We start from the raw sequence: 57671 nt of genomic DNA, 5'->3' as shown, positions 1-57671 counted from the left end.
ATCTGCAGGTTCTGCACGGCCGCGCCGCTCGCGCCCTTGCCCAGATTGTCCAGACGCGCGATCAGCACGGCCTGGCGGTATTGCTCGTTGGCAAACACGCGCAGCTCCAGCTGGTTGGTATTGGCCAGGGTGTCGGCGGCCAGCTTGCTGTCGTCGGTGGGGGGCAGCACGCTGACCCAGTTGGCGCTGGTGTTGGTCCTGGCGTAATGGCCGGCCAGGGCTTCGTGCAGATCGGCGGCCTTGGGGGCGCCGGGCAGCAGGTCCAGATGCAGCGGCAGCTGCACCAGCATGCCCTGGGGGAAGTTGCCCACGGCGGGAATGAACACGGGGCGGCGCGTCATGCCCGTGTAGTGCAGGATTTCGGGGATGTGCTTGTGGCTCAGGCCCAGGGCGTAGGCCTCGTAGGGCGCGGCGCTGCCAGCCTCATAGGCCTCGATCATGGTGCGGCCGCCGCCCGAGTAGCCCGATACCGAAGGCAGGCTCACGGGGTAGTCGGCGGGGATCAGGCCCGCTGCCACCAGCGGGGCCAGCAGGGCGATCGCGCCCGTGGCATAGCAGCCGGGGTTGGCCACGCGGGTGGCGGTCTGGATCGCTTCGAGCTGGCCGGCGCGCAGCTCGGGGAAGCCGTAGACCCAGCCCGGCGCCGTGCGGTGGGCGGTGGAGGCGTCGATGATCTTGATGGCGCGGCCGGTATCAAAGGTGATGGAGTCCACCATGGCCACGGTGTCGCGGGCCGCATCGTCGTGCAGGCACAGGATGACCAGATCCACGCCGGCGATCAGGCTGCGTTTGGCGGCCGGGTCCTTGCGCAGTGCGGGGTCTATGCTGACCAGCTCCACACCTGCAAAATCGACCAGACGATCACGGATCTGCAGACCTGTGGTCCCAGCTTCTCCGTCGATAAAGACTTTTGCCATCGCATTGCTCTCCTGCACCGGCGCGCGCATTTCTTGGTTTCATGCCGCTGCCTGCGGCACCATTGCCGCTTTCCGCCGTCGATTGTCCTTGAATCCTGCGCCTGATGTGCGTCAGCTGTCTTTGCGGCACCCCTCCTGCAAATGGCCTAGTTGGGCCCGCGAGTATTGTCGGGCGTCAGCACTCTGCCAGCCTGCAGGATTGCCGCCGCCGTCGTGCTCCCACTTTTATATAAGACATAAGAAAGTTGCGCGAAAAAAAGTTATCGTGTAAGAACAAATTCGCCAACGATATCAATGCATTGCGGCCGCTGGCCGAGCTTGTAAAGTCCGCATGAAATTGTGGATTTTGCGCATGTACGGCTGTCGTTTTGCGCGGTGCAGCATGGTACATTCCTGCACGCCATGTCATACGAACCCGATCGCCTGACCATTCGAGTCCGTGGCAAGCGGGTATTTCCCCTCAGTTCAGAGAGACAAAGTCATGAAGATTCATGAATACCAAGGCAAGGAAATCTTGCGTCAATTTGGTGTGCCCGTTCCCCGTGGCATTCCTGCATTCACAGTTCAAGAGGCTGTTGAAGCAGCCCAGAAGCTGGGTGGACCCGTGTGGGTTGTGAAGGCCCAGATTCACGCTGGTGGCCGCGGCAAGGGCGGCGGCGTGAAGGTTGCCAAGACCATCGAGGACGTGCAGAAGCTGTCCGAGCAGATTCTGGGCATGCAGCTGGTGACTCACCAGACCGGCCCCGAAGGCCAGAAGGTTCGCCGCCTGTACATCGAAGACGGCGCCGACATCAAGAACGAGCTGTATGTGTCCCTGGTGACCGACCGCGCCACGCAGAAGGTGGCCCTGATCGCTTCGAGCGAAGGCGGCATGGACATCGAGGAAGTGGCTCACTCCACGCCCGAGAAGATCATCACCGAGATGATCGACCCCCTGACCGGCATCACCGAAGCGCAATCGCGCAAGGTGGCAGCTGCCATCGGTCTGGAAGGCAAGTCCGTGGACCAGGCCGTGGATCTGTTCGCCAAGATCTACAAGTGCTACATGGACACCGACGCGTCGCTGGTGGAAATCAACCCCCTGAACTGCGACTCCAAGGGCGACCTGATGGCTCTGGACGCCAAGTTCAACTTTGACCCCAACGCCCTGTTCCGTCACCCCGAAATCGTGGCCTTCCGCGATCTGGACGAAGAAGATGCTGCCGAAATCGAAGCTTCCAAGTTCGATCTGGCCTACATCTCCCTGGACGGCAACATCGGCTGCCTGGTGAACGGCGCCGGCCTGGCCATGGCCACCATGGACACCATCAAGCTGTTCGGCGGCGAGCCTGCCAACTTCTTGGACGTGGGCGGCGGCGCAACGGCCGAGAAGGTGACCGAAGCCTTCAAGATCATGCTCAAGAACCCCGAAGTCAAGGGCATTCTGGTCAACATCTTCGGCGGCATCATGAAGTGCGACACCATCGCCAACGGCGTGGTCACCGCCTGCAAGGCCGTGAACCTGAGCGTGCCTCTGGTCGTGCGCATGAAGGGCACCAACGAAGAGCTGGGCAAGCAAATCCTCAAGGATTCCGGTCTGCCCATCATCGCTGCCGACACCATGGCCGAAGCCGCGACCAAGATCGTTGCAGCCGTTAAGTAATACGCCCCGGAGATAAAACCATGTCGATCTTTATCAACAAAGACACCAAAGTCATTACCCAGGGCATTACTGGCAAGACCGGTCAGTTCCACACTGAAAAGTGCCAGGAATACGCGAACGGCAAGAACTGCTTCGTGGCCGGCGTGAACCCCAAGAAGGCTGGCGAAAAGATTTTCGACATCCCAATCTACGGTTCGGTCAAGGACGCAGCCAAGGAAACCGGCGCCACCGTGTCGGTGATCTACGTGCCGCCCGCAGGCGCTGCCGCCGCGATCTGGGAAGCCGTGGAAGCCGACCTGGACCTGGCCATCTGCATCACCGAAGGCATTCCCGTGCGCGACATGCTGGAAGTGCGCAACAAGATGAAGGCCAAGGAAGCCGCCGGCGGCAAGAAGACCCTGCTGCTGGGCCCCAACTGCCCCGGCCTGATCACGCCCGACGAGATCAAGATCGGCATCATGCCCGGTCACATCCACAAGAAGGGCCGCGTGGGCGTGGTGAGCCGTTCCGGCACGCTGACCTATGAAGCCGTGGCACAGCTGACCGAACTGGGCATCGGCCAGTCTTCCGCTGTGGGCATCGGTGGCGACCCCATCAACGGTCTGAAGCACATCGACGTGATGCGCGCCTTCAACGACGATCCCGACACCGACGCCGTGATCATGATCGGTGAAATCGGCGGTCCCGACGAAGCCGAAGCCGCCCAGTGGTGCAAGGCCAATATGAAGAAGCCTATCGTGGGCTTCATCGCTGGCGTGACTGCTCCTCCCGGCAAGCGCATGGGCCACGCCGGCGCGCTGATCTCCGGCGGTGCCGACACGGCCGATGCCAAGCTGGCCATCATGGAAGAGTGCGGTTTCACCATCACCCGCAATCCCTCCGAGATGGGCCGCCTGCTGCAGGGCCTGCTGAAGTAAGCCCGGAAAAGTTCCCGATGCTGCGTGAAAATTTACGCAGTATTACGAACTGGCAAAGGGGCAACTCGCCCCTACACTGCCTTCACCATAAAAGAAGAAAGCGCCGCCTAATGCGGCGCTTTCATATTCAAACAGAGTGGAGTCACAATGGAATTCCTCAATAGCGCCGATTTCTGGCTCGGCCTGGTGAAGATCATCTGGATCAACATCATCCTCTCCGGCGACAACGCCGTGGTCATCGCACTGGCCGCCCGTTCCCTGCCTCCCGCACAGCAGAAGAAGGCCGTCATGTTCGGCTCGGGCGCTGCCGTGGTGCTGCGTATCGTGCTGACCGTGGTGGCTGCCAAGCTGCTGGAGCTGTCCTTCCTGCAGATCGTGGGCGGCTGCCTGCTGCTGTGGATCGGCTATCAGCTGCTCAGCGGCGGTGACGAGGACGAAGGCGAATCCAAGGGCACGGGCTCGATGATGGCCGCCATCCGCACCATCCTGATCGCCGACCTGGTGATGAGCCTGGATAACGTGATCGCTGTGGCGGCTGCCGCCCAGGGCAATATGGTGCTGCTGATCCTGGGTCTGGCCATCTCCATCCCCCTGGTGATCTTCGGCTCCACGCTGATGATCAAGCTGATGGAACGCTTCCCCGTCATCGTCACGCTGGGCGCGGCGCTGATCGGCTGGGTGGGCGGCGAGACCATCATGAACGACAACATGCTGCACGGCTACGTGGAAGCTCAACCCTGGCTGCACTATGCGGCGGCTGCGGCCGGCGCCGTGCTGGTGGTGGGTCTGGGCAAGTTCATGCAGGCACGTGGCGCCAAGAAGGAAGTGGCTGCGGCCTAAGTCCTTGCCAAGCTCCTGGCGCAAAAGCGCACCGTGGTTTCACGGTGCGCTTTTGTTTTTATAGCTGCCAGCGCCTGCCGGCTAAGTGCTTGAGGCTGTTTGAGCCAGCGTGCAGGGGCGGAGCCGGCGGCTGCGGCAAACTACGGCCATGAGCAAGACCCAGTACTACACCGCCTCCAGCCTGGACGGCTTTCTCGCCACCGAGGACGACTCCCTGGACTGGCTCTTCCCCCTGGCCAGCCTGGACGAATCCAGCTATCCGGCTTTTATCGCCGAGGTCGGCGCCCTGGCCATGGGTTCGGCCACCTATGAGTGGATGCTGCGCAATGCCGAGGCCGTGCTCAAGGAAACCGGTGCGGCCTGGCCCTATACCCAGCCCGCCTGGGTCTTCACCAGCCGGCAGCTGCCCTCGATCGAAGGTGCCGATGTGCGCTTTGTCAGCGGCGCTGTGGGCCCGGTCTGGGCGCAGATGAAGCAGGCCGCGGCCGGCAAGAATATCTGGATCGTGGGCGGCGGCGATCTGGCCGGGCAGTTTCACGATGCGGGCCTGCTGGACGAGCTGATCGTCCAGATCGGCTCGGCCACCCTGGGCAGCGGCAAGCCCCTGTTCCCGCGCCGGGTGCTGGGTCCCAAGCTGGCGCTGCAGTCGGTGCGGCAGATGGGGCCCGGCATGGCCGAGCTGCGTTACGAGCTGCGCCAGGACTAGTCGGCCGCTTTCGCCACGGGCTTGCTGCTGGGCCACAGCACCGAGGCGATGGCCACCACCATCAGGCACACGGCGGTCCAGTCCTGCCAGTGCAGCACCTCGCCCAGCCACCAGGCTCCGGCAAACACGCCGAGCGCGGGGATCATCATCACGCTCAGGGTCGAAGCCACGGGCGGCAGGCTGCGCGCCAGGTAGAACCACACGGCCTGGGCAAAGCCCAGCACCAGAACGCCATTGAACGCGATGGCCGCCAGCGCGCTCTGGTCGGGGGCGTGCCACTGCTTGCGTTCAAAGACAAAGGCCAGCAGGGTCAGCACCAGGGTGGTGATGGCCACCATCCACAGCGACAGCGTCATCAGCGGCACGGGCGCCTCGGTGCGACGCAGCAGCTGCGTGCCCCAGGCCCAGCCCGCGGCCGCGATCAGCATGAGGATCACGCCCAGGGGCTTGCTGCCCAAGGCGCCGACCTCGTGCCAGAGCAGCAGAATCACGCCCAGAAAGGCCGCACCCACGCCGGCCCAGGCGCGCGGGCCGAGCTTGTCGCTGAAGAACAGGCTGCCGAACACGGCCGAGAAAATGGGCATGGTATAGCCCAGGATGGCCGCGCGCCCGCTGGACAGCGTGGGGATGGCGATGATGATCAGGCAGTGCCAGAGCACCATATTGAACAGCGTGAGCTTGGCCAGCTGGCCCCAGTAGCTGCGCGGCACGGTCAGCGGCAGGCCTTTGCTGGCGACAAAGATGGCCAGAATCGGCAGGCCTATCCACATGCTGACCATGCGGAAGGACAGCGGCGGGAAATGCTGCACGCCGAGTTTCATCACCGGCCAGTTCAGACCCCAGACGATGGTGAGCAGGATGAGAAGAATGAGCTGTTTGGGTGTGAAAGAAGGCATAGCCCGCAGATTCTGCCTGGGATGGCTTCCTCCTGTGCGGCTGCGCCGCTTCCCCCCGAGGGGGACGACGGCCTGTGCTGCGGGGCGGCCCTTGCTGGCCGTCCCGCGCCTGGGCCGTGCCGGTTTTTGAGGCCGGGGGGCAAAACCCGGGGGGGCAGGCTTGGCAGGTCTGAGCCACTAAAATTGCGCTTTATGACTTTTCTCGACATGCTGCGCGACGCGTCCACGCGCAATGACTCCATGCTGTGCGTGGGTCTGGACCCCGAACCCAGCCGCTTCCCCGGCGCCATGCAGGGCGATGCGTCCAAGATCTACGACTTCTGTGCAGCCATCGTCGATGCCACCCACGATCTGGTCAACAGCTTCAAGCCGCAGATCGCCTACTTCGCGGCCCATCGCGCCGAGGACCAGCTCGAAAAGCTGATGGCACATATGCGCCGCGTGGCGCCCAATGTGCCCGTGATCCTGGATGCCAAGCGCGGCGACATCGGCTCCACCGCCGAGCAGTACGCCAAGGAGGCTTTCGAGCGCTATGGCGCCGATGCCGTGACCCTGTCGCCCTTCATGGGCTTCGACTCCATCACGCCCTACCTCAAGTACGAAGGCAAGGGCGCTTTCCTGCTGTGCCGCACCTCCAACCCCGGCGGGGACGATCTGCAGGCCCAGACCCTGGCCGATGTGCCCGGCAACCCGCAGATGTTCGAACATGTGGCCAAGCTGGCCCAGGGCCCGTGGAACACCAACGGCCAGCTCGGCCTGGTGGTGGGTGCGACCCGCCCGCACGAGATCGAGCGCGTGCGCGCCGTGGCTCCCACGCTGCCCCTGCTGATTCCCGGCGTGGGCGCCCAGGGCGGCGATGCCGTGGCCACCGTGAAGGCCGCGCGCATCGGCGGCGGGCCCATCATCATCAACTCCTCGCGTGCCATTCTCTATGCGAGCCAGGGCGAGGACTTCGCCCTGGCCGCGCGCGCCGCCGCCATGGCCACGCGCGCCACGCTGCAGGCAGCAGCGAACCACTGAAGCCGGGCTCTGGCCATGCAAAGCAAGTGGCTGGAAGACTTTCTGCTCCTGGCCCAGGAGCGCAGTTTCACGCGTGCGGCGGAGCTGCGCCATGTGACCCACCCGGCCTTCGGCCGCCGTATCCGCGCACTCGAGGCCTGGGCCGGCACGGCCTTGATCGAGTCGGGCAGCGGTCCGGTGCGGCTCACGCCCGCGGGCGAGGCTTTTCGCGACACGGCCGAGCAGTTGGTACGCACCCTGGCCCAGTCGCATGACGAGCTGCAGGCCGTGGCCGGGCGTCAGGCCCATGTGATCACGCTGGCCACGGGCCGCACGCTGGCGCGCACCATCGTGGCCGACTGGCTGGCCCGCCATGTCAGCGTGCTGCAGACCGCGGAGCTGCGCGTCATCACCCGCACCCTCGATGAAACCGTGGCCATGCTGCAGCGCGGCGAGGTGAGCTTTGCCCTGCTCTACCACCATGCGGCGATTGCCGTTCGGCTCGACGGCCGGCAGTTCAACCACCTGACCGTGACGCACGACAAGCTGGTGCCCGTGGCGCGCGCCGATGCCGACGGCAAGGCCGTTTTCGACCTGGCCCAGGCCGTGCAGCCGGGAGCCAGCCCCGTGCCCTATCTGGCGTTTTCCCATAGCATGGCGCTGGGGCGGCTGGTCGAGGATCACCTGGCCAACAATCCGCTCACGCCGCGCCTGCGCCGCTGCATAGACTGCGACTCGGCCGATGCCAATTACGAATATGTGCTCAAGGGCCTGGGCGTGGCCTGGATGCCCTGGTCCATGGTGCGGCGCGATTGCCAGGCCGGCCGGCTGGCGCTGGCCGGCGACAGCAGTCTGGACGTGCATTTCGATGTGCGTCTGTACCGCCCCAAGCGCCGCCTGGGCGCCATAGCCGAGCAGTTCTGGAGCGAAATCACGCAGTCCTGATCGAGGCTGGCGCCGTAGAGCGTTGCCATGTGCTCAATCAGCACGCAATGGTGCCGTATCGGCACCAAATGTCTTTCTGGGTGTTCGCACAATCGAGCCCATACAGATTCGGAATAGTTTCATGCAAAACAAAGACATGCTCCGCCGTACCGCCATCGTCGCCGGCCTGCTGCTGGCCACCACCGCGGCCGCCCCGGCCTTCGCAGCCGACAACTACCCCAGCCGCGCCATCACCATGGTGGTCGGCTATCCCGCGGGCGGCAGCACCGACCTCGTGGGCCGCCTGGTGGCCGACGGCCTGGCCTCGCGCCTGGGCCAGCCCGTGGTGGTGGAAAACGTCGGCGGCGCCGGCGGTGCCATCGGCGCGCAGAAGGTCGCCAAGTCCCCGGCCGACGGCTACACCATCATGGTGGGCGCCAACAACGAGCTGGCCATCGCCAAGCTCATCAACAAGGCCGTGAAGTACAGCATCGACGACTTCACCTCCATCGGCCTCGTGGGCTCGCAGCCCATGGTGCTGGTGGCCTCGCACAAGGCCGGCGTGAAGAATGCGGCCGAGTTCGTGAGCCTGGTGGGCAAGAACCCCGACAAGTTCAGCTACGGCAGCTCCGGCGTGGGCACGGCGCTGCATCTGGCGGGCGAGCTGGTCAAGGAGCAGGGCAAGCTGCACATGACCCATATCCCCTACAAGGGCGTGGCGCCGCTGACCACCGATCTGGTGGGCAACAACATCGAGTTCGGCATGTTCGTGCTGTCCTCGGGCCTGCCCCAGATCAAGGCCGGCAAGGTGGTGGCCCTGGGCACGACCGAAGCCAAGCGCTCGGCCATCACGCCCGATATTCCGGCCCTGTCCGAGCTGCCCCAGTTCAAGAACGTGGACATCAACAGCTGGTTTGCGCTGATGGCTCCCAAGGGCCTGCCCGCGCCCATCGCCGCCAAGCTGAAGAAGGCTTTGGACGAGACCATGGCCTCGCCCGAGTTCCGCAAGAAGATGGAAGAAACCGGCAATGTGGTGGCCAATCCCAAGGTGGATGCAGGCAAGTACATCAATAACGAGATCGCCAAGTACAGCAAGATCGTTCAGTTCGCCAAGATCGAGAACTGATAGGGCGGCGGCCCCAGGCCGCCGTGAAAACGCGAACGGCTTGTGCCCCAGGGCGCAAGCCGTTTTCTTTTGATAGCTGCCGGCGCTTGCTGCGCGCGGGCTTGAGGCGGACCAGAGGGTACGACCTGCCGGCCTGGGGAGTCCGGCTATGGCCGCATCAGCCGCGCTGGCAACGCGCGGGCGTCAGCTCTCCCACGTTCACCTTCTGCTGCGCCAGGGCCGCATCCAGCGGCTCCCCCAGCAGCAGATTGCGCGCCAGCAGGCTGTAGCCGAAAGCGCTCTGGATGCCGTAGCCGCCCTGGGCCGCAACCCAGAAGAAGCCGGCCAGGGGCGTGGGCGAGGCATCCCAGCCTATCACCAGCTCGCCATCGGCCACGAAGGAGCGCAGGCCCGCCCAGGTGTGCGCGGGGCGGCGTATCGTGAGCGTGGTGCATTCCTCGATGCGGTAGATGCCGGTGGCGATGTCCAGCTCCTCGGGTACCACGTCGTGCGGTGCCACGGGGTCGGCATTGGCGGGCGAGCCCAGCAGCAGGCCGGCGTCGGGCTTGATGTACCAGCCCTCGTCGGCACTGATGATGGCGGGCCAGTGCGTGGTGTCCATGCCCGCAGGAGCCGCAAAGGTGAAGGCGCTGCGGCGCTTGGGCGTGAGGCCTATGGGGGCCGCGCCGGCCATGGCGGCCAGCACATCGGCCCAGGCGCCGGCGGCGTTGACGAGCACCTTGGCGCGGACGCTGCGGCCCTGGGGCAGGGCGATATGCCAGAGCTCATCGACGCGGCTCAGGCCCTCGACCTCGGCGTTGCACCACAGATCGCCACCGCGGCGGCGCAGGCCGTGGATAAAGCCCTGGTGCAGAGCGTTGACATCGATATCGCGCGCGCCCTGGTCCAGAAAGCCGTCCACCAGCACCTCGGTGTTCAGGCAGGGCACCAGGGCCTTGAGCTGCTCGCCATTCAGGCGTTCGGCCTGCGGCGAATGAATCAGGGCTTCGGCATAGGCGGCGTCGAGCAGCGCCTTCTGCTCGGCCGTGCCCACATAGAGCACGCCGCGCGGTGTGAGTATGGGCGCCTGGACAAAGCCCGAGGGCGGCGCCTCGTAGAAGGCGCGGCTGGCGCGGGTCAGCGCCTGGACCTGGGCCGGCCCATAGTGCTCCTCGAACAGCGCGGCCGAGCGGCCCGTGGTGTGATAGCCGGGCTGGGATTCGCGCTCCAGCACCAGCACCGAAGGAGGCTGGTCGCCGCCCGACTGCGCCAGCTGCCACGCCACCGACGTACCGGCCATGCCCGCACCCACGATGATGAAATCCCAGACATCTTTTTCCATATCCATCTCTCCATTCACGTCGAGCAAGCTATGGTTTATATAGCTGAATGCGTGCCATTAATCTGAATTTTCTGCCGCTTTCCCTTTGCGCTTGAGCGAGGCCTGAGCGGCTTTCTCCAGATAGGGCTTGAGGTAGCGTCCGGTCACGCTGTCCGGGTTGGCTGCCACCTGCTCGGGCGTGCCCGTGGCCACCACCTGGCCGCCGCCCGAGCCGCCCTCGGGTCCCATGTCGATCAGCCAGTCGGCGGTCTTGATCACATCCAGATTGTGCTCGATCACGACAATGGTGTTGCCCGCATCGCGCAGCTGGTGCAGCACCTTCAACAGCAGGGCGATGTCGGCAAAGTGCAGACCGGTGGTGGGCTCGTCGAGGATATAGAGCGTGCGGCCCGTGTCGCGCTTGGACAGCTCCTGCGCGAGCTTGACGCGCTGGGCCTCGCCGCCCGAGAGCGTGGTTGCGCTCTGGCCCAGGCGGATATAGCTCAGGCCCACGTCGAGCAGGGTCTGCAGCTTGCGCGCGATGCTGGGCACGTCCTTGAAGAAGGCGTGGGCGTCCTCCACCGTCATCTCCAGGATCTGCGAGATGTTGCGGCCCTTCCACAGCACCTCCAGCGTCTCGCGGTTGTAGCGCTGGGCGTGGCAGATGTCGCAGGGCACATATACGTCGGGCAGAAAATGCATTTCCACCTTGACCACGCCGTCGCCCTGGCAGGCCTCGCAGCGACCGCCGGCCACGTTGAAGCTGAAGCGCCCCGGACCATAGCCGCGTTCCTTGGCGGTATTGGTCTCGGCCATGAGTTCGCGAATCGGCGTGAACAGGCCGGTATAGGTGGCCGGGTTGCTGCGCGGCGTGCGGCCTATGGGGGACTGATCGACGTTGATGACCTTGTCGAAATAGTCCATGCCCACGATCTCGTCGTGGGGGGCGGGCTCGTCGCTGGCGCGGTAGAGCTGGCGCGCGACCTCGGCGTACAGCGTGTCGTTGACCAGGGTGCTCTTGCCCGAGCCCGAGACGCCGGTCACACAGGTGAGCAGGCCCACGGGGAAGTCCACCGTCACATTCTTCAGGTTGTGGCCGCGTGCGCCTTCCACGCGCAGCGCCTGCAGGTCGGCCGGCGCCGCATCCTCGGCGGCGCGTTTCTGTGCCGCCGTGGTGGGAAAGTGGGAGGTGCTGCTTTGGCTCTCCGGCGTCTCGTCGGCCTTGCGCAGCACGGGTTGCCAGGGCGTGCGGCGCGCGGGCACGGGAATGCTTTGCGTGCCGTTCAGATAGCGGCCCGTGGGGGAGTCGGGGTTGGCCTTGACCTCGTCGTAGGTGCCCTGGGCCATGATGCGGCCGCCATGCACGCCCGCACCCGGGCCCATGTCGATGATCTGGTCGGCCGCCCGCATCATGTCTTCATCGTGCTCGACCACGATCACGCTGTTGCCGATGTCGCGCAGATGCTCCAGCGTGCCGATCAGCTTGTCGTTGTCGCGCTGGTGCAGGCCGATGGAGGGCTCGTCCAGCACATACATCACGCCCGTCAGGCCCGAACCGATCTGGCTGGCCAGGCGGATGCGCTGGGCCTCGCCGCCCGACAGCGTGTCGGCGCTGCGGTCCAGGCTCAGATAGGACAGGCCCACATCGTTGAGGAACAGCAGGCGCGAGGCGATCTCGCGCAGGATCTTGCCGGCGATCTCGGCCTTGGCACCGGTCAGCGGCAGGTTCTGGCACCAGGCCAGGGCCTCGGCCAGCGTGGCGTGGCCGACCTCGTACAGCGCGCGGGCCCGCTCGCCTTCGCCCACGCGCACAAAGCGCGCCTCGCGGCGCAGGCGCGTGCCTTCGCATTCCGGGCATTTGCGCACGCTGCGCAGCTTGGCCAGATCGTCGCGCACCACGCTGGATTCGGTCTCGCGAAAGCGGCGCTGGATGTTGGGCAGGATGCCTTCGAACGGATGCTGCTTGATAAAGGCTTCACCCTTGCGCTCGCCGCTCTCGAAAACATAGTTGAAGGAGATGGCTTCATCGCCCGAGCCCCAGAGAATCACATGGCGGACCGGCTCGGGCAGGTCTTCGAACGGGGTTTCGCAGCTCACGCCATAGTGTCTGGCCACGCTTTCCAGCATGGAAAAGTAATAGTTGTTGCGCTTGTCCCAGCCTTTGATGGCACCGCTGGCCAGGCTCAGCGTGGGGAAGGCCACCACGCGCTCGGGGTCGAAGGCTTCGCTGTTGCCCAAGCCGTCGCAGGCCGGACAGGCCCCCATGGGCGAGTTGAAGGAAAACAGGCGCGGCTCCAGCTCGGGCAGGGAGTAATCGCACATGGGGCAGGCGAACTTGGCGCTGAACAGGTGCTCACGGCCCGTGTCCATCTCCAAGGCGATGACGCGGCCGCCGGCCTCGGCGCCGCCAGCGCGCAGGGCCGCCTCGAAGCTTTCGGCCAGGCGCTGCTTGACGTCTTCACGCACCTTGAGACGGTCTATCACCACATCGATGTTGTGGCGCTCGTTCTTTTCGAGATGGGGCAGGGACTGGGCGTCGTAGATCTGTCCGTCGACGCGAAAGCGTACATAGCCCTGGGCCTGCAGCTGCGCGAACAGTTCGGCGAATTCGCCTTTCTTCTCGCGCGCCAGCGGGCCGAGGATCATGAGCCTGGTGTCCTCGGGCAGTTGCAACACGCTGTCCACCATCTGGCTGATGGTCTGGGCCTGCAGCGGCAGATTGTGCTCGGGGCAGAACGGCGTGCCTGCGCGGGCGTACAAGAGGCGCAGATAGTCGTTGATCTCGGTCACCGTGCCCACGGTGGAGCGCGGGTTGTGGCTGGTCGCCTTCTGCTCGATGGAGATCGCTGGCGACAGGCCCTCGATCAGGTCCACATCGGGCTTGTCCAGGCGTCCCAGGAACTGGCGCGCATAGGCCGACAGGCTTTCTACATAGCGGCGCTGGCCTTCGGCGTACAAGGTGTCGAAAGCCAGGCTGGATTTGCCCGAGCCCGACAGGCCTGTGATCACCACCAGCTGGTTGCGCGGAATGTCGAGGTCTATGTTCTTGAGGTTGTGCGTGCGTGCGCCGCGGATGGCGATGCGCGTCTGCGCCAGCGAGCGGCCCAGGTAGAGGCTGTCATCGGCAGCGGTGGTCTTGCTAGCAGAGGGCGAATCGGGCTTCAGGGACACAAGCGCTCCAGGCGGGAGGAAACTCTCCATGATAGTCAGACGGGCATTGGAGTGGATAGATGGCCCGGGTTCACGGACAATCCGAGGTTCTATTTCCTCTTTCGTGCCGGACGGTGTTTTTAGTTAACGTAGGCACAAGAATTTGACTCTTGGCAGAATTTGAGCGTGAAAAAAATCCAAACATCCCCGAGTGCGGGCACGCAGGGCACAGACAGATCCTCAACCATCATGACTCCGCAGGAGCGCCGCTCCAGCGGCGCGTTGGCGCTGATTTTTGCGTTGCGCATGCTGGGCCTGTTCCTGGTCCTGCCCGTCTTCATGCTGGAGGCGCGCAAATATCCGGGCGGCGACGATCCCGCCATGATCGGCCTGGCCATGGGCCTGTACGGCCTGACCCAGGCCCTGTTCCAGTTGCCGATAGGCCTGGCCTCGGACCGTTTCGGCCGCAAGCGCGTCATCGTGGCCGGCCTGCTGGTTTTTGCGGCCGGCAGCCTGGTGGCGGCCATGGCCGGCTCGCTCACGGGCCTGATGCTGGGCCGCGGTCTGCAGGGCGCGGGCGCCGTGTCGGCCGCCGTGACCGCATTGCTGGCCGATCTGACGCGTGACAGCGTGCGCACCAAGGCCATGGCCATGGTGGGGGGCAGCATAGGGCTGATGTTTGCGCTGGCGCTGGTGCTGGCGCCGCTGCTCAATGCCTGGATGGGTCTGTCCGGCATCTTCGGCCTGACCTGCGCGCTGGCGCTGGCCGGCATTGCCGTGGTGCTGTGGGTGGTGCCGCCCGAGCCCAAGCAGCATGCGAATGCCCCCAAGGGCAAGTTCAGCGACCTGCTGGGTCAGACGGATTTGCTGCGTCTGAATTTCGGCGTCTTCATCCTGCATACGGTGCAGATGTCCATGTGGGTTGCCGTGCCCGCCATGCTGGTGCAGGCCGGCCTGGTCAAGGAGGAGCACTGGCATATCTATCTGCCCGCCGTGCTGCTGTCCTTTCTGGCCATGGGCGGTCTGTTCTCCATGGAGCGCAAAGGCCGGCTGCGTGCGGCCTTGCTGGGCGCCATCGGCCTGGTGTTCGTGGTGCAGGTCGGCCTGGGCATGCTGGCGGCCAGCGGCAGCATTCCCACCATCTGGTGCATGGCGCTGCTGATGTTTCTGTTCTTCTGCGGCTTCAACGCACTGGAAGCCACCCAGCCCAGCCTGGTCTCGCGCATGGCGCCCACGCGCTTGCGCGGTGCGGCTCTCGGGGCCTACAACACCTTGCAGTCCCTGGGCCTGTTTGCGGGCGGCGCCATCGGCGGTGCCGTAGCCAAGTGGGCGGGGGCACCGGGCTTGTTCGGCATGACGGCGGTGTTGACTCTGCTGTGGCTGGTCGTGAGCTGGCCGCTGCGTCCCGCGGGCCGTCACGGCTGAGCACAAACACGCGCGGCCACCTAGGGAAATCTCGTGCTTGGCATCGCCCGCTTGGGGCAAAATGCGCACTCCATTGGTTCGGGACCTTTCATCATTGCCCGGGCCACTTTTTGAAAAGGCAAATCTATGGCATCCGTCAACAAAGTCATCATCGTCGGCAATCTGGGTCGTGACCCCGAAATGCGCACCTTTCCCAGCGGCGACCAGGTGGCCAATGTGACCATCGCCACGACCGATCGCTGGCGCGACAAGAACTCCGGCGAGAACCGTGAGGCCACCGAGTGGCACCGTGTGGTGTTCAACGGCAAGCTGGCCGAGATCGTGGGCCAGTACCTGCGCAAGGGCAGCCAGGTCTATGTGGAGGGCAGTCTGCGTACGCGCAAGTGGACCGACCAGGCCACAGGCCAGGAGCGCTATGCCACCGAAATCCGCGCCGACACCATGCAGATGCTGGGCAGCCGCCAGGGTGGCGGCCAGCAACAAGGCGGCTATGGCGACGAAGGCTACGGCGAAAGCAGCTACGAAGCTCCGCGTCGCGCAGCGCCTGCCCCCATGCAGCAGCGCCCGGCACCGGCGGCCGCCCGTCCGGCACCGGCTCCCATGTCGCCCCCGCCCCAGCGTGCGGCTTCGGGCTTTGACGATATGGACGACGACATTCCCTTCTAGAGCCTGCTTGCAGATTTTGTGGGTAAAGGCCCGCGTTCCCTTGGGGACGCGGGCCTTTTGCATTGGCGGGCCGCAATTTCCGGTTCACGGGGCTGTGCCTGGCGGCGAATCAGTCTGATGCAGGCCTGGTAGAAAAAAACGATGGAAGGATTGGACTCCATGTATTTTGTGGAATAACATTCAGCGATTGTTTGCGTTTCATTCAGTTACGATTGAAGAATTCGAACCCAATCGCACGTAAAGTGTGAGTGTTTCCTCTCCCCATTCGTGCCGCCAAGTTGGGGCTTGGCCGTTTCCCCAGGAGCATTCCTGCATGCCGACCTTGGTCATATCAATCGACGGTGCCGTCATCAAAGAGGTGAAGCTCACCAAGGAGCGCACCACGCTGGGCCGTCGCCCGTACAACGACATCGTGATTGAAAACCTGGCCGTCAGCGGCGAGCATGCGGTGCTCACCATAGACAGCGGCATGGTTGTCATCGAAGACCTGCGCAGCACCAATGGCACTTATGTGAATGGCAATGCTATCCAGAAGCAGCCTTTGCAAAATGGGGACCTGCTGGATATCGGTCGCTACAAAATCCGCTTTCTGAACGACAGCCCGGTCGCTGCCCAGGTGCCAGCTGCACACGGGGACAAGGCCCTGGTGCATATTGCCGAAGATGTCGATAGCGGCTATTCCAAGCTCAGGAGTGCTTCTGGCTTTGGCGAAATCTCCAGCTTTGCATCGACCGTGCACGGTGTCGCCTCGGCCCTGACCGAGCGCCATGCCATGATCCGCATGCTCACCGGCAGCATGGCCGGCAAGGAAGTCTCTCTCTACAAGGTGGTCACCACCCTGGGCAAGCCCGGCGTGGCCATTGCCTCCATCACCCAGAAGCCCCATGGCTTTGTGCTGACTCAGCTTGAGGGTGACAGCTCGGCTCTCAGGCTCAACGGCCAGGTCGTGGGCCCGCTGTCCGTGCCCTTGCTCAACGGCGATACCGTGGAACTGGCCGGCAGTTCCATGCGCTTTGTCGTGCAATAAGGCGCGAGCCGCTCGCGCGACCTCAGTCGGCGGCGGATCGATTGCCTCTGACATTTTTGTCAGATTTGGCTCTGAGGCGTCAAAAATGTAAATTCTTTTGGTAGAGGTGCAAGCAATCGTGTCAGTCTTGCTGGCTTCTTTGCTGGATGCGTACTTGGCACGCTGCTTGCTTGATGAAAGTGGTATTCATCCATCAAGGGAGTTTTCATGAAGCGTTCCATTCAAAAGGGTTTCACCCTGATCGAACTGATGATCGTCGTGGCGATCATCGGTATTCTGGCTGCCGTGGCTCTGCCTGCTTATAAGGACTACACCATCAAAGCGCGTATGTCTGAAGTGGTGCTGGCTGCATCGCAGTGCCGAACGACCATCAGCGAAACCGTCCAGAGCATGAATACGACGGCCACGCTCTCAGGCTCCAATGCTTTTGGTTGTGATGCCACGACTCCGACAAAGATGGTGGCATCGATCACAACAGATTCCAATACTGGCGCTATTACAGTCGTGCCGACTCAGAATATCGGCGTATCCACTACACCCGCAGCAGGCACCGACGAAATCACGCTGACCCCCTACAAAGACAGCTCTAACGGCGCATATGCGCTGAATACAGCGACCACCGGTGGTCAAGGCACCCAAGTGTATGAATGGAAGTGCACATCCAAGGGCATCGCAAATAAGTATGCACCTGGCTCTTGCAAGTAAACTGTCAAGCGCATTAAGCGTTTGATTCAATGCAAGAAGGGGGCATAGCCCCCTTTTTCTTTGGTCTCGAGAGCCTCGAATGACTTCAGTCTCATCTTCACGACCCTTGTCCATTATCGCGTTGGCTGCACTGGTTTATGCATTGTGCTGGCTGCTGCCCAATCATCACTGGCCGTGGCCAGATTTTTATTCCGATGCATGGGCAGGCCTGTCCATGTGGGTGATTGCGGCAGTCGTACTGTGGAAAAGCAGGCAGTTCACCACGCTGGAATGGCACACGCTCGCGTTACTTGTTCTGGCATGCTGCGGCATTATCTGGGGGCAATACGCAGCAGGCTTACTCAAGGAGTTGGGGCAAGCATGGACCAGCACGCTGTATCTGCTCGGGCTGCTGATGGCTTTGCTGACAGGATCAGCTTGGGAGCGCTGGAATCCAGGGCAATGTGCTGATTTCCTGTTTCTGGCCGTGCTGGCAGGAGCCAGCGGATCTTTGATCGTGCAATTTCAGCAATGGCTTCTGATCAATCCAGGAGATATGTTCTGGTTATTCCTCCCGCCGCCGCCGAGGAGATTCCATGCCAACCTGGGGCAGCCTAATCAATTAGCCACGTTGCTGTGCCTGGGTGTGCTGGCCTGCGGGTGGCTGCGCGAGCGAGGCCGGCTCAGCGGATGGGCAGCCTGGGTATGGGCTGCGCTGCTGGCCGTTGGGCTGGCTTTGACGGAATCGCGCACAAGCTGGGTAGTCATTGCCGGCTCGCTGACTGCGCTGGTGCTGTGGCGCAAACAGCTGAAGATAGAAGGCAGGATGATTGCAGCCGCCCTGAGTTGGACGACATTCTTTCTGCTATGCACGGTGGCGCTGCCCCATGTCAATCTCTGGCTGGGCCGCACGGCGGAACTGCAGGAGCTTCGCGACATATCCACTAGCGAACTGCGGCTGATCTATTGGGCCAAGCTGTGGCAAGCGCTGGTGGCCCAGCCGTGGTTGGGATACGGATGGATGCAGACCAGTTTTGCTCAGCTCACGTCAGACCCGTATGCGATGCTGACCGGAGGTACTTTTAGGCATGCTCACAATCTATTTTTGGATTTGTGGGTTTGGCTGGGGATTCCACTAGGATTGACGGTATCCCTGATTCTGGTGATATGGGCTTTTAGGGCAGTGCTCCGCATCAGGCAGCGTGAACAGCTTTGGATGCTGCTGTTCGTCTTTGCGCTGATGGTTCACGCCATGCTGGAGTATCCGCTGTACTACGCTTACTTTCTGCTGCCGCTGGGCCTGATGCTGGGAGCACTGAATGTGACGCAGGGATTCAAGCCTGTAGCACGCATGCACTTTGGGCTGGCTGCTAGCGCACTGGCGCTAGCAGGCGCTGGGTGGATTGTTACCGCATACGACTATGTGCGCATTGAGGAGAATTTTTTTACACTTCGCTTCGAGCACGAACGGCTGGCTAAGCCAGGGGAGTACGCCGAACCACAAGTGATTGCTCTGACGCAGTTGCAGGATATGTTGTGGCTGGCCCGGGTGGATCCGTTAACCACCCATGGTGCACCTGATCTGGAACGGGCAGTGCGAATTGCCAAGCTTTTACCCAGCGTTGTGGGTATGTACAAGCTGACGGCCATGTATGCATTTGCAGGGCAGCCTCAACAGGCGGAGTACTGGGTGATAGTCATGACACGGATGAACGGCCTAAAACAAAAAACCGTGCAAGAGATACGTCGTCAATGGGAAGAGCAAGCGGCCAAGTATCCACCGATGGCAGACGTGAAATGGCCGGTATAGGTGATAGGTGCCTATGCACTTTCAAGCGCCATTCTGCTCGCACCAGTGCGACCTTGGTGCGAACCCTCAAGCCGCTATCCAGTCCCCCGACTTCCCCCCGTGCTTCTCCAGGACCCTCACTCCCTCCATCACCATCCCCTTATCCACAGCCTTGCACATATCGTAGATAGTCAATAAACCGATTTGCACCGCAGTCAGGGCTTCCATTTCCACGCCAGTTTGTCCATGCAACTCAACCGTGGCGGTGCAGAGGATGGAGCTGGATTCGGGCTGTAGTTCAAACTCCACGGCCACGCGGGTCAGGGCCAGGGGGTGGCACAGGGGAATCAGGTCGCTGGTCTTTTTGGCGGCCATGATGGCAGCGATGCGGGCCACGCCGAGCACATCGCCTTTCTTGGCCGTGCCGCTTTGAACAATGGCCAGGGTCTCGGGTTTCATGCTGATGCGGCCTTCGGCCACGGCCACGCGGTGGGTGGCGGGCTTGGCGCCGACGTCCACCATATGGGCCTGGCCCTGGGCGTCGAAGTGGGTGAGGGCGGACATAAGCTTCTCTTTCCTGCGGGCTGGCATGGCCAGGGCCCGCAAATTTGCGTTTTCAGGTTCGGGCGCCGCAGATGGGCCGGCTTGGAGCAGGCTTGGATGTTGCAGCGCAAATCAATCAGGGCATCATAGTGGGGTGTTGAACTGCTGGCAGCTCAGAGTCCTGAATGCTGGCAATGTCGTGATTGCCATGCCATTTTTGATGCAAAAACCGCCCAAAGTCCATGCGCTGAAAGCGCTAGTAGCTTCTGTTTTGATAGCTATTCAATGCGCTGCCCCCATGTTGAATCCGGCTCAGGCCGCAGGTCTGCCGACGCTGGGGGATGGCGCTTCATCGCTGACCACGGGCGAGGAGCGGCGGCTCGGGGACTCCATCGCCAAGGAGCTGTACCGCGATCCGGACTATCTCGACGATCCCGTGCTGCAGGAATATGTGGAAGGCATCTGGCTGCATCTGCAGAGCGCGGCGCGCAAGAACGGCGAGCTTTCGCCCGAACTGGAAGAGCGTTTTGCCTGGACGCTGCTGCTGGGCAAGGACCGCCAGGTGAATGCCTTTGCGCTGCCCGGCGGCTATATGGGCGTGTATCTGGGCTTGATCGGCGTGGTCAGCAGCGGGGATGAACTGGCTTCGGTCATCGCCCACGAAACCAGCCACATCACCCAGCGCCATATTGCGCGCATGCTGGCCCAGCAGGGCAAGCAGACGCCGCTGATGCTGGCTTCCATGCTGCTGGGCGCTCTGGCGGCCACGCGCAGCCCGGATGCGGCCATGGCCATCATGATGGGCGGGCCGGCGGCGATGATGCAGAACCAGCTGAATTTCTCGCGCGCCATGGAGAGCGAGGCGGATCGCATGGGCTACAGCCTGATGGCGCCGGCCGGCTTCGCGCCCCAGGGTTTTGTGAGCATGTTCGGCAAGCTGGAGCAGGCCAGCCGCTTGAATGACAACGGCAGCTGGCCCTATCTGCGCAGCCACCCGCTGACCACGCAGCGTATCGCGGACATGGATTCGCGCATGCCGCCCGGCAAGCGCGCGGCGGCGCCGGCGCCCACGCTGGAACACGTCATGATGGCGGCCCGCGCCCGCGTGATTTCCAACTCCGGCGTGGATGTGCTGCGCCAATGGGCGGTGCTGCCGCGCTCCGGCAGCTTTGCCGGCCAGCCCCAGACGGAGCAGCTGAGCCAGCTGTATGCAGCCACGCTCAGCGCCATGCAGCTGCGCGACTGGAAGACGGCGCGCGAGATGGTTCAGCGTCTGCTGACGGCAACGGCCGGCGATGCTGAGGCAAGGATTCAGGCGCAGTGGCTCAATGCCGAACTCGAATACCGGGCCGACAATCCCCAGGCCGCACTGGCGGCCCTGCCGCTGCAATCCGGCACGCCAGCGGGGCCCAGGGCCGAGCCGCGTCAGGCCGGGCCACGTCAGGCCCCGGCGCGCGATACAGGCCCCAGCCTGGCCACGGTGAATGTGGTGGAGCATGTGGGGCCGCGCCGGCCGGAGCTGCTGCTCAAGGCCGATATTCTGCTCAAGCTCGATCAGGCCGGCCCCATGGCCGGCCCTCTGCAGACCTGGGTGACCGAGCATCCGGCGGACGGCACGGCCTGGCAGACCCTGGCGCGCGTCTGGCGCAGCCAGGGCCAGGAGATGCGCGCGCTGCGTGCCGAGGCCGAGGCCCAGGTCGCGCATTACGACTATGCGGCGGCGGTGGATCGTTTCAAGGCGGCCCAAGATCTGGCCCGCAAGGCCGGGGCCAAGGCCGATTACTTCGAGGCCTCCATCATCGACACGCGACTGCGCGCGGTGGACGAGTTACTCCGGGAACAGCTGCGCGACAAGACGATCAATAAGTAGGCCCAGCACCGAGTAGATCAGCGCGCCCAGCATGGCGGCCCAGAAGCTGGTGACATGAAAGCCGCCCAGCAGGCCCGAGGCCATCCAGAACATCAGGCCGTTGACCACCAGCAGGAACAGGCCCACGGTGATGATGGTCACGGGCAGCGTCAGCACCACCAGAATGGGGCGGATGACGGTGTTGAGCAGGCCTATGACCAGCGCCGCAATCATGGCCGAGCCGAAGCTGTGCACCTGAACGCCGCTGTAGACATAGGCGACCCCGAGCAGGGCCGCAGCGCAGAGAAGCCATTTGACGAGGATTTTCATGCCTTCAGCATAGCAGCAGGCTGTGGCTATGGCTCACGGAAGCCACGCATAAAAAAGCCCTGCCCGGTTTTTGCCCGGCAGGGCTCAATATGGTGTGCGGCAGATGCTCTTAAATCGAGAGCGAATCGTCGAGCACAAAACCCAGCATCGCGGCCAGGGCGGCCATGGTGCCGGGCAGATTCCAGCGGCGGCCCATGGGCGCCGTCTGGGCGGCGGTTTGCGCGCTTTCCTGCTTGGGGCGGCGGGCGTCGATGATCTGCGCCGCGCCGTGCTCCTGCTGCAGCTCGGCCACCAGCTCGGTCAGCGGTCCCTTGGCCAGCACGGGTGTGACCTTGGCACCGGCCTGGCCCATGACGGGCAGCAGCGCCGCAAACAGCTTGTCGGCCCATTTGCCGCGCCAGTTTTCGCGGGCCCGGTGGCTGACCCACTTGCTCACCCGATGGGTCATGCGCGGTGCGCAGGCCACCAGCAGCCAGTGGGAGGGAGCCGCCTGGCTGGAACCCGCAAGTGTCTGGAGCATGGGCAGGGCGTATGCGGCGTCATCTACGTAAACAATGATGGGCTTCAAAATGGTTCCTTCGTGAGAACGAAAGTCGGGGAGTGCGGACTCCCCGGGAGTCGATGGGCCTTATTGTGAATCCTGCAGGAAGTGCCGCCGCGGCGGCATCCCTGCAGCAGCCTCAGGTTTTGGCCATCAGTGCTGGGCCGCGGGGGCGGGACGGCGGCTGGCAATGAACTTGCCCAGGGCCAGTACCAGCAGTGCACCGGCGATATGGGCGGTCCAGTACAGGGTCTGGGAAATCTCGGCCAGGCCCTGCTCGTCGGTGCTGCCCAGCTTGGGCATCCACAGCCATTGCTCGGTGTTGACGAACAGCGGGTCGGTCACCAGCATGCCGCCGGCAATCCAGCCCAGCAGCATGCCGCCGGCCACGATGATCAGGGGGAAGCGCTCCATGAGCTTGATGACCAGCTGCGAGCCCCAGACGATGATGGGGATGGAGATCAGCAGGCCCAGGGCCACCAGCAGCATCTGGTGCTCGCCCGAGCTTTGCGCGGCGCCAGCGATCGCGATCACGTTGTCCACCGACATCACCAGGTCGGCCACGATGATGGTCTTGATGGCGGCAAACAGCTTGTCGCTGCCCTGGATGTTGTCATGGCCGTCCTCGTCGGGAGCGATCAGCTTGATGCCTATCCACACCAGCAGCAGAGCACCCACGAGCTTCAGGAAGGGCAGGGCCAGCAGCGTCATGGCAAAGGCGATCAGCACGATGCGCAGCACGATGGCGCCGGCCGTGCCGTAGATGATGCCCTTGGTGCGCTGCGCGGGCGGCAGCTTGCGGCAGGCCAGCGCGATCACGACGGCGTTGTCGCCGCCCAGCAGGATGTCGATGATGATGATTTGCCCGAGCGCTATCCAGAATGGGGCGTGGGTCAGAAAGTCCAGATCCATGGTTGTTGTTTCCTCTTTGTCGAATGCCACCGGGGCGCGGGCCGCCGGCACCAAATGACCGTTGTGACGTAAGCCGAAGCGACTGTCCGGGCGAGGAAGAAAACCATGCTCGGGGAGTGCACCTTGATCGACCGTCATCGGGTCCATCAAAGGTCTTGCTCGATTGCAGCGTGACTGCAATCCGAATGGCCGGAAGCCTAGGCTTCGTATTGACGACCGATCCGCTGCCGGCACAGACATGCCGGATAAGCTACTCCCCTTCGAAGTGGTGAATTTCAACACAGCATGCGGGGGATGACAAGCCGCAAAACCTGGCTAGTTCACAGGTTTTATAGCGTTTGAGTCGGTGGGAAGGCTCTTCGATGCTTTGTCTTTTGCTATCAATAATGAAGCAACCCCGCGGGGGCAAACCCTGGGCCGGCGGCTTATGATTCGGCTCTCTCATGACTGCCATCCACATCACCGACATCGAAGCTGCGATCAACTACTGGCGAGGCCGCGCTCCGTCGCCCGATGGCGTGCTGCTGGCGCCCGAGGTGCGGGCGCTGGCCGAGGTCTATGCGCTGATGATTCACGGCCGCGAGGACGAGGTGGCCGTCGCGGGCTTTCCGCCCTATGCCATGGCGGCCTGGCTGGTCTGGTACGACACCATGCCCGACACGCCCTGCATTGCCATCTGCTCCACCAGCCAGGGCGACGAGAAATGCAAGGGCTGCGGGCGCAGCTTTGATGAGGTGCAGCTGTGGACGGCCATGGAGCCCGCCGACAAGCGCGCCGTGTGGCGGCGCATCACGGCCGAGGGGGACTCCTGGCGTTTTACCCGCTATGCCGAGCGGGCCGCGGAGCTTAAACACACCCCCTGAGGCGCTACGCGCCTTCCCCCTCTCTCGCTTCGCGGGATGGGGACGATGCCATCGCTGCGGGGCGGCCCTTGCTCGGCACCCCGCGCCAATGCCCGGTCAGGTCTGTGCCTTACTTCCAGCGCACGGGTTCCACAAATACCGTGCCCAGATTGCTGGACAGCGTCAGCTGCCCCTCCTGGATCGTGGCCTGCAGCTGCATGCTGCGCTCGGCCAGGCTGCCTAGCTGCTGGGCGATCTCGGAGTCGATATAGAGCACTTCCAGCTTGTCCTGGCGGTTGACCTTGCCTTCCAGGCCCTTCCACCAGACATGGGAGGCGTGGTGGAAGGGGTAGACCAGCACATGGTCGGACTTGTTGCAGGCCTTGGTGATGGGCTTTTCGTCGGGCTGGCCGACCTCGATCCACAGGCGCTTCTGGCCGGTGAAGTCGGTGATGTGCACGTCCGGATCATCGGGGTCGGACAGGCCCACGCCAAAGCCCAGCGTGCCGTCGCCGTTGCACAGGTCCTGCAGCTGGTGGGCGTTGAGCGCCAGGGCCACGAGGCGCACCATCATGCGCTCGTCGGTCTCGCTGGGGTGGCGCGCCAGGGTCAGGTTGTGGTCGGCGTAGTAGTTGTGGTCGATGTCGGCAATCGACAGATTGGCTTTGAAGATGGTGGACTTGATGGCCATGAGGCGCCCCGCCCGCGGGCAGGCTTTCTAGAAATTCTCAAAAACAAGAGCTGCCACCGCAGATGATCTCTGCAATTGGCAGCTCCTGAATACTGAAGCGCTTTCAGATCAAGCGCAAGCAGCTATCGTTTTAAATGCGCTTGGCCAGCTCGGCAGCCTTGCCGATGTAGGAAGCCGGCGTCATGGCCAGCAGACGGTCCTTGTCGGCCTGGGGAATTTCCAGACCGTTGATCAGGCGGTGCAGGTCTTCGGCCAGCACGGTCTTGCCGCGCGTGACTTCCTTGAGCTTTTCGTAGGCGCCCTGCACGCCATAGCGGCGCATCACGGTCTGGATGGGCTCGGCCAGCACTTCCCAGGCGTGGTTCAGGTCTTCCTGCAGGCGCTCTTCGTTGAGTTCCAGCTTGTTCAGGCCGGTCATCAGCGAGGCGTAGGCCAGCGTGGTGTAGCCGAAGGCCACGCCGATGTTGCGCAGCACGGTGGAGTCGGTCAGGTCACGCTGCCAGCGGCTGATGGGCAGCTTTTCGGCCAGATGCTTGAGCATGGCGTTGGCCATGCCCAGATTGCCTTCGCAGTTCTCGAAGTCGATGGGGTTGACCTTGTGGGGCATGGTGGACGAGCCGATCTCGCCGGCCTTCAGGCGCTGCTTGAAGAAGCCCAGGGACACATAGCCCCAGATGTCGCGCGATAGGTCGATCAGGATGGTGTTGGTGCGAGCCATGGCATCGAACAGCTCGGCCATGTAGTCATGGGGCTCGATCTGGATGGAATAGGGCTGGAAGCTGATGCCCAGACCCTTGGGCTCGGCGGACTCCACCACCTTCTGGCTGAAGGCTTCCCAGTCGAACTCGGGCCAGGCCGACAGGTGGGCGTTGTAGTTGCCCACGGCGCCGTTCATCTTGCCCAGAATCTTCACGCCGGCGATGTTGGCGGCGGCCTTTTGCAGGCGCACGACCACGTTGGCCAGTTCCTTGCCCACGGTGGTGGGGGAGGCCGTCTGGCCGTGCGTGCGGCTCAGCATGGGCACTTCGGCATAGAGGTGGGCCATTTCGCGCAGCTTGGCGATGATGCCGTTAATGGCCGGCAGCAGCACGGTGTCGCGGCCGACGCGGATCTGCAGGGCGTGGCTGGTGTTGTTGATGTCTTCGCTGGTGCAGGCAAAGTGCACGAACTCGGCGGCTTTTTGCAGCTCGGCGCGGCCGTCGAACTTGCCCTTGATCCAGTACTCCACGGCCTTCACGTCGTGGTTGGTGGTCTTCTCGATGGCCTTGATGGCGTCGGCATCGGCTTCGGAGAAGTTGGCCACCAGAGCGTGCAGATAGTCGCGCGATTCGGCGGACAGAGGCGCGAACTCGGCAAAACCGGCGTCCGACAGGGCGATGAACCAGGTCACCTCCACCTGAACACGGCGGTGCATATAGCCGTATTCGCTCATGATGGGGCGCAGGGCGGACAGCTTGGCGGCGTAGCGGCCGTCCAGCGGGGAGATGGCGGTGAGGGAGGACAGGTTCATGGTGGCGCAATTGTAGGTGCGCAGCAGCAATCGCACGCAGCGCTGGGTTGCTCGGTGGCTGTGGCAGGCACGCCTACAAGCCCTGTGCGGCGGCAGCCGTGCCGTCATTCCAGCGCATAGAATCATCGCACCGGCCCGTCGCCGGTGACTCGTGTCATGGAACCGCTGCTATGAAACTAATAGGCTCCACCACCAGCCCCTTTGTGCGCAAAGTCCGCGTCGTGCTGGCCGAAAAGAAGCTGGACTATCAATTCGTCGAAGAGAACCCCTGGGAGGAAGTACTTTCACCCGGTACTGGCAATCCTCTGGGCAAGGTGCCGCGTCTGGTGATGGACGGCACGGAGGCGATGTTCGACTCGCGCGTCATCGTCGAATATCTGGACACACTTTCGCCGGTTGGCAAGCTGATTCCGGGCACGGGCCGCGAGCGCGCCGAGGTCAAGACCTGGGAGGCCCTGGCTGACGGCATGCTGGACGCTGCGGTTCTGGTGCGGCTGGAGGCCACCTGGCCCGGGCGCAGCGCAGAGCAGCGCAGCCAGGCCTGGATGGATCGCCAGATGGGCAAGGTCCGGGCCGCGCTCAAGGTCATGTCGCAGGGATTGGGCGAGAAGCCGTTTTGCTGTGGTGGCACACATCTGACGCTGGCCGATATCAGCGTCTGCTGTGCCCTGGCCTGGCTGGATTTCCGCTTTCCCGAGATGGACTGGCGCGCCGAACACCCGAATCTGGCCGCCTTGCTGGCCAAGATCGGTGCCCGTCCCAGCTTTGCGGCGACAGAACCTCGATGACCCCCTGAGTCGCTGCGCGCCTTCCCCAAGGGGAACGACGGCCTTTGCTGCGGGGCGGCCCTGGCTGGCCGTCTCACGCGTGGGACGCGCCAGTTTTATACGCCATGCCATGAGTAGCTGGGGGCATGCGCTGCACCAACGAAAAAGGCCACCGGACGGTGGCCTTTTTGCTGGGTAATAAAAAAGTTGCGAAGCATCCCGAAACGAATTAAGAGAGGGAGGGAGGAGAAGCGCTCCGGGGGCTTTCAATGGGTGAACCCAAGGGCTTCGCAACATCAAAATCGGCTCGTGCAGGCCTCTCGAATTCCCTGCACCTGTCTATCAGATGCGACACTGTTGCAGAAGTTCCAGCCCCTGTGGGTTTCGAATTTGTAACAGTTTGAGGGCGCCCGCTTTTTGCCTGTAGGCCGATTTTGATCATTGCTGCCAGCGCCGCCGCAGGCGGCTCCGGCAGCGGCTTCAGACCGTGGAATCGGCGAATACAGCCTGCCACAGCGCCAGCACCGCATCGCGCTGCGGCTGGGCCTGTTCGGGCGGCAGCTGGCCCGAGCGCTCGTCCAGGCGCGCCACGTGCTGCAGGCGGCGCAGCTCCCGGTAGGCCGCGGCCGCCGCATGGCCCACGCCGGCGGGCAGCAGGCCCGCCTCCTCGGCGCGCTGCAGCAGCGCGATATTGCCCAGGTTGGCGATCAGCTCGGGGTGGCTGGCCGACTCGGACAGCACCAGATACTGCACGGCAAACTCCACATCCACCATGCCGCCCGGACTGTGCTTGACGTCGAACAGGCCGCTGCGCACGGGATGGGCGCTGCGCACCCGCTCGCGCATGGACTTGATCTCGGTGCGCAGCGCCGCCGCATCGCGCGGCGCGGTGATCACGGCCTCGCGCACGGCGTCGAAGCGCTCGCGCAGCTTCATGTCCGTGGGCGCTAGGCCCGGCGGCGGCGGAAAGTCGGGGCTGCCGAGCACAAAGCGCGCGCGCGTCATGGCCTGATGCTCCCAGGTCCAGGCGGTGTTGCTGCCGCGCTGCTGCTGGTAATTGGCATAGGACTCGAAGCTGGTCACCAGCAGGCCCGAGTTGCCGTTGGGCCGCAGCGCGGTGTCGATCTCGAACAGATCGCCCTCGCCGGTTTTCACGGTCAGCCAGTTGATGAGCTTGCGCACAAAGGCCGCGTAGACCTCGGGCGCGCGCTCGTCGTCGTCGTCGAACACGAAGACGATGTCCAGATCGCTGCCGTAGCCGAGCTCCTTGCCGCCCAGCTTGCCGTAGCCGATGATGCCGAAGCGCGGCGATTCGCGGTGGCGGTTCTTGAGGCGGGACCAGCACCAGCGGGCGGTGACGCGTAGCACGCTGTCGGCCAACGCGCTCAGGTCGTCGGCCACCTGCTCCACGCTGATGCGGCCCTCGATGTCGCGCGCCAGGGTGCGGAAGACTTCCGCATGGTGGGCGCGGCGCAGCAGATTGAGCAGGGTCTCGTCGTCGTCCTCGCCCGTGGACCGCAGGGCCGCCAGGCGCAGCGCCAGCTCATGCTCGAATTCCGCCGCCACGAAGCGCTCCTTCAGGATGGCGTCGCTGGCCAGCTCGTCGATCACGCCCGGGTGCTGCTGCAGATAGCGCGCCGGCCAGCGGGCCGCACCCAGCAGGTGCAGCAGCCGCTCATGGACCGCGGGGCGCTCCAGCAGCAGCGCCAGATAGCTTTCGCGGCGCAGCAGCGGCTCCAGCCATTGCAGAAAGCGCTTGGCGGCCTCCTCGGAGGCCTGGCGGCCTTCCACCCACTGGGCCGTGCGCTCCACCAGCCGGAACAGGCGGGCCCGGGCTTCATCGCGCAGGCCCGTGATGCGCGCGTTGCTGCGCCAGTCGGCCACCTGGCCGGCCAGGGTCGGCGGCAGCAGCCCGATCAGGTCTTCGATTTCCTGCGGCGTCGGCGTGCCGTTGGGCGCGGGCCGGGCCGAGCCGCAGCGGCCGTTGCCGCATTGCTGCGCATCGCCGCCCAGCAGGGTGTCGAACTCCTGGGCCACCAGTTCGCGGTGCTCGTCGAATTGGTGCAGAAAGCTGCAGGCATCGGCAAAGCCCATGGTGCGGGCGATCCACAGCAGATCGTCGTCGCGCGTGGGCAGCACATGGGTCTGCTGGTCGTCCAGATATTGGATGCGGTGCTCGACCTGGCGCAGGAACACATAGGCGCGGCTCAGGGCCTCGGCAATCTCGGCATGCATCAGATTGGCGCGTACCAGGCGCTGCAGCGCTTCCAGCGTGGGGCGGCAGCGCAGTTCGGGGAACTGGCCGCCGCGCACCACCTGCAGCAGTTGCACGATGAATTCGATCTCGCGGATGCCGCCGCGCGAGAGCTTGACGTCGTTGGCGCGCTCGGGGTGGCCGGCGCTGCGCCTGGAGGCATGCTCGCGGATCTGGCGGTGCAGGCTGCGCAGTGCGTCGAACACCGCATAGTCCAGATAGCGACGGAACACAAAGGGCAGGACCGCGCCGCGCAGCGCCTGCACATTGGGCGACTGCACGCAGTCATAGGGCGCGACCACGCGGCTCTTGAGCCAGGCAAAGCGCTCCCATTCGCGGCCATGGGTCTGCAGGTATTCCTCCAGCGAGGCCAGCGAGACCGCCGGCGGGCCCGAGTTGCCATTGGGCCGCAGGGCCAGGTCCACGCGGAAGACCAGGCCGTGCTCGGTGGTGTCGCCGATCAGGCCGAAGATGCCTTTGACGGCGCGGCCGAAGTATTCGTGGTTGGAGATCACGCCGCGGCCGTCGGCCTGGCCGGCGGTTTCGCCGTCGTGCTCATAGACGTAGATCAGGTCGATGTCGCTGGAGACATTGAGCTCGCGCGCACCCAGCTTGCCCATGCCTATGATCCACAGCTGCACCTCCTGGCCCGCGGGGCCTTGGGGGGCGCCATGGCGGGCGTCGAGTTCGGTGCGCACCTGCTTGCAGGCGCGGTCCAGGGCCAGCTCGGCGAGTTCCGTGACCGCCTTGGTGACCACGGCCAGCGGTGCTTCCTGCTCGCAGTCCAGGACGATGAGGCGTTCCATCACCAGCTGGCGCAGCACGCGCAGGGAGGCGGACAGATCGAGCTCGCGCGCCTGCAGCGTGGCCAGGGCCCGCTCCATCAGGGCCCGGTCCGGAGGGCCGGGAGGCAAGACATCGAACCAGTCTTCGTAACGGCGGTGCAGGCGCTGGACAAAGCGCGAGTACTGGGCCGGGGAAGAAGCATTCAGGGTGTTTTCTGCCATTGCTTGCTCTGGGGACTGCATACGGACCGTTAAAAATGGTGCCGAACGGGCAGGTAACCGACACGGCAACGTATGGTTACCGAAACGCGCACAGGGGTGCCGGTCATAATTCCTGCCATTGCTAGGCCACCGATGATCGAACCGAAACCACTCCCAACTCGCCAAATCCATAGGCTGGCCAGCTTGGCTCGGTGGTCACTGGGACTGGTCCTGGGCCTGTGGCTGCTGCTGGCTTCCGTGTGGGGGGTGCTCCATTTCCTGATTGTGCCGCGAATCAGTGAGTGGCGCCCCGAGCTGGAAACCCTGGCCTCACGCACCCTGGGTGTACCGGTTTCCATAGGCTCGCTGGCCGCGCGCCGCGAGGGGCTGGTGCCCACCTTCGAGCTCGGCGACGTGGTGCTGCATGACCCCGTCAGCGGCAGCGAGGCCTTGCATCTGCATAGGGTCGTGATCGCGGTTTCCGCCCATTCGCTGATGACCTTGGGCGTGGAGCAGATTTATGTGGAGGCGCCGGATCTGACCGTGCGGCGCGCTCCGGACGGCCAGGTCTTTATCGCCGGCATGGCCGTCCCGGCCAGCTCGGGCCGCAGCTCCGGCGCCGACTGGATTTTTTCCCAGCCCGAGATCGCCATACGCCACGGCAAGCTGCAGTGGGTGGACGAGATGCGCCAGGTGCCGCCCCTGCAGCTGGAGGAGGTGGATCTGGTGCTGCGCAACAAGGGCTGGGGGCATGCGCTGCGGGTGGACGTGACGCCCCCCAAGGAATGGGGGCAGCGCTTCACGGTCATGGGCAGCTTCCGCGAACCGCTGCTTTCCGTGCACGAGGGGCGTCTCGAGCGCTGGAGCGGCCAGGCCTACCTGGATTTCGCGCATATCGATCTGTCGCAGCTGGGCCAGTATCTGGGACCGCAGGAGTGGAAGCTGCAGCAAGGCAATGGCGCGGTGCGCGCCTGGCTGGAGATCGGGCGCGGTCAGCCCGTGGGCGTGGTGGCCGATGTCTCGGTCCAGGCGCTGCAGCTGCAGTGGCAGGACCAGCCCAAGCCGCTGCAGCTGCAGGCCCTGCATGGCCGGCTCAGCGCCAGAAGCCAGAATGGCTACCATTTTGCGGTTCAGGGCCTGAGCTTTACGGCCAGCGACGGCCTGAGCTGGCCGCGCGGGGATTTCAGCCTCAACTATGTGCCTACCGGAGCCCCGGGCCAGGGCAATCAGGGCGAGCATGGGGAGCTGCTGGCCGACGGCATTGATCTGGCCATAGCCGCCCAGCTGCTGCAGCGGCTGCCGGTGCCGGAGTCGGTACAGAGCCGGCTGCAGGCGCTGCAGCCCGGCGGCCAGCTGCGCCAGCTCAAGCTGTCATGGCGCGGCCCGGCGCAGCAGCCCGCGCAGTTCAAGGCCTCGGGCGTGCTGGAGCAGCTGAGCCTGCGCTCCCAGCCCTCCGCCCAAGGGCCGCACAGCATAGGCATGCCGGGCTTCAGCGGCCTGAGCGGCAGCTTCACGCTGGACCAGGACAGCGGCGAGGCCAATCTGACCAAGGCGCCGGGCGTGGCCAGCGCGGTACTGAGCTTTCCCGGCGTGTTTGAAGATCCGGATATCGCGCTGGACCAGCTGGAAGCCGGCTTGCGCTGGCAGCTGCAGGGCCAGAGCATCAAGGTACAGCTGCCCAAGCTGCGCTTTGCCAATGAGGACACGGCCGGCCAGGCCCATGCCACATGGCAGACCGGCGCCGGCAGCGAGGCCCAGCCGCGCTTTCCCGGCATTCTGGACCTGCAGGGCCAGCTCAGCCGTGCCAACGGCGCCCGCATTTACCGCTATCTGCCCCAGGACCTGGGCAGCGATGCGCTGCGCTATGTGCGCGAGGCCATCACCTCGGGCCAGGCCAGCGCGGTGAACTTTCGCGTCAAGGGCGAGCTCGACCATGTGCCGTTCGAAAAGCCGGGCCGCGGGGATTTCCACATCAGCGCCCAGGTTCACGACGTGAACTACCAGTTCGTGCCCGGCTATCTGCTTGGCCCCGGCGAAAAGCCCTGGCCGCCCCTGACCCGGCTCGCGGGGGAGCTGGTGTTTGACCGCAACTCCATGACGGTGCGCAAGGCCAAGGGTTTCCTGGGCCATACGGCCATCGTGGTGGACGAGGCCCAGGCCGGCGTGTCCGACTGGAACCAGACCGAGGTGGAGGTCACGGCCAAGGCCCACGGCGCTCTCGCCGAGATGCTGAATGTGGTGCAAGCCTCGGCCCTGTCGGGGTTGACGGCTCATGTTCTGGATAACAGCCGGGCCACCGGCAACGCCGGGCTACACCTCAAGCTGCACCTGCCCACCATGCATATGGAGCGCAGCAAGGTGCAGGGCGAGCTGAGTCTGGCCGGCAACATGCTGCAGCTCATGCCCGAGGTGCCGACATTGAGCCAGCTGCGCGGCAGCGTGCAGTTTTCCGAGACCGGCTTTCAGCTCTCGGGCGTGCAGGCCCAGGCCCTGGGCGGCGAGGTGCGCCTTGAGGGCGGGATGAAGCCCGGCGGCGAGCCCGTGCAGATCCGTGCCGAGGGGCTGGCCACGGCCCAGGGCCTGCGGGATTCCAAGGAGCTGGGCGAGCTTGCGGGCCTGGCCCGGCAGCTGCAGGGCCAGGCGCGTTACGGCTTGCAGATCAAGGTGCGTCACAGCGTGCCAGAGATCAGCCTGCAGTCCGATCTGGTCGGCATGGCCGTGCAGCTGCCGGCGCCTCTGGGCAAGGCCGCGGACATGCCCCTGCTGCTGCGCGTCAACCGCCTGGTGCCGGCCGTGCCCAAGCCGCTGACCGATCAGATCAGCCTGCAGTGGGGCAGCAACGGTGCGGCCTTGCTGGAGCGCGATATCAGCGGCGAGCAGGCCCGCGTCAGGCGCGGCAGCGTGGAGTGGCTGGCCGGAGGCAAGGCCGAGGCCAGCCTGCCGTCCTCGGGGCTGCAGGCCCGGGTGCAGCTGCCGGTGCTGGACCTGGATGCCTGGAGCGGCCTGCGGCCCGAGAAGGCCGGCGGCGCTGCCGTGCGTGCGGAAGAGGAGTCCTGGCGCCAGTTTCTGCCCCAGCAGCTGGCGCTGAAGGCACAGGAGGTCAAGCTCCACGGCCGCTCGCTGCACGATGTCTCCCTGCAGCTCAGCCATGCCGACCGGGCCTGGACCAGCCAGATCCAGGCCAAGGAGCTGGCCGGCCGCATCGAGTACCGGGAAGCCTCGGCGCAGGAGCCGGGCGGACTGGTCATTGCCAAGCTCTCGCGTCTGGCGGTACCCGAGGGCGAGGACGAGGCTCTGGACGCTGCGGCCGCGCAGCAAAGCGCGGTGAGCGAGCTGCCCTCGCTGCAGATCAGCGTGGATGATTTCCAGCTTGGCAAGCGTTCCCTGGGCAGCGTGGATGTGCAGGCGCGCAATCACTGGCTGGCGGCCGGTGCGGGGCAGAGCGAATGGCAGCTGTCGCGCTTCAACATCAGTACGCCGGAGGCGGTGCTGACCGCTCAGGGCCACTGGAGCATGCGTTCCAGCGACAAAAAGCACCCGGGCCAGACCCAGCTGCAGTTCCAGCTCAATCTGCGCGACGTGGGCAAGCTGCTCAACCGCTTCGACATGCCGGGCGTGGTGGCCAACGGCCAGGGGGCCATGCAGGGCGAGGTCAGCTGGACCGGATCGCCCGTGGCACCGGACTTCAAGACCCTGTCGGGCGCCGTGCACCTGGATGTGCAGAAGGGCCAGTTCCTCAAGGCCGATCCGGGCCTGGCCAAGCTGCTGGGGGTGCTGAGCCTTCAGGCCTTGCCGCGGCGGCTGACGCTGGATTTCCGCGATGTGTTTCGCAACGGCTTCTCGTTTGACTTCATGCGTGGCGATGTCAACATCCAGCGTGGCATCGCCAGGACCAACAATATGCAGATGAAGGGCGTGAACGCCGCGGTGCTGATGGAGGGTTCGGCCGATATCGACCAGGAGACCCAGGATCTGCATGTGGTGGTGGTGCCGGAAATCAACGCGCTGTCGGCTTCGCTGGTGGCCACGGCCATCAACCCGTTGGTCGGCCTGAGCAGCTTTCTGGCCCAGATGGTGTTGCGCGGACCGCTGATAGCGGCCACCACCAAGGAGTTCCACATCCACGGCAGCTGGGAGGATCCGCAGGTCACGGAGCTGCCGCGGCGCAGCGTTCCCAAGGCCGGCGCCGAGGATGCGGGCAAGCCCGGCACAGCAAAGGAGACACCATGAAAATTGCCGCCCTGCAAATGGTCTCGGGCCAGGAGGTCGCCGCCAATCTGGCCCAGGCCCGCAGCCTGATGGCGCAGGCCGCCGCGCTGGGGGCCGAGCTCGTGGTGCTGCCCGAGTATTTCTGCGCCATGGGCGCCAGGGACACGGACAAGCTGGCTTATCGGGAGATCTTTGGCCAGGGGCCGATCCAAGACTTCATGGCCAGGGCCGCCGAAGAGCTGCAGCTGTGGGTGGTGGCCGGCACCCTGCCGCTGGCGGCCGATGACGCCCAGCATGTGTTCAACAGCAGCCTGGTGTATTCGCCGCAGGGCGAGTGCGTGGCCCGCTACGACAAGATCCACCTGTTCCAGTTCGAGAACGGCCGCGAGCACTATGCCGAGGCCGCCGTGGTGCAGGCGGGAAGCCGGCCCGTGGTCTGCGATATACAGGCCCGCAACGGCGACAGCTGGCGCCTGGGCCTGAGCGTCTGCTACGACCTGCGCTTTCCCGAGCTGTACCGCACCCTGAGCGCGCAGGGCGCGGATCTGCTGCTGGTGCCCAGCGCCTTCACCTACACCACGGGCCAGGCGCACTGGGAGGTGCTGCTGCGCGCCCGCGCGATCGAGAATCTGGCCTATGTGCTGGCGCCGGGCCAGGGCGGAGTGCACGAAAACGGCCGTCGGACCTGGGGCCACAGCCTGTTGATAGACCCCTGGGGCGAGCCGCAGGCGCTGCAGTCCGGTGGGCCCGGTGTGGTGCTGGGAAACCTCAGCCGTGAACGGGTGCAGCAAGTGCGGCAACAATTGCCGGCTCTCACTCATCGCGTGCTGTGACCGATTCGACCGCCTCCCCCGCCGAACTTCCCGAAGATCATCTCGCCCGTTGGCCCTGGCGGCGCTGGCGCCTGGCCTGGCGCCGCTGGTCGTTGTGGACCGTGCTGGTGGCGTTGGTGGTCAGCATGCTGGTCACCATGGTGTGGCTGGCCGGGCGCTATGAAGCCACCCAGGTGCAGGAAAAGCTGGAGCGCGATACGGCCGACGCCGTGGGCGACATCCGCGCCGCGCTGAACCGCAATCTGCAGGATCTGCTGGCGCTGAACGCGCATAGCGAGGACCGCGGCGCCTGGCGCGAACATGCGGACGAGCTGCTGCAGCAGCGCCGGGAGCTGATGCGCATCGAATGGCGCCGCACGGATATGCGCATGCTGGCCCATGCCGAGACGCCGTACCGTACCCTGCGCTGGGAGGACGAGGCGTCGGAGCTGCATTCCGGAGAGGTCCTGACCTGCACCCAGGCGCGCCGCGTCAACGGGCCCTCCTATTCGCCCAGCCGCTTCCAGCTGCTGGGCGAGGGCCTGGGCATGGAAACCATGCAGGTCTGCATGCCGCTGACGGAAAACGGCCATGTGGTCGGCTATGTGCTGGGCACGTACAGCCTGCAGGGCATTCTGCTCAGCCAGGTCGGCAAGTCCTTGCCGCGCACCCAGGAGGTTTCGTTCACCGAGCCCGATGGCACTCGCCTGGCCCTGGTCGGCGCGGCCTGGCGCGGCTCGCGCATGTTCACGGCCCAGCAGCTGCTGGATCTGCCCGGCAACACCCTGGTGCTGCGCATGGACAGCTGGCACCACGCGCCCAGTGTCTTCCCGAACGTGATGACGGCGCTGGTGACGGCCATGTCGGTGGCTTTGATGTCGGTGCTGGTGGTGCTGGTGCGCGACAACCGCCGCCGCCTGCGCGCCGAGCGGGATCTGGGCGATGCGCTGGCCTTCCGCAAGGCCATGGAGGATTCGCTGGTCACGGGCATGCGCGCACGCGATCTGCAGGGGCGCATCACCTATGTGAATCCCGCGTTCTGCAATATGGTGGGCTTTACGGCCGAGGAGCTGCTGGGCCTGAATGTGGCGCCCTACTGGCCGCCCGAGCTGGCCGAGGAATACACGCTGCGCCGCGACAACCGCCTCTCGGGCGCCTCGCCGCCGCCGCGCCAGGGGCACGAGAGCGTGTTCATGCGCAAGGACGGCTCGCGCTTTCCGGTGCTGATTTTCGAGGCGCCGCTGATCAACGCCCAGGGCCAGCACACCGGCTGGATGAGCGCCTTCATCGACATCAGCGAGCAACGCCGCATGGAGGAGGTCTCGCGCGCTTCCCTGGAGCGTCTGCAGGCAACGGCGCGCCTGGCCACGGTGGGCGAGATGGCCTCCATGCTCAGCCACGAGCTGACCCAGCCGCTGGCGGCCATGTCCAGCTATGCCACGGGCTCGCTGAACATGCTCGCGCACGGGCCGGCCTCTGACAGCGCCGCGCAGCTGCAGGGGCAGCTCGGGGATTTGCGCACAGCCATGGAGCGCATCAGCTATCAGGCCGACCGTGCGGGCAAGGTCATTAAAAGCGTGCGCGATTTTGTGCGCCGCCGCGACCAGTCGCGCGAGGTGGTGGCTCCCGCGGAGCTGGTGGAGGCCGTGCTGCCACTGGTCAATCTGCAGGCGCACAAGCTGGGCGTGAGATTGGAGCTGGAGCTGCAGACCGGTCTGCCCGCCGTGCTGTGCGACCCCACCATGGTCGAGCAGGTGTTGCTGAATCTGGCCCGTAACGGCATGCAGGCCATGGATCTGCCGCAGTTGCAGGAGCGGGTATTAACCCTGCGCGTCAGGCGTGCAGCCGAAGGCGAGGGACAGCGTTGGGTAGAATTTTCCGTGACGGACGGCGGCGCCGGCATTTCTGCGGAAGTGGCCGAGCAGCTGTTCACCCCCTTCTTCACCACACGCGCCGAGGGGATGGGCCTGGGCCTGAGCCTGTGTCGCACCGTGGTGGAGCAACATGGTGGTCATCTGGACTACCGCCCGCACTTCCCGCAGGGCACGGAATTCATGTTCACATTGCCGGCTCATAGGGAACCCAGGGAGAACTGAGCTTTCATGGAACCTGTAACCGACGCTACCGTCTACATCGTGGACGACGATGCCGATGTCCGAGAGGCCCTGGCATGGCTGCTGCGCTCGCGCAGATTGCTGAGCGAGTGCTACCGCAGCGCAGAAGACTTCGAAGCCGCCGTGCTGCAGGCGCCGCCCGTGGTGTCGCGGCCCTGCTGCCTGCTGCTGGATATGCGCATGACGGGCATGAGCGGCCTGTCGCTGTTCAACCGCATGCTCGAGCGCGGCGAGATCGAGGCCATGCCGGTGATCTTCCTGACCGGCCATGCCGATGTGCCCACGGCCGTGGACACGGTCAAGCGCGGCGCGTTCGATTTCTGCGAAAAGCCTTTTTCGGACAACGCGCTGGTGGACCGCATAGAGCAGGCCCTGGCCCGCTCCGCCGAACACCTAGCGGCCATGCAGGCGCGTAAGGCGGTGCGCGGCCGCCTGGACGAACTCACCGACAGGGAAAAAGACGTGATGCAGCTGGTGGTGGAGGGCGTGCCAAACAAGCTGATCGCCGATCAGCTGGACATCAGCGTGCGCACCGTGGAGGTGCACCGGGCGCGGGTGTTCGACAAGATGCAGGTCAAGTCGGCCGTGGAACTCGCGAACTTGCTTCGCACCCCCTGAGGCGCTTCGCGCCTTCCCCCTCTCCTTCGGGGGGGGACGACGCCTTCGCTGCGAGGCGGCTCTTGCTTGGCGTCCCTGGCATGAGGATGCGTCAGTTTTGCAGGACAGCACCCATAAAAAAGCCCCGCATTGCGGGGCTTTGGGCTCAGGTAAAAGCCTGATTACTGGCGGGCGCGCTCGCCCACGAAGATTTCCACGCGGCGGTTGCGCGCGCGGCCTTCGGCGTTGGCATTGGAGGCCACGGGCTGGCGCGAACCCATGCCTTGCACCTGGATGCGGGCGCCGTTCACGCCGCGCGATGTCAGATAGTTGCGGGTGCTTTCGGCACGCTGCAGCGACAGCGGATCGTTGATGGCATCGGAGCCGGTGCTGTCGGTGTGGCCGATGATGCGCACCTCGGCATTGGGATTGTTGCGCAGGCCGTCGGCAAAGCGGTCCAGGATGGGCGCGAAGTTGCCCTTGATGTCGGCGCGGCCGGTGTCGAACGAGATGTCGCTGGGGATGTCCAGCTTCAGCTGGTTATCGGCGGTCTGGGTCACGCCCACGCCCGTGCCCTGGGTCGCGGCTTCCATGTCACGCTTTTGCTTTTCGAGGTTCTGCGACCAGATATACGAGCCCAGAGCACCCACGCCCGCGCCAATCAGTGCGCCGGAGCCTGCATGGCCGCCAGCGATGGCGCCGATGGCGGCACCGCCCAGAGCGCCCACGCCGGCGCCCGTGACGGTGCGACGCGTGGTGTCCGACATGCCGCCGGTATTGGCACAGCCGGTGATCAACAATGCAGAGGCCAGAGCGGCCGTCACAGCCATTTGCTTGCGCATAAAAAACTCCTTTTGTTAACAATCCGACAAACCAGCTTCACTTTGGAAACTGCAAGGCAGTGATCGTACTGCGGCCGAATGACGAAAAAGCGTAGGACACAGGCCGACATGGGCGTTCCGCTTGCAAAAGATTGTCACCATTGGCTGCCGGCGCCCAACCGGCGGCTAGCTCGATTTTGAGCCGTCCTGGTCGGAGTCTGCAACCGATGCGCGCCGCTGCTCGGTCCGGGCGCTGGCCGGCAGCTCACCCTTTTTGCGACCGGAGAACATGGTCCACCACACAATAGCGACCAAAATCGCCAACGCCAGCAGTGCTTCAAGCAAAATCAGACCCATGAATTTCCATCTCCTGCGCCATGCCTTGTTGGCGCTGATTGTAGGAACCCTGGTGGCCTGCACCACCACCAAGCAGCAAAACGACCCATCGCCGGTGACCGAGCAGCAGCCTCATGGCGGGACGTCCGCGCCCAAGGTCCCGTTCACCGCCAATGTACCGACCAAGAGCCGCTGGGTGCCGGTGGACTGGGGCGATCTGCCGGGCGTGCCGCTGGACTCGCTCAACGAGGCCTGGAACGCCTGGATCAAGAACTGCGAGCGGCCCAGCACCGTGTTCGCGGGCCTGTGCGGCGATGTGCGGCGCCTGAGCATCGCCTCGGAGGACGAGCAGCGCAGCTGGATGATGAGCAATCTCCAGCCCTATCGCATCGAGGCCAGCACGGGCAGCCCCGATGGCATGCTGACCTCGTACTACGAACCCATGTACGAGGCGCGCCGCCTGCCGGGCAACGGTTTCAACGTGCCGCTGTACCAGACGCCGCAGGGCTTCGGCAAGCGCAAGCCCTGGTACACGCGCCAGCAGATAGACACCAATGCCGAGGCCCAGGCCGCGCTGGCGGGCCGGGCCATTGCCTGGCTGCGCGACCCGGTGGACATGCTGGTGCTGCACATCCAGGGCTCGGGCCGGCTGCAGCTGACCGAGCCCGACGGCCGCCAGCGCATGATCCGCGTGGCGTTTGCGGGCACCAATGACCAGCCCTACAAAAGCGTGGGTCGCTGGCTGCTGGACCAGGGCCTGGTGCGCGATGCGACCTGGCCCGGCATCAGCGCCTGGATCGCCGCCAATCCCGCGCGTGTGAACGAGATGCTGTGGAGCAATCCGCGCTATGTGTTCTTCCGCGAGGAAGAGCTCAACGAGTTCGATGCCCAGTTCGGTCCCAGGGGCGCGCAGGGCGTGGCGCTGACGCCCGGACGCTCGATCGCCGTGGACCGCAACAGCATTCCCTATGGCACGCCGGTGTGGCTGTCCACGCCCGGGCCCACGGTGGCCCTGAACCGGCTGGTGTTTGCGCAGGATACGGGCAGCGCCATCCTGGGTGCCGTGCGCGCCGACTACTTCATGGGCTGGGGCGCCGAGGCCGGCGATCTGGCCGGCCGCATCAAGCAGCCGCTCAAGCTCTGGGCCTTCTGGCCCAAGAGTCTCGCGGGTTCGGCGCCGCATCTGCGCTAAAGACTCATTTCGATAGCTGAAAGCGCTTGAAGCGGTTTGCTTCAAGCGCTTTTTCTTTGGGATTTACTTCTTGGCGTCCGTGGGCGCCAGCCCGGCCATGGCGCCCAGATGGGACAGCGGCAGCGCCGGGCTGGACTTGATCTCGCCCAGGGAGAAGCTGGTCTGCATGTCCTTCACATTGGGCAGGTGCAGCAGCGTGTTGCGCGCAAACTGGGCAAAGCTGTCCAGATCGCGCGCCACGACCTGCAGCTCGAAGGTGCCGGTGCCGCTGATGTAGTGGCAGGAGACCACCTCGGGCAACTTGCGTATCGCCTCCTCCATCTCCTGGGTCAGCGAGCCCGCGGTCTGCACCGCATCCAGGCGCACGAAAGCCAGCACGCCCAGGCCTATCTTGTGGCGATCGATGTCGGCGTGGTAGCCGCGGATATAGCCGGCCTCCTCCAGCGCGCGCACGCGTCGCCAGCAGGGCGCGGCCGAAAGGCCCACGCGCTGGGCCAGCTCGGTATTGGTCAGGCGCGCATCGGCTTGCAGATGCGCGAGGATGGCAATGTCGAATTTGTCGAGATCGTTCACAAACGGTGATTTCAAGGAAAGATTCTTGCTCAGGATACTTGAATTACGGCAAAGAAAGAAAAGACATATCAGGGCAGCGCCCCTACACTGAAAGCGGCAATTCATTACCAATGACAACGAGTCGGGCGCGGCCGGGCTTCCATGCGGAGCCGGTGCGAGACGCCCGACCACCAACATGGAGACAAGCCATGAATGCCCCTTTGCCCGATGAAGTCCGTCGTGCCCTGGAGTCGGTGACTCTGGACGACAAATATTCGCTGGAACACGGCCGCGCCTTTATGAGTGGCGTACAGGCCCTGGTCCGGCTACCCATGCTGCAGCGCCTGCGCGATGCCAGGGCCGGCCTCAATACCGCCGGCTTTATCAGCGGCTATCGCGGCTCGCCTCTGGGCAGCTACGACCAGTCGCTCTGGGCCGCCAAGAAGTATCTGGAGGCCAACCACATCGTGTTCCAGCCCGGCGTGAACGAGGAGCTGGGCGCCACGGCCGTCTGGGGCACGCAGCAGCTGGACCTCTACCCCGAAACCAAGCAGTTCGACGGCGTCTTCGGCATCTGGTATGGCAAGGGCCCGGGCGTGGACCGCTGCTCCGACGTGTTCAAGCATGCGAACATGGCCGGCACGGCCAAGCATGGCGGCGTGATTGCGATCGCCGGCGACGACCACATCAGCAAGTCCTCCACGGCCGCGCACCAGAGCGACCATATCTTCAAGGCCTGCGGCACGCCGGTGTTCTTCCCCAGCAATGTGCAGGACATCCTGGACATGGGCCTGCATGCTTTTGCCATGAGCCGCTTCTCGGGCCTGTGGTCCGGGCTCAAGACCATCCAGGAGGTGGTCGAGTCCTCGGCCAGCGTCTTGGTCGACCCCGATCGCGTGAACATCGTCCTGCCCGAGGATTTCCAGATGCCGCCCGGCGGCCTGCATATCCGCTGGCCCGATCCGCCGCTGGAGCAGGAGGCGCGGCTGATGAACTACAAGTGGTATGCGGCCCTGGCCTATGTGCGCGCCAACAAGCTCAACCACAATGTGATCGCCACGCCCAACGACCGTTTCGGCATCATCGCCAGCGGCAAGGCCTATAACGACACGCGCCAGGCGTTGGCCGATCTGGGCCTGGACGACGAGACCTGCCGCCAGCTGGGGATCCGCCTGCACAAGGTCAACGTGGTCTGGCCGCTGGAGGCCACGATCACGCGCGACTTCGCGCGCGGCCTGCAGGAGATCCTGGTGGTCGAGGAAAAACGCCAGGTCATCGAATACCAGATCAAGGAAGAGCTCTACAACTGGCGCGACGACGTGCGCCCCAACGTGGTGGGCAAGTTCAGCGACGAGCACGGCGGCGAGTGGTCGCTGCCCAATCCCAGCACCGACTGGCTGCTGCGCCCCAATGCCGACCTCACGCCGGCCCTCATCGCGCGCGCCATCGCGGCGCGGCTGCACAAGCTGGGCGTGCCCGCGCATATCGAGGCGCGCATGCACGAGCGCATCGCCGTGCTCGATGCGCGCGAGTCCGCACTGCAGGCGGCCAAGGAGCTCGCCACCGGCGACCGCATCCCATGGTTCTGCAGCGGCTGCCCGCACAACACCAGCACCCGCGTGCCCGAAGGCAGCCGCGCCGTGGCCGGCATAGGCTGCCACTACATGACGACCTGGATGCCGGACCGCAACACCAGCACCTTCACCCAGATGGGCGGCGAGGGCGTGACCTGGACCGGCCAGGCCCATTTCACCAAGGACCAGCATGTCTTCGCCAATCTCGGCGACGGCACTTACTTCCATAGCGGCCTGCTGGCCATACGCCAGAGCATCGCCTCGGGGGTGAACATCACCTACAAGCTGCTCTACAACGATGCCGTGGCCATGACGGGCGGCCAGCGCGTGGGCGAGCGGCTCGAGGGCCACACGGTGCTGCAGATCATGAACAGCCTGGTTTCCGAGGGCGTGGCCAAGCTGGTCATCGTCACCGACGAGCCCGAGAAATACGCGGGGGTCAAGCTGGCCGAGGGTGTGACCGTGCACCACCGCGACGAGCTGGACCGCATCCAGCGCGAGTTCCGCGAGATCCAAGGCTGCACCGCGATCATCTACGACCAGACCTGCGCCACCGAAAAGCGCCGCCGCCGCAAACGCGGCACCCTGAGCACGCCCGACAAGACCGTGATCATCAACGAGCTGGTCTGCGAGGGCTGCGGCGACTGCTCGGTACAGTCCAACTGTCTGTCGGTGGAGCCCGTGGAGACTGAGTTCGGCCGTAAGCGCCGGATCAACCAGAACAGCTGCAACAAGGACTATTCCTGCGTCAAGGGCTTCTGCCCCAGCTTTGTGACGATAGAGGGCGGCCAGCTCAAAAAGCCCAAGAAGGAGAAGAAGGGCAATCTCGACGCCTTGCCCAATCTGCCCGATCCGGTGCTGCCCGTGGCCGAGCAGGCCTGGGGCATCGTCGTGGCCGGCGTGGGCGGCACGGGCGTGATCACCATAGGTTCGCTGCTGGGCATGGCCGCCCACCTCGAAGGCAAGGGCGTGATCACCCAGGATGCGGCGGGCCTGGCGCAGAAGGGCGGCTCCACCTGGAGCCATATCCAGATCGCCAACCGAGCCGATGCCATCTACACCACCAAGGTGGACATGGCCAAGGCCGACCTGGTCATAGGCTGCGACCCCATAGTCGCGGCCACGCCCACCACCATGGCCGTCATGCAGCCGGGCCGCACCTTCATCGCGCTCAACAGCCATGCCTCGCCGACGGCGGCCTTTGTCGGCAATCCCGACTGGCAGTCGCCCGAGTCGCGCTGCGCCGCGGTCCTGGCCGAGGCCGTGGGTGCCGATGCCGTCGGCATCTTCGATGCCGAGAGGGCCTCGACGGCACTGCTGGGCGACAGCATCTACGCCAACCCCATGATGCTGGGCTACGCCTGGCAGAAGGGGCGTGTGCCGCTGTCGCATGCCTCCATCATGCGCGCCATGGAACTCAACGGCGTGCAGGTGGGCAACAACCAGGCAGCCTTCGAATGGGGCCGACGCTGCGCCCATGATCTGAATGCCGTGCGCGCGCTGTTCCAGGCCGCGCAGGTGATCCAGTTCGTCAAAAAGCCCTCGCTCGATGAAATGCTGACCAAGCGCGTGGAGTTCCTCACCGGCTACCAGAACGCGGCCTATGCCAAGCAGTACCAGGACTTCGTGGCCCGGGTGCGGGCGGTGGAGGAGCCTCTGGGCCAGGGCACGCGGCTGTCGCAGGCCGTGGCGCGCTATCTGTTCAAGCTCATGGCCTACAAGGACGAATACGAGGTGGCACGCCTGCACACCGATGCGGCCTTCACCCGGCAGATCGGCGAAATGTTCGAGGGCGATTACAAAATCGTCCACCATCTGGCGCCGCCGACCTCGGCCCGCAAGGACGAGCAAGGCCATCTGATCAAGAAGTCCTACGGCCCCTGGATGCGCCAGGCCATGGGCGTGCTGGCCAGGATGAAGGGCTTGCGCGGCACGGCGCTGGATCCGTTCGGGCGCACCGAGGAGCGCCGCACCGAACGCGCGCTGATCGCCGAGTACCGCCAGTGCCTAGAGACCCTGCTGGCCGGCCTCACCGCCGACAGGCTGGCGCTGGCCGTGGAGATCGCCTCCATTCCCGAGGACATCCGCGGCTACGGCCATGTCAAGGAGCAGCATCTGGCCGCGGCGCGCAGCAAATGGCAGGCGCTGCTGACGCGCTGGAGCCAGCCGGCGACACCTGCGGCCGCCGCCAGGATCGCTGCAGTGAACTAATTGCGGCGGATGGCATCACAACAAGGCCGGGGCAACCCGGCCTTTGTATTGGCCGCAGCGACAGGCTGGCGGCGTATCCTCTGGTATTGATAGCTTCTGGCGCTGGCGTCTATTGGTTTTCAAAAGCAAAACAACAAAAAATCAAGGCATATACAGCGTCTGAAGCTATGGTTTTCATGGTGTGGCGCCAGTCGCGGGCCGGCGTGAGCCAGATCAGGGAATGCCTGTGCCCCTGAGCTGCCCCTGCCGGGGTCGGGATCAAGCCAGCCGCATACAATGTCCCGCTGACCTGGGCGGCGCACGCCTGCCCGGGCCCAGTTCTGACAAATTCACTCTTTCGGAGTCTTTTTCGTGTTTATTTCTTCTGCTTTCGCCCAGACCGCCCCTGCCGCCGCTGCTGAAGGCGGCTTCATGGGCTCGCTCACCGGCATGCTGCCGCTGGTGCTGATGTTCGTGGTGCTGTACTTCGTGATGATCCGTCCCCAGATGAAGCGTCAGAAGGAACACCGCTCCATGATCGACGCGCTGGCCAAGGGTGACGAAGTAGCGACCGCCGGCGGCATCATCGGCACCGTGACCCGCTTGGCCGAACAGTTCATCTACATCGAAATCGCTTCCGGCGTGGAAGTGCAGATCCAGCGCTCGGCCGTGGTGCAGGTGCTGCCCAAGGGCACGGCCAAGTAAGCCTGTCCGCTGTTGAGAAGGGGTACGGCGTTCAGCGATGAGCGCGCGTACCCGTTGTGCGTTGCTGTAATTCAAAGAGCGCGATCATGAACCGATACCCGGTCTGGAAGTACGCGATCATCGTGATCGCGCTGCTGGTGGGGGTGTTCTACACCCTGCCCAATTTCTTCGGTGAAGCGCCTGCCGTGCAGGTGTCTTCGGCCAAGTCCACCGTGAAGGTGGACCACGCCGTGCTGCAAAAAGTGCAGACGGCCCTCGATGCCGCAGGCGTCAAGCCCGATTCCCTGTCGCTGGAAGGCACTTCGGTGCGGGCCCGCTTCAACACGCCCGACGAGCAGCTCAAGGCCAAGGACGTGATCCAGAAGCTGCTGATCAGCGACCCCACGGATCCCGGCTACATCGTGGCGCTGAACCTGGTGTCGCGCTCGCCTGACTGGCTCACGGCCGTCGGCGCCAAGCCCATGTACCTGGGCCTGGACCTGCGCGGCGGCGTGCACTTCATGCTGCAGGTGGACATGGCTGCGGCCCTGACCAAGAAGGCCGACAGCTACGCCGGCGATCTGCGCACCACCATGCGCGACAAGAACATCCGCCACGGCGGCATCAGCCGCGACGGCAACAATGTCAACATCCGCGTGCGCGACGAAGCCACGCTGACGGCCGCGCGCAATCTGATCGCCGACCAGTTCCCCGACCTGGTGACCACTTCGTCTCCCGACGGCACGGGCTTCACGCTGCAGGCCTCGATCAAGCCCGAGGCCCTGCGCAAGGTGCAGGAGCAGGCGCTCAAGCAGAACATCATCACGCTGCACAACCGTATCAACGAACTCGGCGTGGCCGAACCCGTGATCCAGCAGCAAGGCCTGGACCGCATCGTGGTGCAGCTGCCCGGCGTGCAGGACACGGCCAAGGCCAAGGACATCCTGGGCCGCACGGCCACGCTGGAAGTGCGCATGGTCGACGAGTCGGCCGAGGCGCGCGCCGCCGAGCTGGGCTCGGGTCCCGTGCCCCTGGGTTCGGAAAAATACCTGGACCGCAACGGCCAGACCGTCATCGTGCAGAAACAGGTCACGCTGACCGGCGAGAACCTGACCGATGCCCAGCCCGGCTTCGACAGCCAGACCCAGGAGCCCACCGTCAATCTGACGCTGGACGCCAAGGGCTCGCGCATCTTCAAGGACGTGACGCGCGAGAACGTGGGCAAGCGCATGGCCATCATCCTGTTCGAAAAGGGCAAGGGTGAGGTGGTGACGGCGCCCGTGATCCGCTCCGAGATCGGCGGCGGTCGCGTGCAGATCTCGGGCCGCATGACCACCATGGAAGCCAACGACACGGCCCTGCTGTTGCGCGCCGGCTCGCTGGCCGCGCCCATGGAGATCATCGAGGAATACACCATCGGCCCCAGCCTGGGCGCCGACAACATCAACCGCGGCATTCACTCCGTGGTCTGGGGCATGGTGGCGATTGCCGTCTTCATGTGCATCTACTACATGGTGTTCGGCGTGATCTCGACCATCGCCCTGGGCGTGAACGTGCTGCTGCTGCTGGCCATCCTGTCCATGCTGCAGGCCACGCTGACCCTGCCCGGCATCGCCGCCATGGCGCTCGCTTTAGGCGTGGCCATCGACTCCAACGTGCTGATCAACGAGCGCATCCGCGAGGAACTGCGCGCCGGTGCATCGCCGCAGGCCGCCATCCATGCGGGCTACGAGCATGCCTGGCACACGATTCTGGACTCCAACGTGACCACGCTGATCGCGGGCCTGGCCCTGCTGGCCTTCGGCTCGGGCGTGGTGCGCGGCTTTGCCGTGGTGCACTGCATAGGCATTCTGACCAGCATGTTCTCGGCCGTGTTCTTCTCGCGCGGCCTGGTCAACCTCTGGTACGGCGGGCGCAAAAAGCTCAAGAGCCTGGCCATCGGTCAGGTCTGGAAGCCCGAGGGCTCCGATCTGCGCTCCGTGGCCAGCCGCCGCGTCGGCGAATAAGGGGAAAAGAGCATGGAATTTTTCCGCATCAAAAAAGACATCCCGTTCATGAAGTACGCGTTGGTTTTCAACGCGATCTCCTTCATCACCTTTGCGCTGGCCGTCTTCTTCCTGTTCTCGCGCGGCCTGCATCTGTCGGTGGAGTTCACGGGCGGCACGGTCATGGAAGTGGCCTACACCCAGCCCGCTGACATCGGCAAGGTGCGCGAGAGCATCTCCAAGCTCGGCTATGCCGATGTGATCGTGCAGAACTTCGGCACCTCCAAGGACGTGATGGTGCGTCTGCCGGTGCAAAAAGGTGTGACCTCGGCTCAGCAAAGTGAGCAGGTGCTTGCATCGCTCAAGGCCGAGGACCCCGAGGTGACGCTGCGCCGCACCGAGTTCGTGGGACCGCAGGTGGGCGACGAACTCATGCACAACGGCCTCATGGCCCTGGGCTTCGTGGTGCTGGGCATCGTGATCTACCTGGCCTTCCGCTTCGAGTGGAAGTTCGGTGTCGCGGCCATCATCGCCAACCTGCACGACGTGATCATCATCCTGGGCTTCTTCGCCTTCTTCCAGTGGGAGTTCTCGCTGTCGGTGCTGGCCGGCGTGCTGGCCGTGCTCGGCTACTCGGTCAACGAGTCGGTCGTGATCTTCGACCGTATCCGTGAAGCCTTCCGCAAGTTCCGCAAGCTCAACACACATGAGGTGATCGACCACGCCATCACCTCGACGATGAGCCGCACCATCATCACCCACGCCTCCACCGAAGCCATGGTGCTGTCGATGTTCTTCTTCGGCGGCCCCAGTCTGCACTACTTCGCGCTGGCACTGACCATCGGCATTTTGTTCGGCATCTACTCCTCGGTGTTCGTGGCGGCCGCCATCGCCATGTGGCTGGGCGTCAAGCGCGAGGATCTGGTCAAGGCGCCCAACAAGGCGTCGCAAGACCCCAACGATCCGAACGCCGGAGCCGTGGTTTAAGTTTTCCGGCCGTGCCGCCTGCCGGCCTCCGGCCGATTTAAACTCGGGAAATGACTCCGTCGCAGTCTTCCTCCTTAGCGCCTGCGGCCCAGCAACAGCTGGGCTGGCAGGCGCGTTTGCGTTGGGCCCATGGCATTTGTCAGGGTCTGCCCAAGATTGCCCAGCAGCTGGACGAATTTCTCTCCAGCCAGAGCGGCACCGTTTCCACGCAAAAGGAAATGCAGGGCTGGCACGAGGCCTGGACGGGCTTTCAGGAACACCGGGCGGCTTGGTTGCAGGCCGGCACCCAGGCCCTGCAGCAGGCGGCGCGCAAGCCGCCGCTCGCATCGGGAGGAAGCAGCAGTGCGGCGCCGCTGACCTTCGAGCTGTTGAGCGACGATGTGGTCGAGAACAAGATACTGGCTTCGCGCATGGCTCTGGCCATGGGCGAGTCCTTGCAGCCCGGCTTCGAGGCCATGCGCCTGCGCATGCAGGCGCTGGAAGGCCAGGAACTGCCTGCGCAGGACCTGTTCCGCACCGAGAGCGTCTGCCTGCACCTGGTGGAACAGTGGGTGAGCTGCGGCATGGAGCGTGCGCATCTGCTGCGCGTGGTCGAGCCCCTGCAGAATGCGCTGGCGCCTCTGCTGGCAGCCGAATACGAGATCTTGCACAAGCTGCTGGATGCCAAGGGCGTGAGCAAGGCCCAGGATGCGCCGCTGCGGGTGCGGCGCACCGAGGCCGGTCCGGCTTCGGCGTCCATGCACCTGGATCAGCACAGCGGCTATAGCGGCTACGGGCAGTCGGGTCTTTCCACCCGCGGCTGGCCGCGCACCGGGGCGCAGCCGCCCATGGCCGGCGGTGCGCCTCAGGCCGCGGCCAATTTGGGCGTGAGCATGCTGGCGCGGGCGCGCCATCGCGCGCTGGACGCCATGAACCAGCTGCGCCAGCTGCTGAGCCAGCCCGCCATCGGCATTCCGGGCCTGCTGCCCGGCGTGCCGGCCGCGCCCATGCCGCCGGCCTCGGCGGCGCTGGCCCAGGCCCTGCAGGAGCACAGCAGCTGGCGGCGACCCAGTTCAATACCCAGTACCAGTTTGCCGCGGCCACGGCGTTGCCGGCCGTGGATTACAGCCCGGCGGCCCTGGGCCAACTGGTCAATCTGGTGCGCGAGCGCTCGGCCGACTGGAAGCAGAAGGCCGAAACCAAGGGCGAAAAGGCCACCATCGAAGTGGTGGCGCTGATGTTCCAGAGCATTCTCTCGGAGGACCGGCTGCCGCCTTCCATCCGCGTCTGGTTCGCGCGTCTGCAAGTGCCCGTGCTGCGCGTGGCCTTGGCCGAGCCGCAGTTCTTCAGCGACCTCAACCACCCGGCGCGCAAGCTGATCGACCGCATGGGCTCCTGCGTCATGGGCTTTGATGCCAGCAGCATCAACGGCAATGCACTGGAGGCCGAGGTGCGCCGCGTGGTACAGGTGATAGAGCAGTATCCCGAGACCGGGCAGAAGGTCTTTGCGCTGGTGCTGCGCGAGTTCGAGGAGTTTCTGAGCAAGCACCTGACGCAGAACCAGTCCACGGCCAAGATCAGCAGCGTGGCCCAGCAGGTGGAGCAAAAGGAAACCCTGGCCATCCAGTACACCATAGAGCTGCGCAATATGCTGGCCGACATGCCGGTGCGCGAGGAGGTGCGGGACTTTCTGTTCAAGTCCTGGGCCGATGTGCTGGCCATGGCCGCCGTGCGCTATGGGGCCAGGAACGCGCGCGCCATGCGCTTCAAGCAGGCGGCCGGCGAGCTGGTCTGGTCCGCCAGCGCCAAGCCCTCGCGCCAGGAACGCGCCCGCGTCATCCAGGGGCTGCCGACCTTGCTGCAGACCTTGCGCGAGGGGCTGGAGCTGGTCGGCGTGACGGGCGAGGAACAGTCGGCGCAGATCAAAAAGCTCACCGACACCCTGGCCGAGGCCTTTGTCTCCAAGACGGCGGCCATTCCGCCGGAGCGCATGGAGGCCATGGCCAAGCGCCTCTCGGAGCTGGAGAAATACATCAGCGACGACGGCAAGCTCGACGATATGCCTCTGTCCAGCGAAAGCATAGAGATGATGCTGGGGGTGGATGCCGCCGATCTGCAGGTCATCCCCAACACGGATGCGCCCGTGGATCCCGCCATGCTGGAGTGGGCCGAAGCGCTGGAAACCGGCCGCTGGTTCACGCTGGACCACAACGGCGCGCGCATGCAGGTGCAATATGTGTGGCGCAGCCGCCGCAAGCAGTTGCATCTGTTCGCCTCGCTGGACGGGCATTGCTATCTGCTGCAGCTGCAGCGCATGGCCGCCTATCTGCAAGCCGGCCTGCTGGCCGTGCATGACGAGGAAGCGCTCACGGTGCGCGCCACGCGCGATGCGCTGCAGAAGATCCAGGCGAATCCCGAGAGATTGAGCTAATCCCCTGAGCCGCTTTCTCTACGCGCTGAGCGCTAGGGAAGGGGCCGGCGCCTTCGCCGGGGCGGCCCCGCCGCGAGACGGCTCTTGCTTGGCGCCTCTGGCTTGGACCGCGCCAGATTCAAGGGTCATGGCCCAAATGGCTTATTCAGCCGCGCACCAGGCGTTGGTACATGCCGCCAGGTAGGCGGGCCACCTGGCCGTCAAGCTCCAGCTCCATCAGCTGTGCCTGCAGATGAGCCGCGTCCCAGCCCGTGAGCGCGATCAGCGTGTCCAGCGACTGGGGATCGTAGCCCAGGGTCTGCAGCAGAGCCGGCTCCTCGCGGGTCATCTTGTTTTTGATGGTTTCCGACGCAGGATCCGCATGGGTCGCCGGCGGTTGAAGACCTTGAAGCTCTTCCAGCACATCGGCGGCCGTCTCCACCAGCTTGGCGCCCTGGCGCAGCAGCGCGTGGCAGCCCCTGGACTGCGGCGCATGAATGGAGCCGGGGATGGCAAAGACCTCGCGGCCCTGCTCGCCGGCCAGGCGCGCCGTGATCAGCGAGCCGGACTGTAGCGCGGCCTCTACCACCAGCGTGCCTTGCGACAGGCCCGAGATGATGCGGTTGCGCTGCGGAAAGTGGCGGGGCAGAGGCTCGCTGCCCAGCGGGTATTCGCTGACCACCAGACCATGCAGTGCAATCTGCCTCGCAAGTGCCAGGTGCGCGCGCGGATAAACCTGATCCAGCCCCGTGCCCACGACGGCAATGGTGTTGGGCCGGAGTCCGTCGCCAGCGGCCTGGAGCGCGCCTTCATGCGCCGCCGCGTCGATGCCTAGCGCCAGGCCCGAGACTATGCACAGCCCCTGCTCGGCCAGGGCCCGAGCCATCTCTTTGGCATTGATGCGGCCTTGGGCCGAGGGGTTGCGGCTGCCTACCATGGCCAGCGTGTTGGGGTAGGGGAACCAGGCCAGGTCCGAGGCCAGCAGCGCCTCGGGCCCTTGCACAAACAGCAGCAGTGGCGGATCGGCGGTCTCCAGCAGGGCTGGCGGATATTGCGGGTGGCCCAGCGGCACGAGGGCATGGGCGGTGCCCGGGGCTGGTTCTGCCAGCCAGCGCCCGAGAGCATCGCTGTGGCGTTGCCAGTCGGGAGGCAGGGCCGCCAGGGCCTGGGCCTGCGCTTCGGTGGCGCATTCGCGCCAGGCGGCGGCCGGCAGCTGCCATATCTGCTGTGCGCCGCCGGCCCTGGCCAGCAGGCGCCGCGCCGCGCTGCGGCCCAGACCCGGCGTCAGCAGCAGGCGCAGCCAGGCCATGGACTCGGCGTCATGGTGGAAATCCTGCGTGGCAGACTGCACCATGAGCGCGCCCGTTTCAGCGCGCCTGCGGCGCCTGCAGGCCGTCGCCGACCCTCACTCCACGGTTGGTGGAGGTGACGAGCACATAGGAGACCCGGTCGAACACCTTGAAGACCATGGCATAGCCGTTGAACTCGTCGGGCAGCTTCACCACGTCACGCGTGGGGCTGGTCTTGTCCACAATGCGCGCACCCTTGCTGACCAGTTCCAGCACGGTGCCGATTTCCATGCCGTCCCGTTCGCCCTTGTTGATGGCAATCACCTGGTTCTGGGCCGCGTAGAGCACGGCGGCATCGCCATAGATGGACACCACGGCAGCGTTGACGGGGCTGCGCGGCGCATGGGGCATATAGCTCAGGTATTGCTGAGCGGGCGAGGGCAGCAGGCGGTCGCCGGCCTTGATCTCGTTCTTGGACCGGGTGATGCTGATGGTGCCGGGAGCAGCCTGGACCAGTTTGCCGCCTTCGGCCTCGACCAATGTTTCCCCCTGGATCACATTGGCGCTGCCCAGGTATTTGGCCTCGTAGCCCAGAACCTCGCCCGTGACGGGGTCCTTGAGTGCCACCGCATCGCGGAAGAGGCGGTAGCTGCTGGGCTTGCCGGCGCCGGCTTCCAGCACCGGACCACCCGAGCTGCGCACGTAGGCGCGGTCGCCATTGGCCATGAGCACGCGCTGGTCCTGAGTGGCGATGATGCGCGGCGCCTGCTCCAGCGTTTTGACGTCCACCACCAGGGGTTCGGCCAGGAAGGGCTCGATAAGGTGTGGCGGCAGCGTGGGCAGAGCCAGTTCGGACAGCGAGGACTCGCGGGTCTGGGGCGACAGGCGCACCACGCCGGGCTCGCCGCCGGGCGCCGTGGTGGACAGGCGTGCATAGCCGTTGCTGCGCACCAGATACAGCACCTGGCCGGGGTAGATCAGGTGTGGGTTGGCGATGCTGGACAGATTCATGCCCCACAGCTCGGGCCAGCGCCAGGGCTGGCGCAGATACAGGCCCGAGATGCCCCACAGCGTGTCCCCGCGCTTGACGGTGTACTGCGCCGGCGCGCTGGACGTGAGTTCGTTCTCGGGGATGCCTTGCTGGGCCACTTGCTGTGCGGTGGAGCGCTGGGTGGCAGTCACGGGGTAGCTCTGGGCATAGACCGAGGTCAGGGCGGCGACCAGAGTGGCACCTAGGCTCCAGGCACGTGCTGTGGCAAATGCGGTCATGAAAATCCTTCTTGCGGGAATCTGTGCTGCAGCGTCCCTCTCGTCGCTGCGCTGTGGCCGATCTTGGCATAACCAGCCGTACAAGTCTTACAAAAGTGCGCAAATTCTCGATGCAAGGCCTTGATAGATCAACGTTTATTGGGGACGGACCAAGCGTTTTGGCGCAAAAATTGGGACAATAACTACAGATTTACCGATAAACCATGGCCATCCTTCCCATCCTCTGCTACCCAGATCCCCGTCTTCACAAGATCGCCCAGCCCGTGGCGCAGGTGGATGAGCGCATCCAGACCCTGGTGAAAAACATGTTCGAGACCATGTACGACGCCCAGGGCATTGGCCTGGCCGCCACGCAGGTCGACGCGCATGAGCGCGTGATCGTGATCGATGTGTCCGAGGAGCGCAATCAGCCTCTGGTGCTGATCAATCCCGAGATCACCTGGGCCAGCGAAGAAAAGCAGATCGGCGATGAAGGCTGCCTGTCCGTGCCCGGCATTTATGACGGTGTGGAGCGCTCCGTCTCCGTCAAGGTCAAGGCGCTGGACGAAAACGGGCTGAGCCGCGAGATCGAAGGCGAAGGGCTGCTGGCCATCTGCATGCAGCACGAGATGGACCACCTGGTGGGCAAGGTGTTTGTCGAATACCTGTCCCCGCTCAAGCGCAACCGCATCAAGACCAAGCTGATCAAGGCCCAGAAGCAAGCCACCAAGGCTTGAAAGGAGCGTCATCATGCACAGCAGCCGCCCGAAAACACTGCTTGCCGCAAGTCTGCTGGCAATAGGGCTGGCGGGCTGCATGGTGCCCCAGTGGCAGAAGCCGGGCATGCCCCAGGCCGAGGTGGAGAAAGGCATGGGCAAGCCCACCGAGGTCGTGCCCTTGCCGGACGGCGGCACGCGCCTGATCTACAGCCAGCAGCCTGCGGGCCAGCAGGTCTACCATATGGACTTCGACGCCCAGCATCGCCTGGTGCGTGTGGAGCAGGTGCTGGATACCGCCCACTTTATTGCTCTGCGCAATGGTGTGGACACCAAGGACAGCGTGTACCGCGAGTTCGGGCCGCCGGCAAAGGTCGAGAGGGTCTACAGCTTCAATGGCGACATCTGGACCTACCGTTTTATGGACAATACCTTTGCGCGGCGCGCCCATGTGCATATAGACCCGCAGGGCGTGGTGCAGAAGGTCATGTTTACCGACGAGAGCATGTATCTGCGCGATTCGCGGAGATGACGACCCCCTGAGCCGCTGCGCGGCTTCCCCTGGAAGGGGGACGACGGCCTTTGCTGCGGGGCGGCCCTTGCCGGCCGTCTCTCGCTCGGGCCGTGCCTGTTTCACAGGTCGCGCTGAGTCATTGAGAGATAGACATTTTCTTTGCAAAGCATGAAAGTCATTTTTGCCGGCACGCCCGAATTTGCGCGCGTGGCCTTGGAACGTTTGCTGGCCGCGGGCTTTACCGTGCCGCTGGTGCTGACCCAGCCCGACCGCCCCGCGGGCCGCGGCATGAAGCTGCAGGCTTCTCCCGTCAAGCAGTGCGCGCTTGAGCACGGCATTGCCGTGGCCCAGCCCATGAGCCTGCGTCTGGATGGCAAATATCCGGAGCAGGCGGAGGCCGCCAAGGCCGCGATCGAGGCCGCTCAGGCCGATGTGATGGTGGTGGCCGCCTACGGCCTGATCCTGCCGCAATGGGTGCTGGACACGCCGCGCCTGGGCTGTCTGAACATCCACGCCAGCCTGCTGCCGCGCTGGCGCGGTGCGGCGCCGATTCACCGCGCCATCGAGGCCGGCGACGCCGAGACCGGCGTGACCATCATGCAGATGGATGCGGGTCTGGACACCGGCGATATGTGCGTGATCGAGCGTTTGCCGATTGCCGCCGACGACACCACGGCCAGCCTGCAGGACAAACTGGCCGCGCTGGGCGGCCGCCTGATCGTCGAGGCCTTGGAGATGGCGGCTTGTGGCGGCCTGAGGAGCACGCCCCAGCCCGCAGAGGGCGTGAACTATGCCCACAAGATCGAGAAGGCCGAAAGCCTGATCGACTGGAGCGAAAGCGCCGAAGTCATTGCGCGCCGCCTGCGTGCCTTCAACCCCTTTCCCGGCGGCGCGACCACCCTGGGCGGCGAAACCATCAAGGTCTGGGAGGCTGCGGCCGAAGCCGGTTCCGGGGCCGCGGGCACGGTGCTGTCTGCCGATGCGCACGGAGTGTGCGTGGCCTGCGGCTCGGGCGTGCTGAAGATGACGTTGCTGCAGCGTGCGGGCGGCAAACGTCTGGCGGCGGCAGACTTTCTGCGCGGTTTCGAGCTGCCTGCTGGCGCCGTGCTGGGCGGGGAGCCCGCGGGGGCATGAGCGAGACCGCGGCAACGCTGAGCCAGCGCGCAAGATCGATAGCCACAGACCCGTTCTTCCGCACCGGTTCCGGGGAAATGGCGGGCACGGCCCTGGGCATTGCGGCCTGGGGGCTGGTCACCGGGGTGGCCATGGTCAAGAGCGGCCTGTCCGTGCCCCTGGCGCTGTTCATGGGTCTCACCGTCTATGCGGGCAGCGCCCAGCTGGCCGTGCTGCCGCTGATGACCGTGGGTGCACCGCTGTGGGTGGTGTGGTTCACGGCCATCTGCGTGAACCTGCGCTTTGTGATCCTGTCCAGCATGTGGCGCAGCTATTTTGCGCGCCTGAGCCTGCGCCATCGCCTGGCCGTGGCGTACTTCAGCGGCGACGTGATCTTCGTGAACTTCATGCGCCGCTACCCCGAGCCCAAGCCTCAGGCCGAGCAGCTGCCCTATTTCTGGGGCGCGGCGCTGACCAACTGGCTGGCCTGGCAGATTCCGTCCACGCTGGGAATTTTCCTGGCCGACCAGATTCCCCTGTCCTGGGGCCTGGGTTTTGCCGGGGTGCTGGCGCTGCTGGGCGTGCTGCTGTCCATGCTCAAGGACCGGGCCACCTGGGTGGCGTCCATCGTTGCCTGTACCGCGGCCGTGGCCGCGTTTGCGTTGCCGCTCAAGCTCAATATCCTGGTGGCGATTGCGGCGGCCGTGGCCGCAGGCCTGATGACCGAGCAACTGCAGAAACAGGCGCGCCGGCTGCCGGCGGCCGAGGCCGATAGCAAGGAGGGCCGGTCATGAGCGGTTTCTGGGTCATCGTGACCTGTATCGGGCTGGCGCTGATCACCGTGATCACCCGTGCCTTCTTCATGCTTCCCAAGCAGGAGCTGCCGCTGCCCAGCTGGCTCAAGCGCGGCCTCAAATACGCGCCGCTGGCGGCGCTGGCGGCGGTGATCGCTCCCGAGATCGTGATGAGCAACGGCCGGCTGATCCAGACCTTGGCCGATGCGCGCCTGCCGGCCCTGGTGGCGGCGGTGGTGTACTTTTTTTACAAGCGCAGCATTCTGGGCACCATTGCCCTGGGCATGCTGATCTATCTGCCGTTGCACATCGGACTGGGCTGGTAGCTCTAGCGCAAGCCATGACAGGAGCTGAGCGCTCCTGTTTTGCTATTTGTTGCATGAGACTCGGCTGAAACCCAGTTACAGCATGCGAGTGATGCTCCTGTTTTTGAGTCGAGTAAGCAGGTAAAAGCACACCTTGCCGGCGTCGGTCGCCCTAAAATGGGCCAGATTTTTCACCTTTCCAATCTTTGTACGGGCGACTTCTGGGTCGCTTTTTTGCTGCATGAACATCATCCGCTTCTCCGACCTGTGCGCCCAGGGCAAAGCCCAGGGCAAGCGTGTTTTCATCCGTGCCGACCTCAACGTGCCGCTGAACGATGCCGGTGAAATCACCGAAGACACGCGGGTGCGCGCTTCCGTGCCCGCGATCGAGATGGCTTTGCAGGCCGGCGCCGCCGTGATGGTCACCAGCCATCTGGGTCGTCCCACCGAGGGCGAGTTCAAGCCCGCTGACTCGCTGGCCCCCGTGGCCAAGCGCCTGTCGGAGCTGCTGGGCCGCGAGGTGCCTCTGGTCGCCAACTGGGTGGACGGTGTGCAGGTCGCTGCCGGCCAGGTCGTGCTGCTGGAGAACTGCCGTGTGAACGTGGGCGAGAAGAAGAACAAGCCCGAGCTGGCCCAGAAAATGGCCAAGCTGTGCGACATCTTCGTGAATGACGCTTTCGGCACGGCCCACCGCGCCGAAGGCACGACCTACGGCATCGCCCAGTTCGCTCCCATCGCCTGCGCGGGCCCGCTGCTGTCGGCCGAGATCGATGCCATCACCAAGGCCCTGGCAGCGCCTGCACGTCCCCTGGCCGCCATCGTGGCCGGCTCCAAGGTCTCGACCAAGCTGACGATTCTGCAATCGCTGGCCAAGAACGTGGACCAGCTGATTGTGGGCGGCGGTATTGCCAACACCTTCATGCTGGCCGCGGGTCTGAAGATCGGCAAGAGCCTGGCCGAGGCCGATCTGGTCGGCGAAGCCAAGGCCGTGATCGAGGCCATGGCCGCTCGCGGCGC

47 protein-coding genes and 1 pseudogene (2 of these 48 running past the window's edge) are annotated in these 57671 nt (G+C 64.8%); 31 read left to right on the top strand and 17 right to left on the bottom strand.

Annotation, left to right across the window (positions count from 1 at the left end; all coding sequences use genetic code 11):
- Positions 1–917: the 5' portion of an N-acetyl-gamma-glutamyl-phosphate reductase gene (gene argC / locus AB6724_RS09540; protein ID WP_369338283.1), read on the bottom strand. The gene continues 16 nt to the left of window position 1, outside the view; the window shows 917 of its 933 coding nt (coding positions 1–917); the start codon lies at positions 915–917; its stop codon lies beyond the left edge, outside the window.
- 481 nt (positions 918–1398) lie between these two features.
- On the opposite strand from argC, the gene sucC reads away from it, so the two are divergent.
- The 4 genes from sucC to AB6724_RS09520 all read left to right on the top strand — a co-directional run bounded on the left by sucC (position 1399) and on the right by AB6724_RS09520 (position 5022).
- Entirely contained in the window at positions 1399–2559 is a 1161-nt protein-coding gene (gene sucC, locus AB6724_RS09535) for an ADP-forming succinate--CoA ligase subunit beta (RefSeq protein ID WP_369338282.1), read from the top strand.
- A gap of 20 nt (positions 2560–2579) precedes the next feature.
- Positions 2580–3476 (top strand): succinate--CoA ligase subunit alpha, encoded by an 897-nt coding sequence (sucD, locus tag AB6724_RS09530; protein ID WP_369338281.1) that lies wholly within the window; start codon positions 2580–2582, stop codon positions 3474–3476.
- A gap of 147 nt (positions 3477–3623) precedes the next feature.
- The gene (locus AB6724_RS09525) at positions 3624–4316 is read left to right on the top strand and encodes a TerC family protein (RefSeq protein WP_369338280.1); all 693 of its coding nucleotides are present in this window, start codon (positions 3624–3626) and stop codon (positions 4314–4316) included.
- Positions 4317–4464: 148 nt separating this feature from the next.
- Entirely contained in the window at positions 4465–5022 is a 558-nt protein-coding gene (locus tag AB6724_RS09520; protein ID WP_369338279.1) for a dihydrofolate reductase family protein, read from the top strand.
- On the opposite strand, the gene AB6724_RS09515 is transcribed toward AB6724_RS09520, so the two are convergent.
- Complete coding sequence (locus AB6724_RS09515) at positions 5019–5918, bottom strand: DMT family transporter (RefSeq protein WP_369338278.1); 900 nt, start codon at positions 5916–5918, stop codon at positions 5019–5021. The genes AB6724_RS09520 and AB6724_RS09515 overlap by 4 nt on opposite strands.
- A gap of 192 nt (positions 5919–6110) precedes the next feature.
- On the opposite strand from AB6724_RS09515, the gene pyrF reads away from it, so the two are divergent.
- The 3 genes from pyrF to AB6724_RS09500 all read left to right on the top strand — a co-directional run bounded on the left by pyrF (position 6111) and on the right by AB6724_RS09500 (position 8967).
- Complete coding sequence (gene pyrF, locus AB6724_RS09510) at positions 6111–6938, top strand: orotidine-5'-phosphate decarboxylase (protein WP_369338277.1); 828 nt, start codon at positions 6111–6113, stop codon at positions 6936–6938.
- Between the two features lie 15 nt (positions 6939–6953).
- A complete protein-coding gene (locus AB6724_RS09505; RefSeq protein WP_369338276.1) occupies positions 6954–7862 on the top strand; it encodes a LysR substrate-binding domain-containing protein in 909 nt (302 codons plus the stop codon).
- A gap of 121 nt (positions 7863–7983) precedes the next feature.
- A complete protein-coding gene (locus tag AB6724_RS09500; RefSeq protein WP_369338275.1) occupies positions 7984–8967 on the top strand; it encodes a Bug family tripartite tricarboxylate transporter substrate binding protein in 984 nt (327 codons plus the stop codon).
- A 157-nt stretch (positions 8968–9124) separates the two neighbouring features.
- Here AB6724_RS09500 and AB6724_RS09495 read toward each other — a convergent pair whose 3' ends face one another.
- Positions 9125–10288: an NAD(P)/FAD-dependent oxidoreductase gene (locus tag AB6724_RS09495; RefSeq protein WP_369338274.1), complete on the bottom strand. Its 1164-nt coding sequence runs from the start codon at positions 10286–10288 to the stop codon at positions 9125–9127.
- A gap of 57 nt (positions 10289–10345) precedes the next feature.
- Entirely contained in the window at positions 10346–13438 is a 3093-nt protein-coding gene (gene uvrA, locus AB6724_RS09490; protein WP_369338273.1) for an excinuclease ABC subunit UvrA, read from the bottom strand.
- 228 nt (positions 13439–13666) lie between these two features.
- Between uvrA and AB6724_RS09485 the strand changes: the two genes are divergently transcribed.
- The 3 genes from AB6724_RS09485 to AB6724_RS09475 all read left to right on the top strand — a co-directional run bounded on the left by AB6724_RS09485 (position 13667) and on the right by AB6724_RS09475 (position 16535).
- Complete coding sequence (locus AB6724_RS09485; protein WP_369338272.1) at positions 13667–14842, top strand: MFS transporter; 1176 nt, start codon at positions 13667–13669, stop codon at positions 14840–14842.
- A 126-nt stretch (positions 14843–14968) separates the two neighbouring features.
- Positions 14969–15508 (top strand): single-stranded DNA-binding protein, encoded by a 540-nt coding sequence (gene ssb / locus AB6724_RS09480; protein WP_369338271.1) that lies wholly within the window; start codon positions 14969–14971, stop codon positions 15506–15508.
- 313 nt (positions 15509–15821) lie between these two features.
- On the top strand, positions 15822–16535 hold the full coding sequence (locus AB6724_RS09475) for an FHA domain-containing protein (protein ID WP_369338270.1): 714 nt from the start codon (positions 15822–15824) through the stop codon (positions 16533–16535).
- Positions 16536–16594: 59 nt separating this feature from the next.
- Here the strand turns inward: AB6724_RS09475 and AB6724_RS09470 are convergent, their stop codons facing one another.
- Entirely contained in the window at positions 16595–16744 is a 150-nt protein-coding gene (locus AB6724_RS09470; RefSeq protein WP_369338269.1) for a hypothetical protein, read from the bottom strand.
- Between AB6724_RS09470 and AB6724_RS09465 the strand changes: the two genes are divergently transcribed.
- Both AB6724_RS09465 and AB6724_RS09460 read left to right on the top strand, forming a co-directional pair.
- Entirely contained in the window at positions 16743–17240 is a 498-nt protein-coding gene (locus AB6724_RS09465) for a pilin (RefSeq protein ID WP_369338268.1), read from the top strand. The two genes, AB6724_RS09470 and AB6724_RS09465, sit on opposite strands and share 2 nt — an antisense overlap.
- Before the next feature lie 106 nt (positions 17241–17346).
- Positions 17347–19029 (top strand): PglL family O-oligosaccharyltransferase, encoded by a 1683-nt coding sequence (locus tag AB6724_RS09460; RefSeq protein WP_369338267.1) that lies wholly within the window; start codon positions 17347–17349, stop codon positions 19027–19029.
- A 66-nt stretch (positions 19030–19095) separates the two neighbouring features.
- On the opposite strand, the gene moaC is transcribed toward AB6724_RS09460, so the two are convergent.
- On the bottom strand, positions 19096–19572 hold the full coding sequence (gene moaC, locus AB6724_RS09455) for a cyclic pyranopterin monophosphate synthase MoaC (RefSeq protein WP_369338266.1): 477 nt from the start codon (positions 19570–19572) through the stop codon (positions 19096–19098).
- Between the two features lie 199 nt (positions 19573–19771).
- Between moaC and AB6724_RS09450 the strand changes: the two genes are divergently transcribed.
- A complete protein-coding gene (locus AB6724_RS09450) occupies positions 19772–21421 on the top strand; it encodes a M48 family metalloprotease (protein WP_439329845.1) in 1650 nt (549 codons plus the stop codon).
- On the opposite strand, the gene AB6724_RS09445 is transcribed toward AB6724_RS09450, so the two are convergent.
- The 3 genes from AB6724_RS09445 to AB6724_RS09435 all read right to left on the bottom strand — a co-directional run bounded on the left by AB6724_RS09445 (position 21380) and on the right by AB6724_RS09435 (position 23183).
- Positions 21380–21730 (bottom strand): phage holin family protein, encoded by a 351-nt coding sequence (locus tag AB6724_RS09445; RefSeq protein WP_369338264.1) that lies wholly within the window; start codon positions 21728–21730, stop codon positions 21380–21382. The genes AB6724_RS09450 and AB6724_RS09445 overlap by 42 nt on opposite strands.
- A 109-nt stretch (positions 21731–21839) precedes the next feature.
- A complete protein-coding gene (locus tag AB6724_RS09440) occupies positions 21840–22298 on the bottom strand; it encodes a hypothetical protein (protein WP_369338263.1) in 459 nt (152 codons plus the stop codon).
- 126 nt (positions 22299–22424) lie between these two features.
- Positions 22425–23183 carry a TerC family protein gene (locus tag AB6724_RS09435; RefSeq protein WP_369338262.1) on the bottom strand — a complete coding sequence of 253 codons (759 nt, stop codon included), beginning with the start codon at positions 23181–23183 and terminating at the stop codon, positions 22425–22427.
- A 443-nt stretch (positions 23184–23626) separates the two neighbouring features.
- Here AB6724_RS09435 and AB6724_RS09430 point away from each other — a divergent pair, with 443 nt between their 5' ends.
- Positions 23627–24046: a DUF3717 domain-containing protein gene (locus AB6724_RS09430; RefSeq protein ID WP_369338261.1), complete on the top strand. Its 420-nt coding sequence runs from the start codon at positions 23627–23629 to the stop codon at positions 24044–24046.
- Between the two features lie 109 nt (positions 24047–24155).
- Here the strand turns inward: AB6724_RS09430 and AB6724_RS09425 are convergent, their stop codons facing one another.
- Together AB6724_RS09425 and purB are read right to left on the bottom strand one after the other, a co-directional pair.
- A complete protein-coding gene (locus tag AB6724_RS09425) occupies positions 24156–24716 on the bottom strand; it encodes a YaeQ family protein (protein WP_369338260.1) in 561 nt (186 codons plus the stop codon).
- A 130-nt stretch (positions 24717–24846) separates the two neighbouring features.
- The gene (gene purB / locus AB6724_RS09420) at positions 24847–26226 is read right to left on the bottom strand and encodes an adenylosuccinate lyase (RefSeq protein ID WP_369338259.1); all 1380 of its coding nucleotides are present in this window, start codon (positions 26224–26226) and stop codon (positions 24847–24849) included.
- A gap of 170 nt (positions 26227–26396) precedes the next feature.
- On the opposite strand from purB, the gene AB6724_RS09415 reads away from it, so the two are divergent.
- A complete protein-coding gene (locus AB6724_RS09415; protein ID WP_369338258.1) occupies positions 26397–27014 on the top strand; it encodes a glutathione S-transferase C-terminal domain-containing protein in 618 nt (205 codons plus the stop codon).
- A 459-nt stretch (positions 27015–27473) separates the two neighbouring features.
- Here the strand turns inward: AB6724_RS09415 and glnE are convergent, their stop codons facing one another.
- Complete coding sequence (glnE, locus tag AB6724_RS09410; protein ID WP_369338257.1) at positions 27474–30254, bottom strand: bifunctional [glutamate--ammonia ligase]-adenylyl-L-tyrosine phosphorylase/[glutamate--ammonia-ligase] adenylyltransferase; 2781 nt, start codon at positions 30252–30254, stop codon at positions 27474–27476.
- A gap of 183 nt (positions 30255–30437) precedes the next feature.
- Here glnE and AB6724_RS09405 point away from each other — a divergent pair, with 183 nt between their 5' ends.
- From AB6724_RS09405 to AB6724_RS09390, 4 genes are all read left to right on the top strand, one after another.
- Positions 30438–34463 (top strand): YhdP family protein, encoded by a 4026-nt coding sequence (locus tag AB6724_RS09405; protein WP_369338256.1) that lies wholly within the window; start codon positions 30438–30440, stop codon positions 34461–34463.
- On the top strand, positions 34460–35275 hold the full coding sequence (locus AB6724_RS09400) for a carbon-nitrogen hydrolase family protein (RefSeq protein ID WP_369338255.1): 816 nt from the start codon (positions 34460–34462) through the stop codon (positions 35273–35275). The genes AB6724_RS09405 and AB6724_RS09400 overlap by 4 nt, the downstream gene beginning before the upstream one ends.
- A 125-nt stretch (positions 35276–35400) precedes the next feature.
- A complete protein-coding gene (locus AB6724_RS09395) occupies positions 35401–37350 on the top strand; it encodes a two-component system sensor histidine kinase NtrB (RefSeq protein WP_439329850.1) in 1950 nt (649 codons plus the stop codon).
- A 6-nt stretch (positions 37351–37356) separates the two neighbouring features.
- Positions 37357–37986, top strand: a complete 630-nt coding sequence (locus AB6724_RS09390; RefSeq protein ID WP_369338253.1) for a response regulator transcription factor — start codon at positions 37357–37359, stop codon at positions 37984–37986.
- Between the two features lie 161 nt (positions 37987–38147).
- Here the strand turns inward: AB6724_RS09390 and AB6724_RS09385 are convergent, their stop codons facing one another.
- Both AB6724_RS09385 and AB6724_RS09380 read right to left on the bottom strand, forming a co-directional pair.
- On the bottom strand, positions 38148–38807 hold the full coding sequence (locus AB6724_RS09385) for a YiaD family glycine zipper/OmpA-like lipoprotein (RefSeq protein WP_369338252.1): 660 nt from the start codon (positions 38805–38807) through the stop codon (positions 38148–38150).
- Between the two features lie 165 nt (positions 38808–38972).
- Complete coding sequence (locus tag AB6724_RS09380; RefSeq protein WP_369338251.1) at positions 38973–39143, bottom strand: hypothetical protein; 171 nt, start codon at positions 39141–39143, stop codon at positions 38973–38975.
- On the opposite strand from AB6724_RS09380, the gene mltA reads away from it, so the two are divergent.
- Entirely contained in the window at positions 39142–40314 is a 1173-nt protein-coding gene (gene mltA, locus AB6724_RS09375) for a murein transglycosylase A (RefSeq protein WP_369338250.1), read from the top strand. The genes AB6724_RS09380 and mltA overlap by 2 nt on opposite strands.
- Before the next feature lie 63 nt (positions 40315–40377).
- On the opposite strand, the gene AB6724_RS09370 is transcribed toward mltA, so the two are convergent.
- Positions 40378–40887, bottom strand: a complete 510-nt coding sequence (locus tag AB6724_RS09370; RefSeq protein ID WP_369338326.1) for an Lrp/AsnC family transcriptional regulator — start codon at positions 40885–40887, stop codon at positions 40378–40380.
- Positions 40888–41075: 188 nt separating this feature from the next.
- On the opposite strand from AB6724_RS09370, the gene AB6724_RS09365 reads away from it, so the two are divergent.
- The 5 genes and pseudogenes from AB6724_RS09365 to AB6724_RS09345 all read left to right on the top strand — a co-directional run bounded on the left by AB6724_RS09365 (position 41076) and on the right by AB6724_RS09345 (position 50696).
- Positions 41076–44651, top strand: coding sequence for an indolepyruvate ferredoxin oxidoreductase family protein (locus tag AB6724_RS09365; RefSeq protein ID WP_369338249.1), 3576 nt, complete (start codon positions 41076–41078; stop codon positions 44649–44651).
- A 351-nt stretch (positions 44652–45002) separates the two neighbouring features.
- Positions 45003–45335, top strand: a complete 333-nt coding sequence (gene yajC, locus AB6724_RS09360) for a preprotein translocase subunit YajC (protein ID WP_369338248.1) — start codon at positions 45003–45005, stop codon at positions 45333–45335.
- An 86-nt stretch (positions 45336–45421) separates the two neighbouring features.
- The gene (gene secD / locus AB6724_RS09355) at positions 45422–47320 is read left to right on the top strand and encodes a protein translocase subunit SecD (protein WP_369338247.1); all 1899 of its coding nucleotides are present in this window, start codon (positions 45422–45424) and stop codon (positions 47318–47320) included.
- 12 nt (positions 47321–47332) lie between these two features.
- On the top strand, positions 47333–48286 hold the full coding sequence (gene secF / locus AB6724_RS09350; protein WP_369338246.1) for a protein translocase subunit SecF: 954 nt from the start codon (positions 47333–47335) through the stop codon (positions 48284–48286).
- 50 nt (positions 48287–48336) lie between these two features.
- Positions 48337–50696, top strand: a pseudogene (locus tag AB6724_RS09345) (DUF1631 domain-containing protein).
- Positions 50697–50841: 145 nt separating this feature from the next.
- Here AB6724_RS09345 and dprA read toward each other — a convergent pair.
- Together dprA and AB6724_RS09335 are read right to left on the bottom strand one after the other, a co-directional pair.
- Entirely contained in the window at positions 50842–52029 is a 1188-nt protein-coding gene (dprA, locus tag AB6724_RS09340) for a DNA-processing protein DprA (RefSeq protein ID WP_369338245.1), read from the bottom strand.
- A 13-nt stretch (positions 52030–52042) separates the two neighbouring features.
- Entirely contained in the window at positions 52043–53233 is a 1191-nt protein-coding gene (locus AB6724_RS09335; protein ID WP_369338244.1) for a LysM peptidoglycan-binding domain-containing protein, read from the bottom strand.
- Positions 53234–53436: 203 nt separating this feature from the next.
- Between AB6724_RS09335 and def the strand changes: the two genes are divergently transcribed.
- The 6 genes from def to AB6724_RS09305 all read left to right on the top strand — a co-directional run.
- Complete coding sequence (def, locus tag AB6724_RS09330; RefSeq protein WP_369338243.1) at positions 53437–53949, top strand: peptide deformylase; 513 nt, start codon at positions 53437–53439, stop codon at positions 53947–53949.
- Positions 53950–53962: 13 nt separating this feature from the next.
- The gene (locus AB6724_RS09325; protein WP_369338242.1) at positions 53963–54460 is read left to right on the top strand and encodes a hypothetical protein; all 498 of its coding nucleotides are present in this window, start codon (positions 53963–53965) and stop codon (positions 54458–54460) included.
- Positions 54461–54610: 150 nt separating this feature from the next.
- Complete coding sequence (fmt, locus tag AB6724_RS09320; protein WP_369338241.1) at positions 54611–55576, top strand: methionyl-tRNA formyltransferase; 966 nt, start codon at positions 54611–54613, stop codon at positions 55574–55576.
- On the top strand, positions 55573–56349 hold the full coding sequence (locus AB6724_RS09315) for an AzlC family ABC transporter permease (protein ID WP_369338240.1): 777 nt from the start codon (positions 55573–55575) through the stop codon (positions 56347–56349). Before fmt ends, AB6724_RS09315 begins: the two co-directional genes overlap by 4 nt.
- Positions 56346–56675: an AzlD domain-containing protein gene (locus tag AB6724_RS09310; RefSeq protein WP_369338239.1), complete on the top strand. Its 330-nt coding sequence runs from the start codon at positions 56346–56348 to the stop codon at positions 56673–56675. The genes AB6724_RS09315 and AB6724_RS09310 overlap by 4 nt, the downstream gene beginning before the upstream one ends.
- A gap of 220 nt (positions 56676–56895) precedes the next feature.
- Positions 56896–57671 carry the 5' portion of a phosphoglycerate kinase gene (locus AB6724_RS09305; protein ID WP_369338238.1) on the top strand. Its footprint extends 418 nt past the window's final position, so the window shows 776 of its 1194 coding nt (coding positions 1–776); the start codon lies at positions 56896–56898; its stop codon lies beyond the right edge, outside the window.

Source organism: Comamonas guangdongensis, assembly GCF_041079535.1.
GTDB lineage: Bacteria > Pseudomonadota > Gammaproteobacteria > Burkholderiales > Burkholderiaceae_C > Comamonas > Comamonas guangdongensis.
The sequence above is the reverse complement of the archived record's forward strand: the minus strand, read 5'-3'. Positions and strand labels throughout refer to the sequence as shown.

Excerpts from the sequence above, each read along its gene's own strand:
- AB6724_RS09495 (WP_369338274.1), bottom strand. The coding sequence starts at position 10,288 with ATGGAAAAAGATGTCTGGGATTTCATCATCGTGGGTGCGGGCATGGCC.
- AB6724_RS09335 (WP_369338244.1), bottom strand. The coding sequence starts at position 53,233 with ATGACCGCATTTGCCACAGCACGTGCCTGGAGCCTAGGTGCCACTCTG.
- AB6724_RS09465 (WP_369338268.1), top strand. The coding sequence starts at position 16,743 with ATGAAGCGTTCCATTCAAAAGGGTTTCACCCTGATCGAACTGATGATC.
- mltA (WP_369338250.1), top strand. The coding sequence starts at position 39,142 with ATGAATTTCCATCTCCTGCGCCATGCCTTGTTGGCGCTGATTGTAGGA.
- AB6724_RS09310 (WP_369338239.1), top strand. The coding sequence starts at position 56,346 with ATGAGCGGTTTCTGGGTCATCGTGACCTGTATCGGGCTGGCGCTGATC.
- AB6724_RS09525 (WP_369338280.1), top strand. The coding sequence starts at position 3,624 with ATGGAATTCCTCAATAGCGCCGATTTCTGGCTCGGCCTGGTGAAGATC.
- AB6724_RS09325 (WP_369338242.1), top strand. The coding sequence starts at position 53,963 with ATGCACAGCAGCCGCCCGAAAACACTGCTTGCCGCAAGTCTGCTGGCA.
- AB6724_RS09515 (WP_369338278.1), bottom strand. The coding sequence starts at position 5,918 with ATGCCTTCTTTCACACCCAAACAGCTCATTCTTCTCATCCTGCTCACC.
- AB6724_RS09445 (WP_369338264.1), bottom strand. The coding sequence starts at position 21,730 with ATGAAAATCCTCGTCAAATGGCTTCTCTGCGCTGCGGCCCTGCTCGGG.
- AB6724_RS09475 (WP_369338270.1), top strand. The coding sequence starts at position 15,822 with ATGCCGACCTTGGTCATATCAATCGACGGTGCCGTCATCAAAGAGGTG.
- AB6724_RS09315 (WP_369338240.1), top strand. The coding sequence starts at position 55,573 with ATGAGCGAGACCGCGGCAACGCTGAGCCAGCGCGCAAGATCGATAGCC.
- ssb (WP_369338271.1), top strand. The coding sequence starts at position 14,969 with ATGGCATCCGTCAACAAAGTCATCATCGTCGGCAATCTGGGTCGTGAC.
- AB6724_RS09400 (WP_369338255.1), top strand. The coding sequence starts at position 34,460 with ATGAAAATTGCCGCCCTGCAAATGGTCTCGGGCCAGGAGGTCGCCGCC.
- AB6724_RS09520 (WP_369338279.1), top strand. The coding sequence starts at position 4,465 with ATGAGCAAGACCCAGTACTACACCGCCTCCAGCCTGGACGGCTTTCTC.
- AB6724_RS09385 (WP_369338252.1), bottom strand. The coding sequence starts at position 38,807 with ATGCGCAAGCAAATGGCTGTGACGGCCGCTCTGGCCTCTGCATTGTTG.
- AB6724_RS09425 (WP_369338260.1), bottom strand. The coding sequence starts at position 24,716 with ATGGCCATCAAGTCCACCATCTTCAAAGCCAATCTGTCGATTGCCGAC.
- AB6724_RS09435 (WP_369338262.1), bottom strand. The coding sequence starts at position 23,183 with ATGGATCTGGACTTTCTGACCCACGCCCCATTCTGGATAGCGCTCGGG.
- AB6724_RS09500 (WP_369338275.1), top strand. The coding sequence starts at position 7,984 with ATGCAAAACAAAGACATGCTCCGCCGTACCGCCATCGTCGCCGGCCTG.
- dprA (WP_369338245.1), bottom strand. The coding sequence starts at position 52,029 with ATGGTGCAGTCTGCCACGCAGGATTTCCACCATGACGCCGAGTCCATG.
- moaC (WP_369338266.1), bottom strand. The coding sequence starts at position 19,572 with ATGTCCGCCCTCACCCACTTCGACGCCCAGGGCCAGGCCCATATGGTG.
- AB6724_RS09365 (WP_369338249.1), top strand. The coding sequence starts at position 41,076 with ATGAATGCCCCTTTGCCCGATGAAGTCCGTCGTGCCCTGGAGTCGGTG.
- secD (WP_369338247.1), top strand. The coding sequence starts at position 45,422 with ATGAACCGATACCCGGTCTGGAAGTACGCGATCATCGTGATCGCGCTG.
- AB6724_RS09470 (WP_369338269.1), bottom strand. The coding sequence starts at position 16,744 with ATGAAAACTCCCTTGATGGATGAATACCACTTTCATCAAGCAAGCAGC.
- sucC (WP_369338282.1), top strand. The coding sequence starts at position 1,399 with ATGAAGATTCATGAATACCAAGGCAAGGAAATCTTGCGTCAATTTGGT.
- fmt (WP_369338241.1), top strand. The coding sequence starts at position 54,611 with ATGAAAGTCATTTTTGCCGGCACGCCCGAATTTGCGCGCGTGGCCTTG.
- AB6724_RS09450 (WP_439329845.1), top strand. The coding sequence starts at position 19,772 with ATGCAAAAACCGCCCAAAGTCCATGCGCTGAAAGCGCTAGTAGCTTCT.
- AB6724_RS09505 (WP_369338276.1), top strand. The coding sequence starts at position 6,954 with ATGCAAAGCAAGTGGCTGGAAGACTTTCTGCTCCTGGCCCAGGAGCGC.
- AB6724_RS09390 (WP_369338253.1), top strand. The coding sequence starts at position 37,357 with ATGGAACCTGTAACCGACGCTACCGTCTACATCGTGGACGACGATGCC.
- def (WP_369338243.1), top strand. The coding sequence starts at position 53,437 with ATGGCCATCCTTCCCATCCTCTGCTACCCAGATCCCCGTCTTCACAAG.
- AB6724_RS09415 (WP_369338258.1), top strand. The coding sequence starts at position 26,397 with ATGAAACTAATAGGCTCCACCACCAGCCCCTTTGTGCGCAAAGTCCGC.
- AB6724_RS09395 (WP_439329850.1), top strand. The coding sequence starts at position 35,401 with ATGCTGGTCACCATGGTGTGGCTGGCCGGGCGCTATGAAGCCACCCAG.
- AB6724_RS09380 (WP_369338251.1), bottom strand. The coding sequence starts at position 39,143 with ATGGGTCTGATTTTGCTTGAAGCACTGCTGGCGTTGGCGATTTTGGTC.
- glnE (WP_369338257.1), bottom strand. The coding sequence starts at position 30,254 with ATGGCAGAAAACACCCTGAATGCTTCTTCCCCGGCCCAGTACTCGCGC.
- AB6724_RS09430 (WP_369338261.1), top strand. The coding sequence starts at position 23,627 with ATGACTGCCATCCACATCACCGACATCGAAGCTGCGATCAACTACTGG.
- sucD (WP_369338281.1), top strand. The coding sequence starts at position 2,580 with ATGTCGATCTTTATCAACAAAGACACCAAAGTCATTACCCAGGGCATT.
- secF (WP_369338246.1), top strand. The coding sequence starts at position 47,333 with ATGGAATTTTTCCGCATCAAAAAAGACATCCCGTTCATGAAGTACGCG.
- pyrF (WP_369338277.1), top strand. The coding sequence starts at position 6,111 with ATGACTTTTCTCGACATGCTGCGCGACGCGTCCACGCGCAATGACTCC.
- AB6724_RS09485 (WP_369338272.1), top strand. The coding sequence starts at position 13,667 with ATGACTCCGCAGGAGCGCCGCTCCAGCGGCGCGTTGGCGCTGATTTTT.
- purB (WP_369338259.1), bottom strand. The coding sequence starts at position 26,226 with ATGAACCTGTCCTCCCTCACCGCCATCTCCCCGCTGGACGGCCGCTAC.